This is a genomic window from Janthinobacterium sp. PAMC25594, from assembly GCF_019443505.1.
In the GTDB taxonomy this organism is placed as follows: domain Bacteria; phylum Pseudomonadota; class Gammaproteobacteria; order Burkholderiales; family Burkholderiaceae_D; genus Janthinobacterium.
This window is the reverse complement of sequence record NZ_CP080377.1, coordinates 6302057-6358298: the sequence shown is the minus strand read 5'-3', so window position 1 is coordinate 6358298 and position 56242 is coordinate 6302057. Positions and strand designations below refer to the sequence as shown.

At 63.1% G+C, this 56242-nt stretch carries 53 protein-coding genes, 2 tRNA genes and 1 pseudogene (2 of these 56 cut by a window edge); 26 read left to right on the top strand and 30 right to left on the bottom strand.

Annotation, left to right across the window (positions count from 1 at the left end; translation table 11 throughout):
• Positions 1 to 246: the 5' portion of a hypothetical protein gene (locus tag KY494_RS28555; RefSeq protein ID WP_096236077.1), read on the bottom strand. It extends 3 nt beyond the left edge of the window; 246 of the gene's 249 nt are visible here — the first part of the coding sequence; the start codon lies at positions 244 to 246; the stop codon falls past the left edge of the window.
• 123 nt (positions 247 to 369) lie between these two features.
• Positions 370 to 606 carry a hypothetical protein gene (locus KY494_RS28550; protein ID WP_219134696.1) on the bottom strand — a complete coding sequence of 79 codons (237 nt, stop codon included), beginning with the start codon at positions 604 to 606 and terminating at the stop codon, positions 370 to 372.
• Positions 607 to 782: 176 nt separating this feature from the next.
• Here KY494_RS28550 and KY494_RS28545 point away from each other — a divergent pair, with 176 nt between their 5' ends.
• The 4 genes from KY494_RS28545 to KY494_RS28530 all read left to right on the top strand — a co-directional run bounded on the left by KY494_RS28545 (position 783) and on the right by KY494_RS28530 (position 6944).
• Positions 783 to 1640 carry an MBL fold metallo-hydrolase gene (locus KY494_RS28545; RefSeq protein WP_219889233.1) on the top strand — a complete coding sequence of 286 codons (858 nt, stop codon included), beginning with the start codon at positions 783 to 785 and terminating at the stop codon, positions 1638 to 1640.
• Positions 1641 to 1781: 141 nt separating this feature from the next.
• Positions 1782 to 3917, top strand: a complete 2136-nt coding sequence (locus KY494_RS28540; protein ID WP_219889232.1) for a DUF3274 domain-containing protein — start codon at positions 1782 to 1784, stop codon at positions 3915 to 3917.
• Between the two features lie 25 nt (positions 3918 to 3942).
• Entirely contained in the window at positions 3943 to 5376 is a 1434-nt protein-coding gene (locus KY494_RS28535; RefSeq protein WP_308836406.1) for a virulence factor, read from the top strand.
• Between the two features lie 122 nt (positions 5377 to 5498).
• Positions 5499 to 6944, top strand: coding sequence for an MFS transporter (locus KY494_RS28530; protein ID WP_219889231.1), 1446 nt, complete (start codon positions 5499 to 5501; stop codon positions 6942 to 6944).
• Between the two features lie 21 nt (positions 6945 to 6965).
• Here KY494_RS28530 and KY494_RS28525 read toward each other — a convergent pair whose 3' ends face one another.
• Both KY494_RS28525 and KY494_RS28520 read right to left on the bottom strand, forming a co-directional pair.
• Positions 6966 to 7871, bottom strand: coding sequence for a LysR family transcriptional regulator (locus KY494_RS28525; RefSeq protein ID WP_219889230.1), 906 nt, complete (start codon positions 7869 to 7871; stop codon positions 6966 to 6968).
• Positions 7872 to 7877: 6 nt separating this feature from the next.
• Positions 7878 to 9326: a M20/M25/M40 family metallo-hydrolase gene (locus KY494_RS28520; protein ID WP_219889229.1), complete on the bottom strand. Its 1449-nt coding sequence runs from the start codon at positions 9324 to 9326 to the stop codon at positions 7878 to 7880.
• A 173-nt stretch (positions 9327 to 9499) separates the two neighbouring features.
• Here KY494_RS28520 and KY494_RS28515 point away from each other — a divergent pair, with 173 nt between their 5' ends.
• From KY494_RS28515 to KY494_RS28475, 9 genes and pseudogenes are all read left to right on the top strand, one after another.
• A complete protein-coding gene (locus KY494_RS28515) occupies positions 9500 to 10030 on the top strand; it encodes a GNAT family N-acetyltransferase (protein WP_219889227.1) in 531 nt (176 codons plus the stop codon).
• A gap of 120 nt (positions 10031 to 10150) precedes the next feature.
• Positions 10151 to 10600 (top strand): glycine zipper 2TM domain-containing protein, encoded by a 450-nt coding sequence (locus KY494_RS28510; RefSeq protein WP_219889225.1) that lies wholly within the window; start codon positions 10151 to 10153, stop codon positions 10598 to 10600.
• 147 nt (positions 10601 to 10747) lie between these two features.
• Positions 10748 to 11698 carry a PP2C family serine/threonine-protein phosphatase gene (locus KY494_RS28505; protein WP_219889223.1) on the top strand — a complete coding sequence of 317 codons (951 nt, stop codon included), beginning with the start codon at positions 10748 to 10750 and terminating at the stop codon, positions 11696 to 11698.
• 129 nt (positions 11699 to 11827) lie between these two features.
• Positions 11828 to 12681, top strand: a pseudogene (locus KY494_RS28500) (class I SAM-dependent methyltransferase).
• A gap of 185 nt (positions 12682 to 12866) precedes the next feature.
• Positions 12867 to 14495 (top strand): FHA domain-containing protein, encoded by a 1629-nt coding sequence (locus tag KY494_RS28495; protein ID WP_375143437.1) that lies wholly within the window; start codon positions 12867 to 12869, stop codon positions 14493 to 14495.
• Positions 14496 to 14895: 400 nt separating this feature from the next.
• Positions 14896 to 15489: a metal-dependent hydrolase gene (locus tag KY494_RS28490; RefSeq protein ID WP_219889221.1), complete on the top strand. Its 594-nt coding sequence runs from the start codon at positions 14896 to 14898 to the stop codon at positions 15487 to 15489.
• A 115-nt stretch (positions 15490 to 15604) separates the two neighbouring features.
• Positions 15605 to 16123: a sigma-70 family RNA polymerase sigma factor gene (locus KY494_RS28485; protein ID WP_258194534.1), complete on the top strand. Its 519-nt coding sequence runs from the start codon at positions 15605 to 15607 to the stop codon at positions 16121 to 16123.
• Positions 16123 to 17085, top strand: a complete 963-nt coding sequence (locus KY494_RS28480; RefSeq protein WP_219889218.1) for a FecR domain-containing protein — start codon at positions 16123 to 16125, stop codon at positions 17083 to 17085. Before KY494_RS28485 ends, KY494_RS28480 begins: the two co-directional genes overlap by 1 nt.
• Positions 17086 to 17198: 113 nt before the next feature.
• Positions 17199 to 19682, top strand: coding sequence for a TonB-dependent receptor (locus tag KY494_RS28475; RefSeq protein WP_219889216.1), 2484 nt, complete (start codon positions 17199 to 17201; stop codon positions 19680 to 19682).
• A 7-nt stretch (positions 19683 to 19689) separates the two neighbouring features.
• Here the strand turns inward: KY494_RS28475 and KY494_RS28470 are convergent, their stop codons facing one another.
• From KY494_RS28470 to KY494_RS28450, 5 genes are all read right to left on the bottom strand, one after another.
• Entirely contained in the window at positions 19690 to 20577 is an 888-nt protein-coding gene (locus KY494_RS28470; RefSeq protein WP_219889214.1) for a pirin family protein, read from the bottom strand.
• Positions 20574 to 20972, bottom strand: coding sequence for an OsmC family protein (locus KY494_RS28465; protein WP_219889212.1), 399 nt, complete (start codon positions 20970 to 20972; stop codon positions 20574 to 20576). The genes KY494_RS28470 and KY494_RS28465 overlap by 4 nt, the downstream gene beginning before the upstream one ends.
• 78 nt (positions 20973 to 21050) lie before the next feature.
• On the bottom strand, positions 21051 to 21770 hold the full coding sequence (locus KY494_RS28460) for an SIMPL domain-containing protein (protein WP_258194532.1): 720 nt from the start codon (positions 21768 to 21770) through the stop codon (positions 21051 to 21053).
• Positions 21771 to 21832: 62 nt separating this feature from the next.
• Positions 21833 to 24157, bottom strand: a complete 2325-nt coding sequence (locus KY494_RS28455) for an SUMF1/EgtB/PvdO family nonheme iron enzyme (RefSeq protein ID WP_219889208.1) — start codon at positions 24155 to 24157, stop codon at positions 21833 to 21835.
• Positions 24158 to 24176: 19 nt separating this feature from the next.
• Complete coding sequence (locus KY494_RS28450) at positions 24177 to 26504, bottom strand: hypothetical protein (protein ID WP_219889207.1); 2328 nt, start codon at positions 26502 to 26504, stop codon at positions 24177 to 24179.
• Between the two features lie 310 nt (positions 26505 to 26814).
• Between KY494_RS28450 and KY494_RS28445 the strand changes: the two genes are divergently transcribed.
• The 3 genes from KY494_RS28445 to KY494_RS28435 all read left to right on the top strand — a co-directional run bounded on the left by KY494_RS28445 (position 26815) and on the right by KY494_RS28435 (position 29083).
• Complete coding sequence (locus KY494_RS28445; protein ID WP_219889205.1) at positions 26815 to 27051, top strand: hypothetical protein; 237 nt, start codon at positions 26815 to 26817, stop codon at positions 27049 to 27051.
• Positions 27052 to 27239: 188 nt separating this feature from the next.
• The gene (locus KY494_RS29945) at positions 27240 to 27938 is read left to right on the top strand and encodes a YXWGXW repeat-containing protein (protein WP_258194529.1); all 699 of its coding nucleotides are present in this window, start codon (positions 27240 to 27242) and stop codon (positions 27936 to 27938) included.
• Between the two features lie 116 nt (positions 27939 to 28054).
• Positions 28055 to 29083, top strand: a complete 1029-nt coding sequence (locus KY494_RS28435; RefSeq protein WP_219889203.1) for a transporter — start codon at positions 28055 to 28057, stop codon at positions 29081 to 29083.
• A 64-nt stretch (positions 29084 to 29147) separates the two neighbouring features.
• Here the strand turns inward: KY494_RS28435 and rnk are convergent, their stop codons facing one another.
• Positions 29148 to 29555, bottom strand: a complete 408-nt coding sequence (gene rnk, locus KY494_RS28430) for a nucleoside diphosphate kinase regulator (RefSeq protein ID WP_167389686.1) — start codon at positions 29553 to 29555, stop codon at positions 29148 to 29150.
• A gap of 184 nt (positions 29556 to 29739) precedes the next feature.
• Between rnk and KY494_RS28425 the strand changes: the two genes are divergently transcribed.
• Positions 29740 to 30000: a hypothetical protein gene (locus KY494_RS28425; protein WP_219889201.1), complete on the top strand. Its 261-nt coding sequence runs from the start codon at positions 29740 to 29742 to the stop codon at positions 29998 to 30000.
• Positions 30001 to 30134: 134 nt separating this feature from the next.
• On the top strand, positions 30135 to 32027 hold the full coding sequence (locus KY494_RS28420) for a bifunctional diguanylate cyclase/phosphodiesterase (protein WP_219889199.1): 1893 nt from the start codon (positions 30135 to 30137) through the stop codon (positions 32025 to 32027).
• A gap of 171 nt (positions 32028 to 32198) precedes the next feature.
• Here the strand turns inward: KY494_RS28420 and KY494_RS28415 are convergent, their stop codons facing one another.
• On the bottom strand, positions 32199 to 33887 hold the full coding sequence (locus KY494_RS28415; protein WP_374197286.1) for a peptide chain release factor 3: 1689 nt from the start codon (positions 33885 to 33887) through the stop codon (positions 32199 to 32201).
• 162 nt (positions 33888 to 34049) lie between these two features.
• Between KY494_RS28415 and KY494_RS28410 the strand changes: the two genes are divergently transcribed.
• On the top strand, positions 34050 to 36107 hold the full coding sequence (locus KY494_RS28410) for a methyl-accepting chemotaxis protein (RefSeq protein WP_219889197.1): 2058 nt from the start codon (positions 34050 to 34052) through the stop codon (positions 36105 to 36107).
• 225 nt (positions 36108 to 36332) lie between these two features.
• On the top strand, positions 36333 to 37142 hold the full coding sequence (locus KY494_RS28405; RefSeq protein WP_099763284.1) for a Crp/Fnr family transcriptional regulator: 810 nt from the start codon (positions 36333 to 36335) through the stop codon (positions 37140 to 37142).
• A 72-nt stretch (positions 37143 to 37214) separates the two neighbouring features.
• Here the strand turns inward: KY494_RS28405 and KY494_RS28400 are convergent, their stop codons facing one another.
• From KY494_RS28400 to KY494_RS28345, 12 genes are all read right to left on the bottom strand, one after another.
• Complete coding sequence (locus KY494_RS28400) at positions 37215 to 38630, bottom strand: CHASE3 domain-containing protein (RefSeq protein ID WP_219889195.1); 1416 nt, start codon at positions 38628 to 38630, stop codon at positions 37215 to 37217.
• 143 nt (positions 38631 to 38773) lie between these two features.
• The gene (locus KY494_RS28395) at positions 38774 to 39406 is read right to left on the bottom strand and encodes a response regulator transcription factor (protein WP_034783185.1); all 633 of its coding nucleotides are present in this window, start codon (positions 39404 to 39406) and stop codon (positions 38774 to 38776) included.
• Positions 39407 to 39599: 193 nt separating this feature from the next.
• Positions 39600 to 40004: a MerR family transcriptional regulator gene (locus KY494_RS28390; protein ID WP_116744898.1), complete on the bottom strand. Its 405-nt coding sequence runs from the start codon at positions 40002 to 40004 to the stop codon at positions 39600 to 39602.
• Between the two features lie 10 nt (positions 40005 to 40014).
• Entirely contained in the window at positions 40015 to 40362 is a 348-nt protein-coding gene (locus KY494_RS28385; protein ID WP_010399205.1) for an integration host factor subunit alpha, read from the bottom strand.
• Positions 40363 to 40531: 169 nt separating this feature from the next.
• A complete protein-coding gene (gene pheT, locus KY494_RS28380) occupies positions 40532 to 42958 on the bottom strand; it encodes a phenylalanine--tRNA ligase subunit beta (RefSeq protein WP_219889193.1) in 2427 nt (808 codons plus the stop codon).
• 78 nt (positions 42959 to 43036) lie between these two features.
• Positions 43037 to 44053 carry a phenylalanine--tRNA ligase subunit alpha gene (gene pheS / locus KY494_RS28375; protein ID WP_219889191.1) on the bottom strand — a complete coding sequence of 339 codons (1017 nt, stop codon included), beginning with the start codon at positions 44051 to 44053 and terminating at the stop codon, positions 43037 to 43039.
• A gap of 145 nt (positions 44054 to 44198) precedes the next feature.
• A complete protein-coding gene (gene rplT / locus KY494_RS28370; RefSeq protein ID WP_010399214.1) occupies positions 44199 to 44558 on the bottom strand; it encodes a 50S ribosomal protein L20 in 360 nt (119 codons plus the stop codon).
• A 26-nt stretch (positions 44559 to 44584) separates the two neighbouring features.
• Positions 44585 to 44782 (bottom strand): 50S ribosomal protein L35, encoded by a 198-nt coding sequence (gene rpmI, locus KY494_RS28365; protein ID WP_010399216.1) that lies wholly within the window; start codon positions 44780 to 44782, stop codon positions 44585 to 44587.
• Between the two features lie 227 nt (positions 44783 to 45009).
• Positions 45010 to 45480 (bottom strand): translation initiation factor IF-3, encoded by a 471-nt coding sequence (gene infC, locus KY494_RS28360; protein WP_071076662.1) that lies wholly within the window; start codon positions 45478 to 45480, stop codon positions 45010 to 45012.
• Positions 45481 to 45582: 102 nt separating this feature from the next.
• On the bottom strand, positions 45583 to 47490 hold the full coding sequence (gene thrS, locus KY494_RS28355; protein WP_219889189.1) for a threonine--tRNA ligase: 1908 nt from the start codon (positions 47488 to 47490) through the stop codon (positions 45583 to 45585).
• A gap of 211 nt (positions 47491 to 47701) precedes the next feature.
• A tRNA-Val gene (locus tag KY494_RS28350) sits at positions 47702 to 47778 on the bottom strand.
• A gap of 78 nt (positions 47779 to 47856) precedes the next feature.
• Positions 47857 to 47933: transfer RNA gene (locus KY494_RS28345), tRNA-Val, on the bottom strand.
• 149 nt (positions 47934 to 48082) lie between these two features.
• Between KY494_RS28345 and KY494_RS28340 the strand changes: the two genes are divergently transcribed.
• Positions 48083 to 48547 carry a hypothetical protein gene (locus KY494_RS28340; protein ID WP_219889187.1) on the top strand — a complete coding sequence of 155 codons (465 nt, stop codon included), beginning with the start codon at positions 48083 to 48085 and terminating at the stop codon, positions 48545 to 48547.
• Here the strand turns inward: KY494_RS28340 and KY494_RS28335 are convergent, their stop codons facing one another.
• Positions 48548 to 49660, bottom strand: coding sequence for an acyltransferase (locus KY494_RS28335; protein ID WP_219889186.1), 1113 nt, complete (start codon positions 49658 to 49660; stop codon positions 48548 to 48550). It lies immediately after the preceding gene.
• Between the two features lie 138 nt (positions 49661 to 49798).
• Here KY494_RS28335 and KY494_RS28330 point away from each other — a divergent pair, with 138 nt between their 5' ends.
• On the top strand, positions 49799 to 50761 hold the full coding sequence (locus tag KY494_RS28330) for a succinylglutamate desuccinylase/aspartoacylase family protein (RefSeq protein WP_219889185.1): 963 nt from the start codon (positions 49799 to 49801) through the stop codon (positions 50759 to 50761).
• On the opposite strand, the gene KY494_RS28325 is transcribed toward KY494_RS28330, so the two are convergent.
• Positions 50762 to 51091, bottom strand: a complete 330-nt coding sequence (locus tag KY494_RS28325; protein ID WP_070280339.1) for an SMR family transporter — start codon at positions 51089 to 51091, stop codon at positions 50762 to 50764.
• Positions 51092 to 51114: 23 nt separating this feature from the next.
• Positions 51115 to 51435, bottom strand: coding sequence for a quaternary ammonium compound efflux SMR transporter SugE (gene sugE / locus KY494_RS28320; RefSeq protein WP_070217981.1), 321 nt, complete (start codon positions 51433 to 51435; stop codon positions 51115 to 51117).
• 194 nt (positions 51436 to 51629) lie between these two features.
• Between sugE and KY494_RS28315 the strand changes: the two genes are divergently transcribed.
• The 3 genes from KY494_RS28315 to KY494_RS28305 all read left to right on the top strand — a co-directional run bounded on the left by KY494_RS28315 (position 51630) and on the right by KY494_RS28305 (position 53533).
• Positions 51630 to 51992, top strand: a complete 363-nt coding sequence (locus KY494_RS28315; protein ID WP_375143434.1) for a DUF1304 domain-containing protein — start codon at positions 51630 to 51632, stop codon at positions 51990 to 51992.
• Positions 51993 to 52115: 123 nt separating this feature from the next.
• A complete protein-coding gene (locus KY494_RS28310) occupies positions 52116 to 52412 on the top strand; it encodes a helix-turn-helix transcriptional regulator (RefSeq protein WP_219134667.1) in 297 nt (98 codons plus the stop codon).
• Between the two features lie 56 nt (positions 52413 to 52468).
• On the top strand, positions 52469 to 53533 hold the full coding sequence (locus KY494_RS28305; protein WP_219889182.1) for an alkene reductase: 1065 nt from the start codon (positions 52469 to 52471) through the stop codon (positions 53531 to 53533).
• Between the two features lie 52 nt (positions 53534 to 53585).
• Here the strand turns inward: KY494_RS28305 and KY494_RS28300 are convergent, their stop codons facing one another.
• Positions 53586 to 53807, bottom strand: coding sequence for a hypothetical protein (locus tag KY494_RS28300; protein ID WP_219134665.1), 222 nt, complete (start codon positions 53805 to 53807; stop codon positions 53586 to 53588).
• A 250-nt stretch (positions 53808 to 54057) separates the two neighbouring features.
• Between KY494_RS28300 and KY494_RS28295 the strand changes: the two genes are divergently transcribed.
• A complete protein-coding gene (locus tag KY494_RS28295; RefSeq protein ID WP_219889180.1) occupies positions 54058 to 54669 on the top strand; it encodes a 1-acyl-sn-glycerol-3-phosphate acyltransferase in 612 nt (203 codons plus the stop codon).
• Here the strand turns inward: KY494_RS28295 and KY494_RS28290 are convergent.
• The 3 genes in view from KY494_RS28290 to KY494_RS28280 are tightly spaced (at most 22 nt apart) and all read right to left on the bottom strand, a layout consistent with a single transcriptional unit that may run on beyond the window.
• Positions 54666 to 55226: a HupE/UreJ family protein gene (locus KY494_RS28290; protein WP_258194523.1), complete on the bottom strand. Its 561-nt coding sequence runs from the start codon at positions 55224 to 55226 to the stop codon at positions 54666 to 54668. The genes KY494_RS28295 and KY494_RS28290 overlap by 4 nt on opposite strands.
• Entirely contained in the window at positions 55223 to 55861 is a 639-nt protein-coding gene (gene ureG, locus KY494_RS28285) for an urease accessory protein UreG (protein ID WP_096236144.1), read from the bottom strand. Before ureG ends, KY494_RS28290 begins: the two co-directional genes overlap by 4 nt.
• Positions 55862 to 55883: 22 nt before the next feature.
• Positions 55884 to 56242 carry the 3' portion of an urease accessory protein UreF gene (locus KY494_RS28280; protein ID WP_219891774.1) on the bottom strand. It continues 322 nt past the right edge of the window, so only the last 359 of its 681 coding nucleotides appear in the window; its start codon lies beyond the right edge, outside the window — the gene reads right to left on this strand; it ends in the stop codon at positions 55884 to 55886.

The window sequence follows — 56242 nt, the reverse complement described above, 5'->3', positions numbered from 1 at the left end:
AGCCAGCCGCACCAGCGGATTGGCGATGATGTTGTCGATCTGGCGCACGGCTTCTTCGCAGGCGGCGGCAATGGCGCCATCCTCGTCGTCGCGCACGAACTGCATGGTCGAGCCTTCGAATACTTCCAGGCCTTCCGCGGTGGCGCGTTCGATGTCGCAGCTGGCCGACCATTTGCCATCGGTGGTGGGCACGGCCAGGGGAACGATTTCCCAGCCTTTATAGTGAATTTTAGAACTGTTTTCCATGGGTGCCTCCTTGGTGACTGACTCAATAGTGGAAATCGTAGCATGAAGCGGGACCGCTAGCGACGTGTTTCACGCGCCAGCGCGCGGTCAGGCTGACTTTCGGGCTAAACGATTTACGCTGGCTCAAGGACGCAGCAGATTATCCACTTCCGTCCTGGCCACTTCTATCCCGGCCGTGCAAGCCGTTTCAGGTGCCGCATAGCCACCCAGGGTGCGGCTGCGCGTGATCGCTTGCGCGGCGCTCTCGCCCTCGCGCTGCAGGCGGTAGGTAAAATCCCATAAATCGTCGTTGTCCTTTTGCGGGGTCACGGAAATCGTAAAACCGCGGTATTGCTCGCTGCGTGCAGGTATATCGTTCATGAATTCCTCCTTGGAAGAATGAGGTTACCATGCTGCAAGCGCCAGGGTGCGCACGACTGTGACGGGCGCATGCATGCCCGCTTATCTGTTTTTCGCATGCTCAATGTCAATTTGCAGCATTTTTTAGCGTACTCTGGCGATATAATGTCCTTCCCTGTTCGTACTTTGCCGCCGCGATGACCCCACAAATCCAAGCTTTCTTCGACCCCGCCACCGCCACCGTCACGTATGTCGTGTACGAGGCCGATGGCCAGGACTGTGCCATCATCGATTCCGTGCTCGACTACGACCCGAAAGCGGGCCGTACCTCGACCACGTCGGCCGACAAGGTGATCGCCTTCGTGCGCGAACACGGCTTGCAGTGCCGCTGGCTGCTGGAAACCCACGCGCATGCCGACCACCTGTCCGCGGCGCCCTACCTGCAGCAGCAGCTGGGCGGCGACGTGGCCATCGGTGCCGCCATCCAGACGGTGCAGCAGGCCTTCGCCGCCGTCTACCACCAGGATGACGCCAGGGCCGACGGCTCGCAGTTCGACCAGCTGTTCGCGCCCGACCAGGTGTTTCATATTGGTAAGCTGGAGGTGCGCGCCCTGCACGTGCCCGGCCACACGCCGGCCGACCTGGCTTACCAGATCAGCGACGCCGTCTTCGTCGGCGACACCCTGTTCATGCCGGACGTGGGTTCGGCCCGCTGCGACTTTCCAGGCGGCTCCGCATCCCTGCTGTACCGCTCCGTGCAGCGCCTGCTGGCGCTGCCGCCGCAAACGCGGCTGTTCATGTGCCACGACTATCCGCCCAACGGCCGCGCGCCGCGCTGGGAAGTGACGGTGGCGGAACAGCGCGCCGGCAACATCCACTTGCGCGACGGCATCACGGAAGAACAATTCGTGGCCATGCGCACGGGCCGCGATGCCACCTTGGACATGCCGACCTTGATCCTGCCCGCCATCCAGGTCAACATCAACGCGGGCAAGCTGCCCGAGCCGGAAGACAACGGCGTGCGCTACCTCAAAATACCGCTGAACGCGATCTGATTGCCTGGGGCACTCCCCGCCCCTCGCACCGCCTTTCTTGACACCACGCAAGTTCCACCTCAGGCAATCCGCATACAGTGCAGATTGCCTGAGTTCACTTTGGCGCCGCCTTTTCCTGCTTGACGCTGACGGAGCGCCCGTATGTCGCCCGACCCTACGCTCGATACCAATTGCATCCTGCTCGCCGAAGCCGAAGGCACGACCTTGTTCAGCCATGCGCTGCTCAAGGCCGTCACGCGATTGCCGCGTCCCGGCATCATCATCTTTGTGCACGGCGTCAATTCCGACGGTGAATGGTATGAGCAGGCCGAGCAAGGCCTGTGCGCCGGGCTGAATGCCCGCCTGAAGCGCCGCGATGAGGACCTGGCGATCCCTGGCCCGGCCGCCGGACAGATGAAAGCCGCCACTTACGCACGCGAATTGACGGACGACGGTTTCCTCAACCCCAAGCGCAATGCCACTACCTTCCTGCAAGCGGACGATGCCAATTCCCCCGTGATCCGCTTTCGCTGGGGCTACAAGGCCAACGGCGAGGAATTGCAGGCATTTGGCGACGGCATCTATCTCAACGAAAAGAATTACTGGGGCGGCGGACCGTTCGCCAACGGCTGCAGCGCCCTGCCCGATCTGTGGGGCCAGGGTTTGTCGGAAGAATTGTTCCTGTGGATGCATATCCAGCACATGAACCCGACGAATGACCGGCAAGTGTATGCCTGTCCACCTCGCCCGTATTTTGTGTTCGCCGCGTGGCGCTTGGCGCGTCTCGTACAATCGATCAGAGCGTGCCAGCACGATGCGCCCGTCACCATCGTCTGCCATAGCCAGGGCAATATGGTGGCCATGGCGGCCGCCTTTCTCGGCGAAACGCTGGGGCCGTCAGCCGTGGCCGACAGTTATGTGCTATGCAACCCACCCTACAGTCTGCTCGATAGCAATTTCACGGAAAACTGGGTCAGCGGCCATCTGAAGGATGAGCATGGCAATACGGGCCGGCAAAAGTATGCCGCACGCACGCAAACCTTGAAAGCGTTTTTCAACATCCTGCGCACCCGCACGGCAATGCAGCAGGATGCCGCCTTTGTCGACGAGTGCAGCGCCAATCGCAAGCCTGAACGCAAGGACAGCTATACGGCCGCGTTCGACCGCGCAGACTACGGCTTGCATGGCTCCACCTATGGCAGGGTCACCCTGTATTTCAATCCGCACGACCAGGTGATTTCCGCCACGCCCGTGCAAGGCATAGGCTGGCGCGGCATGTCGGCGCAGGAAATTGCCGATACGGGCGGCGACGGCGTCTTCACCCAGCGCGTGTTTGCGCAAAACCACCTTGTCGGCCAGGAAAATGAAAAGGATTACGATATCTGGCAGCGCAATGGCCAGCCCTTGACGCCGGACAGCCTCGATTTCTGGCACCCGCGTTCACTGGTCGCCGAGTACTCGATCGAAAAGGGCATGCGGGCCAGCAAAGGCATCGGGCGCAAGATACTGACCTTTTTGTTCGCGCCCATCGTCATCATTCTCGCCAAGACTGCCGGCACGCGCATCAACGCCCTGCCGCCCAAGTCCTGGCGGCTGCCGATGAAGGCGCCCAAGCTGCCCGAGGCATTCCTGCCGCGCTCGAAGCGCTTTGCCGACATCAGCGATCAGTTTGACGAAGGCTGCGATGCCCCGGCCGACTCCCTGCACAAGGACCGCGCCGCCGAAGCCGATGAGGCATATGCGCCTTACCGTCCCCAGGGCAAGGGCGATGCGCAAGCCGAGGCGGCGCTACGCTACGAACAGAATGGCATGCTGCGCATGCAGGCCAGGCGCGACGACTGGGTCGAAAAAGGCAAGCCTGTGACGGCGGTGGACAAGCCGGAGGAGGCTAGCAAGGAATTCAATGCCTGGCGCAAGCAGGAAATCCAGAACTACCTGGTCGCCAACATCGACACCCACGCCACCGATCACTCAACCATCATGACCAATCCCGAGCATGCGCAAAAGGCGCTGGCGTATGACGTGGCGGTGGGGGTGTGCACGATCAGGCAGGAGGCGTTGCGCAAGTTACGGGTGGCGGCGGATTGGAGGTTGTTAGAGCCTCTCAATGCCACCGATGATAGCGCCGAGTTTTTTGAGTATTACGACAGCGGAGAATTCAAAAAAACATCTTTATACAAATGGGCTAACGCCAAAGACAACCCTGCCAGAAAACCGAAAAGCATCGTTGACGAGCGCCAGAATGCCAGGCCTGCCGACCCTTCCACCAACTTTGCACTGAGGACTGACGGTGCGTAAGTTCATTGCCACGCCGCGCCAGCGATTGGCCTGGGCGCTCGCCGTATCTTTCATTGTCATTTGCCTTGCGTTCTGGCTCAACTGGCCAAGCTATGCAGGTCACCAGACTATCCATTCACCTGGAGAACTCATGAAACAGTTCCTTGCGCTGCCCATGCTCGCCGCGTTCACCATGTTTGCGTTATTGACAGCCTGCGCAGCACAACCTGCGCAGAAAGAAGACGATCTCCCAAAAAACACGACCCATGCTCCCTTCCGGGCACAAGTCGTGGGCCTGCAATGGCTCAATCCACTTCAGCGGCTCGACTATCCGACCGAGTGGCAACTGCTATGGACCCTCGGCCTGGCCAAACCCAACAAGAATGACGATATGGTCAGGACGGATCCCAGGGGCTTTAGTACCTTGCAGGCCGTCGCCCCCATTGCTCACGATCTCGATGGCACGGAAACGTTCAAGGGCTATCACTATAAATATGTGCGGAAATTAACCAGCCTATTTCATGACATTTACTACTCCAGCCCCACCTACTTTTATCGGGTCTATCCCAAGGATCAAAAACAGAACTGGCGCGAACTGGCGGGCATCCGCGTCGAATATGCCCTGCCTGCGGGTAAGTTGGACCTAGAAGAGGCAAAAAACACTACATGCGAACGCATCATCGACACCTTTAACATCGGCAATGTCAATTTCCCCACCCTCTGGACCCGCGCTACCCCACCCGACGTGCGCATCACCCTGGGTGGCAACAATGCAGGCTTCATCTCCCTGCAAGCCGCGCTGGCCTATCTGGAAGCGCATCCGAAGGAAACCGTGTGGGTCATGAACTGGGATGCGCCGAGCCGGCCGAAAACCATGCAGATCAATGAAAACCTCGTGCTGCTGGTGCTGGCCGGCCCTGATTACAAAACGGAACGGGCGGCGCTGGCGTGGGTAGGCTATCCGGCAACGAAAAATATGGCCGATTTTGAACTGGCCAAGGACAAGCCGCCACGCGCCGTGCAGGCCTGGCAGGCGCTATTTGCCGAAGCGGCGCACCATGGCGGCAAGACGGAAACCGATATTGGCTACGTCATCCACGACGCCAACAGGACGTTGCCCAGCTCCTCCGACCGGCTGCGCCAGCTGGCGCATGCCTTGAGCCTGGAAGTGCCGGACTTCGACTTCCTGCCGCAGACCTTCAATACGCCGGCACTGCTGGGCGAAATGGGCGCCGGCACGGCGCTGACCAATGTCGCCCTGGGCATCGCCCATGCGAACCACGTCGGCAAGCCGGTGCTGGTGGCGGGCACCAGCGATCCAGCCAGCGTCACGGGTGTGCTGGTCGCGCCGCCGGCCGCGGTGCGGCCCATCAATCACGACCAGCCGTGGTTCCGCGCGCGCGGCGAAAACCATGCGTATCTGCCGTGGTGGGGCATCCGCCACGATGCGGCGGACGATTTGCAGGGCTACTCAGATTGAAGTCCGAAGGCAACGCTCCGCACATGGCGTCAAACGCAATAACATAATGCAAATGATGCGTCTTCCGCCATGCCATATCCCTCAGTACCATGTGGTGACCCTATTCGAGGATCCACCACGCCATGCAACCACCGTCAAAACCCGCTCCACCCGAGCAGCAGGCCACCGAAGCCGGTAGCGTCACCACACCCGTGCGCGGCGCGCTTGCCAGCCTGTCCCTGGCGATGCTGCTGCCCGCGCTGGGCACCAGCATCGCCAACGTGGGCTTGCCCGACATGGCCAAGGCCCTGCAGGCACCGTTCCAGGATGTGCAATGGATCGTGCTGGCGTATCTGCTGACGATCACCGCCCTGATCGTCAGCGTGGGCCGCCTCGGCGACATGCTCGGACGGCGCCGCCTGCTGCTGGCCGGCATCGCGCTGTTTGCCATGGCCTCCATCCTGTGCGCCCTGGCGCCCACCTTGTGGCTGCTGGTTGCAGCGCGCGCCCTGCAGGGCCTGGGCGCTTCCGTCATGATGGCGCTGACGATAGCCTTTGTCGGCAGCACCGTACCCAAGGCCAGGACGGGCAGCGCCATGGGCCTGCTCGGCACCATGTCGGCGGTTGGCACCACGCTCGGCCCCGCGCTGGGCGGCCTGCTGATTGCGCGCTTCGGCTGGCAAGCCATTTTCCTCGTCAACGTGCCGCTGGCTGCCGTGGCGCTGCTGCTGGCCTGGCGCTACCTGCCGGCCGACCAGCGCGGCGCGCACGCCAAGCGCCCCGTGTTCGACCACCGCGGCACCGTGCTGCTGGCGCTGACCCTGGGCGCGTATGCGCTGGCCATGACCCTGGGCCGCGGCCATTTCGGCGCACGCAACGTGGCGCTGCTGCTGGCCGCCTGCGTGGGCGCCGTGCTGTTCGTCCGGGTCGAACTGAAGGCGCCGGCGCCGCTGATCCGCCTGGCCATGCTGCGCGCGCCCGTGCTCAGCGCCGGCCTGGCGACCAGCATGCTGGTGTCGACGGTCATGATGTCCACCCTGGTGGTCGGTCCTTTCTACCTGGCGCGCGGCCTGGGCCTGGGCACGGCCGTCACCGGCATGGTGCTGGCGGCCGGGCCGCTGGTGGCGGCGTTCTGCGGCGTGCCGTCCGGCTGGCTGGTGGACCGCTACGGCGCACAGCGCATGGGCGGCGCGGGCCTGTGCGGCGCGGCCGGCGCCTGCCTGGCGCTGGCGCTGCTGCCCGCCAGCCTGGGCATCCCCGGCTATGTCGCGCCGATCATGCTGCTCACGGCCAGCTACGCGCTGTTCCAGGCAGCCAACAATACCGCCGTGATGGGCGATATCGTTCCCGAGCAGCGCGGCGTTATCTCGGGCATGCTCAATCTGTCGCGCAATCTGGGCCTCGTCACGGGCGCCTCCGTGATGGGCGCCGTCTTCGCTGCCGGCGCCAGCGATATCACCGACGCGCAGCCAGCCGCCATGATCCGTGGCATGCACGCCACCTTTGCCGTCGCCAGCGCGCTGATACTCGCCGCGCTGGCCATTTTCGCGCTCGGCCGCGCCCTGAGCAGGGCTGGAGAGGCCGCATGATGCCCGCCCGTGCCAGCGGCGTCAGGCCCCGCCTGTGTGGCCCGCGCAGGCGTCGACCACACAGCCGCGCAGCCAGCGGTGGGCCGGGTCGGCATCCATGCGCGGATGCCACATCAGCGACACGGTCAGGTCGGGCATGCCTAACGGCAGCGCAAAACTGAACATGCCGGCGCGCAGATTGCCCGTATGCCGTTCCGGCACGGTGGCGATCAGGTCGGAGCCGGCGGCCAGCGCCAGCGCCGCCGTAAAGCCGCCGACGATGCTGGCGATCGTGCGCTGCAGTCCCAGCGCGGCCAGGGCGTCGTCCATCGGCCCCGTATCCTGGTCGCGCCGCGCCACCAGCACGTGCTGGCCGGCCGCGTAACGCTCGGCGCTGATCTCGCCTTGCGCCAGCGCATGGCCGCTGCGCACCACGCCCACGAAACGGTCGCCGAACAGCCTGCGCGTGCGCACTTCCGGGCTGGTGAAACTGCCGATCACGCCCGTTTCCAGGTCGATGCTGCCCTCGCGCAGCTGCACGCTTTCGCGGTCCAGCTTTTGCACGAAGCGCAGGCGCACGCCGGGCGCTTGCGCGCCGATATGCGCGAACAGCGCCGGGCCGAAATTTTCCACGAAGCCGTCGCTCGAACGCAGCGTAAATGTTTGCGCCAGCTGGCGCGGGTCCAGCTGCTCCGCCGGACCCAGCACGGCCAGCACCTCGCCTAACAGGGGCCCCACTCTTTCACGCAGCTCCAGCGCGCGCGGCGTGGGCACCAGTTCACGCCCGGCGCGCACCAGCAAGGGATCGCCGGTTGTCTCGCGCAGGCGCGCCAGGGCGCGGCTCATGGCCGATGGACTCAAACGCAAGCGCCGCGCCGCGCGCGTGACGCTGCCTTCGGCCAGCAGCACGTCAAGGGTGATCAACAGGTTCAAGTCGGGTAGCGACATTGGCGCTTACTCGCCCTGCTCCGGCGCGCGCCCGATCTCGCCGTCGATATTGGCCAGGAACCAGGCCAGCGACGACATCAGCGCCACGTTGCGCTTCAGGTTTTCCGGGTCGACCTTGTCCAGGGTGTCGGCCGCCGTGTGGTGGTAGTGGAAGTAGTTGTGGCTGTCGACCAGCGGCTCGAAGCTGGGCACGCCGCCCGTTTCCAGGCGGTGCAAGTCGCCCGTGCCCAGCGCGTCGCGGCGCGTGAACGCGTGCGCGCCCATCGGTTGCAGGGCGGCGCGCAGCGGTGCGAACAGTTTTTCCGACTTCGGCGCCACGCTGGCGAGGATGCCGAACGGGCGGCCGGCGCCGCTGTCCATCTCGATGGCCGCATATTGTTTGCCGAGCGCCTGCTTGTGGGCCTCGAAATAAGCCTGGCCGCCACGGCCGCCGTTTTCCTCGTTCATCCAGGCGATCACGCGGATGGTGCGGCGCGGGCGATAGTCGAGCTTTTTCAGGGTTTCCAGCACGCCCATGGCCGCCACAACGCCGGCGCCGTCGTCGTGCGCACCCGTCGCCAGGTCCCAGGAATCGAGGTGGCCCGAGACCACCACCACTTCGTCGGCCTTGTCCGTGCCCGGCCAGTCGGCGATGACGTTGTAGCTGTCCGCCTCGGGCAGGTTTTGCGGCGTCAGGGTCAGATGCATTTTCAGCGGGCCGCGCGCGGCCAGGCGGCCGATCAGCAAGGCGTCTTCCACGGTGACGGCGGCGGCGGGAATACGTTTATTCTCATCCAGGCCCGTGGCGCCCGCGTGCGGGATGCGGAAGTTCGCGCCGCCGACCGAGCGCACCAGCGCGGCGGCCGCGCCCAGGTCGGCCGCCGCCTTCGGTCCATTGAAACGGAAGCGCGAACCCTGGCCGTAGGTGACGCCGGCCAGGCCCCGCTCGGCCATCTCCTGGTCGAACGGCGTGTCGATCAGCACGATGGCGTCCTTCACTTCCGACGCGCGCGCCTTGAGTTCTTCCAGGCTCTTGACGATGATCACGGGCGCCGTCAGGCCGGTGGCCGGGGTGGCGCCCGAACCGCCCAGGGCGGTCAGCACCACGCGCTGCGACACGCCCTGCGGACGGCCCGCATAGTCGACGATTTCCGCCGTTTCCACACCGCGCACCCAGTGCGGCACTTTCACGGGCTGCAAGGTGACGGTGGCGCCCAGCTGGCGCATGGTCTCGGCCACCTGCCGCACGGCGGCGGCCGCGCCGGCGGAACCGGACAGGCGCGGGCCGATCAGATCCGTCATGTCGGCCAGGCGGGCATACGCCCAGTCGCTTTGCAGCGCCGTGTCGCGCACCTGCGCCAGCGCCTGCGGCGCATTGCCTGGCGCGGCGGCAAAGGCGCCGGCGCTGACGGCGCAGCCAAGGGCGATGAATAAAGCGGAACGGCGCAGTGGCGCGCCAGTCAGGGTGGTATGCATGTAATGTCAATTCCAGTCAACGAGGTCGAAGCGGGTACGCCGTGGCCAGGGGCAAGGCGCGGCTTTCTACGATAGCGTATTTGTTCTGTCATTGCAGCAACTTTTACGGGATCGATTGCCTCTCCCCCCAGAGTCGATTACCATCAAGATCGTGATCGCTACCGGATACCGCCATGCTCAAGGGAACCCTCTGTACCGTCCGGCATGTGCAGGCCGCCGACCTGAATGCCTATATTTCCCTCGTCAACGACCTGCCCTCGCGCGGCGAGTTTTTCTCGATGCAATTCAAGTCGCCCGAGGCCATGCGGCGCGACTTCCTGCAATCGGGTTTTGTCACCGAGGACAGCGAATTGTTCCTCATCGAAGACAAAGCCCAGCACATCATCGGCACGATCACGCACTTCAAGAGCCGCACGCCAGCCTCGCGCGAGATCGGCTACCGCCTGTTCGACCGGCAGCGGGACGGGCGCGGCTACATCAGCGAAGCGACGCGCCTGGTGGTCGACTACCTGTTCAACGCCTATGCGTATCACCGGCTGGAACTGCTGATGGACCCGCTCAACATCGGCTCCGAGCGCATCGCGCAAAAGAACGGCTTTAGCGAGGAAGGCTTGCTGCGCCAGGCGTTTTTTATCAACGGCGTGATGCGCGATGTCAAAATGTACAGCCTGCTGCGGCCTGAATGGCAGGCGCGGGGGCGCTGACTTGTTACCATCGGGGCAGGAATGTAAGAAGTTGTATTAGACATGGAACAAGCGGGGAGCAGCGGATATAGTCCAGTCCATGCAGATCATTGTGATCTCGCCGGAATGGAAGGAAATGCCATGTTGAACAAGAAACTCCTGGGTGCGGTAATGGTAGCGGCAGTGGCTGTGTCTTCGGCCGCAGTCGCCGGTGACCGCGACTTCAATACCGTTGCAGGCGCCGTTGTCGGAGCGGCCATTGGCAACAGCACCGGCGGGCGCAATGGCGCGATCGTCGGTGGCGTGCTTGGCGCCGCCGTCGGCAACAGCATCAGCACGAATGACCGCCATTATGACCGTGGCGGCTATCGGGGCGGCTACCGCGAAACTTATTACGCGCCTGCGCCGCAACCGGTGTACTACGCGCCGGCCCCGCAGCCCGTGTATTACGCGCCGCCACCACGCTACTACGGCCCGCCGGCTGTCGTCTACGTGCAACCGGGCCGCGGCTACTACCGCGACCATGGCCGCCGCGACTACTCTGACCGAGACTACCATGACCGTGGCCACGGCTGGGGCCATCGTCGCTAAGCAGCACCCTGCACCCGCCTCCTCTAAAACCTGCGCCAGCCTGCTGCCGCAGGTTTTTTGTTAGATAAGCAAGGTATCGCCCCTGCACAATTTCGGCTAAGCTGTATCCTATGATCAACATTGCTGGCCGCATGGACCGCTCAACCGATGCATTTAATCAAAGACGCGCTTGACTTCGGCCCCTGGCTCGATGCCGCCGCCGGCAGCAGCGTGGGCGCCGGCCCCGTGCCGCGGCGCGAGAACCAGGACAACTTCCTGCTGATCGATGCCAGCGGCCACGCCGTCTGCCTGTCGCGCCAGGCACCGTTCCACTGCCAGGTGCCAGGCTGGCCGCGCGGCCATGTGCGCGCAGCCGTGCTCGACGGCATGGGCGGCCACGGCCAGGGGCGCGAGGCGGCGGAAGCGGCCGTGCAAGGCTTGCTGGCCGTGCCCGCCTGCCTCGACACGGCCAGCCTGGCATCCAGGCTCGACGCTCTGCATACGCGCTTGCAGGACGGTTTCGCCAGGAGCACGCCTGCCCAGGCGCGTCCGCCCGGCACCACCCTGACCTTGCTGGAAGTGCCGCCCGGCGAAGCGCCGCTGCTGTATCACGTGGGCGATTCGCGCCTGTATGAACTTGCCGATGGCGTGGCCAGCATCCTCACCATCGACCACGTGCCGGCCACCGTGTACGCCATGCGCGGCGCGTTCGACGAGACGCGCTGGCGCGCCTCCGTGCACGGCGAGCACCATCCGCAAATCTCGCAGGCATTTATTTTAGGCAACGCCCTGAGTGACAGCTTGCAGCTCGCCAAGCCCCTGCTCGGTCTCGATGCGGCCGCCTTGCCGCCCTTCCTGGCGCACCTGGGCGACCGCCGCGTGCTGCGCGTGCGCCCCGGCGCCCACTATGTGCTGGCCAGCGACGGCTTCTGGGCCTGCGACGAGCCGCTGGCGCTCACGGCCCGCTGGCCCGCTTTGTGTGCCGGCAAGAGTGCTGCCGAGGCCGTCAGCGCCCTGTTCGACGACTTCCTCTCCCACCCGCCGAAAGGCTTGCATAGCGACAACATCACCGTGGTGGCGCTGCGCTTCGATGCGGCATTCACCGTCCCGGGCGGCTAGCGGCCAGTCGCGCAAGGTGGCAGAGTGACTCGAATCCCAACGGCCAGCATCCATGACACAGAGCCGTGAACCATGCCACTGGCGCGCTGTCTGACGGAAGGAGTTCTCCAACGTCACCAGGAGCATGCCATGAGCAACACCATCGCTACACCGCAGGCCGGCGCCGCCGACGCGCCCGACTACGCCGCCATCAAGCAGCGCCAGCAAGCAGGCTGGGCCAGCGGCGACTTCGCCGTCATCGGCGTGACCCTGCAACCGGTCGGCGAGTCGCTGGCCGAGGCCGCCGATATCCGCGCCCATGAAGACGTCATCGACATCGCCGCCGGCAACGGCAACGCCACCTTGGCGGCGGCGCGCGCCGCTTTGCCCGCGTCGTCTCCACCGATTATGTGCCGGCGCTGCTGGACAAGGGCCGCGCGCGCGCCGAGGCGGAAGGCCTGGCCGTGACCTTCCGCGTGGCCGATGCCGAAGCGCTGCCGTTTGCCGATGCCAGTTTCGACGCGGCCTTGTCGACCTTTGGCGTCATGTTCACGCCTGACCACCGGCGCGCGGCCAGCGAAATGCTGCGCGTGCTGCGTCCCGGCGGCCGCATCGGCATGGCCAACTGGACGCCGGACGGCTTTATCGGGCAACTGTTCAAGACCATCGGCAAGTATGTGCCGCCCCCGGCAGGCGTGGCGTCGCCAGCCCGCTGGGGCGAAGAAGCGTATCTGCGCGACCTGTTCGGCCGTGCGGTCGAGCAGGTGCACAGCCAGCGCAAGGTGTTCCATTTCCGCTATGCCTCCGCTCACCACTGGGTGCAGGTCTTCCTCGATTACTACGGCCCCGTCCACAAGGCCTTTGCCGCGCTGGATGCGGCTGGCGTCGAGGCGCTGGAGCAAGAGCTGTTCACCTTGCTGGAACGCCTGAATACGGCGGGCGCCCACTCGCTGGTGGTACCGGGCGAGTATCTGGAAGTCATCATCGACAAACGGCGTGGGTGAAATAAATGCCAAAATAACATATCCAGAAAGATATAAAATGTGTTTTTAAGCAATAGTTTCCATGGCATGTAAGGCAAGGTGTGACCAGGGGCATGAATTTGGGCAAAAAGTGCGCATTCCGAGGCCGCGAAAGTTGCCAAGCAGGCGCAAAAGCGCGTAAGCTCTCATGTAGAACAGAGGGCGCAATGTCCCCGCTCGATTCGAGTCAGAATGTCATGAAAAAATGCAGCAACCCGGAGCACCCGCACTGTACGTTCTGGGTCTTGCCTGGGGATACAGTCTGTGCGGGCAACCACTCGCAAGCGACGACTGCTCCCAGCAGCTACGACCTGTTGAGCGCACTGCGCAGCGCCCGTTCCGAGCCATCGGCAACGGCGCTTCCGCACGCCCCTGCGCATGATTCTGATATTCGTGATGCTGTTCTTCGCGATGCTGCCATTCAAACGGTAAGCCGCTCCTCGCCGGCGGCGGCCGCCCCGGCATTCACGCCAGCGCCCGTTGCGCCGGCAACGGTGCCGCCCGCCTACCAGCCGGTGCAAGCCCACCTGCACATCAGCGGCTTCGATCCCCGTGCGGCAGGCGGACGGCAAACCCTGAAGATGGAATTGCGCGGCATGAGCGCCGCCTGCGCACCGCAGCTGACCTTGCGCCTGCGCTCGGACCTGATCCCCCGTGGCCAGGTGCAGCATGATTTCGGGCGCACCACGCGCGGCGACTGGCGCCCCGTGTTTGTCGAGTTCTCCTCGCGCAACAAGGAACACGGGCAATACCAGATCGAAGTGGAAGTGCACAGCCATATCGATGGCGCCGTGGCGCAGAAATGGGTGTGCATTTTTGTCATCCTCGTGCCGCGCCGCGACGCCACCTTGACGGAAATCCACCAGATCTTCCTCAGCACACACAAGAACGTGCGCGTGATGGCCGACGATGCGTCGATCGCCCGCGTGACGGGCGGCGACGGCTGCAACCTCGACGTGACGGCGCGCAATGCCGGCATCGCCCACGTGGATTTATCTGCGCCGCAAGGCAAGATCGACATGGGCTTTACCACCATTGCCTGGGACGAAGAGTTGATCGAAGTCGACCTGCCCGCCGCCAGCCACTGCCATCCGCACCCGAGCCAGGCCGCCTGCCTCGTCAATGCGGCGCCGGAAGCGGGCGAGCAGCGCCAGATCCGCCTGTTCGCGCTGGAAGAATGCATGCTGGGCCGCTTCGAGCTGGTGGACCCGGAAGCCGATGTGCTGCTCAGCCATTTCAGTCCCGATGGCCAGGACAACAATGGCTTGACGCGCCGCCTGTCGGGCCGCCACGCCATCATCCGGCGCAGCGGGCAAGGTTTTGAAATCGAGGACGTATCGCGCTACGGCGTGCTGCTCGACGGCGTGTGGCCCGGCAAGCACAAGCCTGTCGCGCTGCGCCTGGGCATGCGCATCGAATTGTCTGCCAGCATCAAGGGCATCGTCGTGCTCAGCGTCACTGCCCTCCTTGCGCACGGCGTGATCCTGCACCGCATCGACCACGGCGCCCGCGCCGAGTGTTTTTACCTGCTGCTGCCGGACACCCAGCCCACGCCGGCCAGCCACCTGGCCACGCCGCAGGCCAGCTGCCTGCCCGTGCTGTTCCACCGCAACGGCGGTTTCTGGCACATCGATACCGCCAGTGGCAAGGAAACCGCACTGGCCCCCGCCACCGTGCTCGACAAGCTCAGTGGCTTCGCGCGGCACAACCGCTTCGCCAGCGAACCGTATCCGGAATGCTGGATCATCCGCACCGAAGGCGCGGCGCTGTGCGATAGCACCATGCAAACTGCGTAGTAACACTATTGTAAATCTGCAGTTATCCGCAAGGCACTAACGGGGTATGAGTACAAGAAAAATCATCGACAGGCCGAGTATAAACACCGCTTCCAGCGTAAACACGATGGCGGGAATCTGCAATTCGCGCGGGATTTTCATGGCGACACCTCTTCAAAACACAGGACTGCTTTCAGCATAGCGCGCCCCGCGTCAATTGCATTATCAGTCGCACAACACACTTGAGCGTCCGGCATGACTTGCCGAGTTCGCCATCCAGGCCCTGCCGACACACAATTTAACAATTTAATAGCGGATATTCCGCAAATAGCGCCCATTGACGCCCTTGCATACTGTATATTCATCCAGTTAACATCCCCTTGTATTTCACACAGCGCCCGCATGGCGTTTTACATTTTCTATGGCTTCCAACAAAGCGCATCATGCGACCGGTTGGGCTGCCGGCGTGATCGCCGCGGCCCTGGTCGCGCACGCTGGCGCCGGTGGCCCCTACCAAGTGCTGAGCATGCTCGCCTTTGTCATGGGCGCACTGGGCGGCACGGCGCCGGACTGGCTGGAAGTGGCCTGGTGGGCGCGCACGCACCGGCTGTGGATCACGCACCGCACCTGGACGCACTGGGGCCTGGCCTGGATCGCCCTGCTCGTCTACACGTATCTGCAATTGCCGCACCACCTGTGGGCGCCGCCCCTGTTCGGCTTTGCCGCGGGCGGCATCATGCATCTGCTGGCCGACTGGCCCAATCCCCTGGGCGTGCCGTGGATTTTCCGCCGCCACTCGCTGCGCTGGTGGAAAAGCGGCCGCCACGACATCATCGTCATCATCGCCGCCTGGCTGGCCGCCACCGTCGTGGCCGACCACGTGTTTTTTGACGGAATCCACCTGCGGCGCAGCGTGCTGGCGCTGGACAGCCTGCTGCACTGGTCCGCTGGCGCACTTCAGACGGCCTGGGCGGATCTGCAACAGTGGCAAGCGCGCTGGCGCCTCGGTGGCTGACGCCAATTGACGCCGGCGGCATGGCAATGTGATAATGAGTATCATTCTCAAACAGCCCAGCCAGCCGGCACCCCGCGTTCCGTCAGCCCAGCCCATTCCTTGCCTGGAGAACGCAGTGAGTACCGTCAGTCCCACCCATGCCATCCCCCTGAGCACCCTGTACAGCGAGCACCACGGCTGGCTGTATGGCTGGCTGCGCGGCAAGCTGGGCAACCGCGCCGAGGCGGCCGACCTGGCGCAGGACACGTTTTTACGCCTGCTGGGCAAGCGCGAGGTGACACCGCTGGCGCCCCTGCGCGAGCCGCGCGGCTACCTGGCGACCATCGCGCGCGGTCTGCTGATCGACCGCTACCGGCGCCAGGCGCTGGAGCACGCCTACCTGGAAGCGCTGGCCCAGCAAGCCGAGCCGGCATCGATGTGCGCCGAAACGCATGCCATCATCATCGAAACCCTGCTCGCCGTCGACCGCCTGCTCGACCGCCTGGGGACGCGCACGCGGGCCATCTTCCTGCTGGCGCAAATCGAGGAACTCAGCTATGTGGACATCAGCCGGCGCCTCGGCGTCTCCCTGCCTACCGTCAAGAAGCACCTGGTGCGCGCCTACACGGAATGCCTGCTGCTGGCGGCCGCCTGATGTTTGGCCCATCCCCTTCCACGCCGATCGCCCGCAAGGTGCTGGCCGCCGCCGCCCACTGGCACGTGGAACTTAAATGCGGCAGTGCGGACGCAGCCGCCGTGCAAGCCTGGCGCGATGCCAGCGCCGAGCATGAACGGGCCTGGCAGCTGCTGCAGCGCATGGACGGCCAACTGGCCACGCTGCCGCCCGCGCTGGCGATTCCTGCCCTGCAGGCGGCACAGCGGCGCCGGCGCGCGGCCGCCAGGATACTCGCCGTGCTGGTGGCGGCCGGCGGCGGCATCGCGCTGGGTCAGGCGGGCCTGCAATCGGGCCCATGGCAAGCCCTGACGGCGTCCTTGCGCACGGCGCCGGGCCAGCGCCGCCACGTGGCGCTGGCCGATGGCGGGCGCCTGGAGTTGAACACGGATAGCGCCGTCGACGTCGATTACAGCGGCGCGCAGCGCCGCATCCGCCTGCACCATGGCGAAATCATCATCACGACGGCGCCCGATGCGCGCCCCTTCCTGGTCGATACGCCGCACGGCGTGGTCCGCGCGCTGGGCACGCGCTTCGGCGTGCGCTGCGATGCGGATGGCAGCACCGTCAGCGTCTTCGAACACGCCGTGGAAGTGCGCGGCGCGGCGCGCCCGGACGCCGTGCGGCGCCTGGAAGCGGGCCAGCAGTTGCGCTTTTCAGCCACGGGCCTGGCCGCCGTGCTGGGCATGCCCGCGCACCAGGACAGCTGGCTGCGCGGCATGCTGGTGGCCGCCGACTGGCCGCTGCAACAGCTGGTGCGGGAGCTGGCGCGCTACCGGCGCGGACGCCTCGTTTGCGACGCGGCCGTGGCACAACGCCCCGTCACGGGCACCTACCGGCTCGACGATATCGACGCCGTGCTGGAAAGCCTGTGCGCCTCGCACGGGCTGCAAGTGACGTACTTCACGCGCTACTGGGCCACGGTGTCGGCCCGTGCCACATAATATTTTTCATCTTTTTTGCGTCAGGGGTTGGTGTTTCGCTGCGCTGCTTCGGCTTGACAGGTAAGAAGCCGATTCATCCACCATAGACCTTACCCTGAGCAGAAAGACCGAGCATGCAGCCGACCACTCCCGTCCTCCATCCCGCCGCGCGCGCCATCCGCCTGGCCGTCCTCGCCATGGCGTGTGCCTCCCCCGCCGCCTTCCTCGCCGCGCCCGCGCTGGCGCAAGGCCAGGCCGCCGCAGCTTCAAGCGCGGCACCGCAAGCCTACGCCATTGCGGCCGGCCCGCTGGCCACCGCCCTCAACGATTTTGCCGTCGCCGCCGGCGTCAGCTTGTCGACCGATCCCGCGCAAACGCGCAGCCTGCGCTCGCCCGGCGTGCGCGGCAGCTTCAACGTCAGTCAGGGCTTTGTCCAGGTGCTGGCCGGCAGCGGCCTGGAAGCGCTGCAGCTGCCGAACGGCGCCTACGTGCTGCGCCAGGCGGCCGCCACGCCGGCACAGGCGGCGAGCGACAAGGTCATGGCCCCCGTGGTCGTGAACGCCAGCATGGAGCGCGACCCCGTCAGTGAACACAGCAACTCGTACGCGGCGCGCGCCGTCACCGTCGGCAAGGGCGTGCAAACCCTGCGCGAAATCCCGCAATCGGTCAGCGTCGTCACGCGCCAGAAAATGGACGACCAGAACCTCAACACCATCGACGCCGTGCTGGCCAATACCACCGGCATCACCATGTACGACAGCCCCATGGGCGGACGCTATGTGTATTCGCGCGGCTTCATGGTCGAAACGTACCAGTTCGACGGCGTCAACCGCGCCATGTACTACCCGCAGGCGAACAGCTTCACCAGCAATACGGCCATGCTCGATCGCGTGGAGATCGTGCGCGGCGCCACGGGCCTGCTGCAGGGCACCGGCTCGCCGGGCGCCGCCATCAACATGGTGCGCAAGCGCCCACTGGCGGAAAAGCAGGTGCAACTGGCGCTCGGCGCGGGCCGCTGGAACGACGTGCGCGGCGAAGTCGACGTCACCGGTCCGCTGAACGAGTCGGGCAGCATCCGCGGCCGCGCCGTGGCCGCGCATGAGCAGCGCGATTACTTCTATGACGTGGCCGACAGCCGCACGGACGTGCTGTACGGCGTGCTGGAATTCGACCTGGCGCCGGGCAGCAAGCTGACGACGGGCGCCAGCTACGAAAAGCTGAAGTCGACGCCATTCTTCTCCGGCATGCCGCGCTACCGCGACGGCAGCGATCCGAAGCTGCCCCGCGAGACCTTCCTCGGCGCCGACTGGAACCGCTGGAACAGCCGCCAGACGGCCGTCTTCGCCGAATTCGAGCACCGCTTCGACGCCGACTGGTCGCTCAAGGCCAGCGCCAACTACACGCGCGAGCGGCATGACGTGAAATACATGTTCAGCCAGGGCGCGATCGACCCCGCCACCCTGACCGGCATGATGATGTATGGCGGCGTGTTCGACTACGGCAGCACCAACAAGGGCATCGACCTGTCGCTCGATGGCAAATTCAACGCCTTTGGCCGCCGCCACGGCTTCAGCGCCGGCATCAGCACGAACCGCCTGGAAAGCGACAGCGATTTCAGTCTGGCCCTGCTGCAGCAAGCGAACAATCCGCTGCAGCCGAATCACGGCGTGGCCGAACCGAGCGACGCCTGGTTCCGCGAACACAGCTACCGGGGCGATCCCAGCGTGACGAAGATGACGCAGACGGGCGCCTACGGCGTGGCCCGTTTCAGCGTCAGCGATCCGCTCACCGTGGTGGCGGGCGCGCGCGTGTCGAACTACAAATGGAGCAGCGTGTACCGCGACACGGGCGAGGTGTACATCGATCCGTACCGCGAAAACGGCGTCGTCACGCCATATGGCGGCGTCATTTATGCGTTTGACCAGCGCTGGTCCGGCTATGCCAGCGTCTCCGACATCTTCCAGCCGCAAAACCAGCGCACGGCCGAAGGCGCCCTGCTCGATCCGCTCAAGGGCCGCAACCTGGAAGTGGGCATCAAAGGTGAACTGTTCGACGGCAAGGTCAACACCTCGCTGGCGCTGTTCCGCATCGAGCAGCGCAACCGCGCGGAGCTCGACCTGGTCAATACCTGCTCCAGCGGCACGGAGTGCTATTTCTCGGCGGGCAAGGTACGCAGTGCAGGCGTCGATGCGGAAATCAGCGGAGAAGTGGCGCCGGGCTGGCAGCTGTTCGCCGGCTACACCCTGAACAATTTTAAATATCTGGAGCAGACGTCGAATGCGGGCGTAATGTTCGCCAGCACCTACTCGCCGCGCCACATGCTGCGCGCGTGGAGCGACTACCGCCTGCCTGGCGCCTTGCAGAAGTGGAGCGTGGGCGGCGGCGTGAACTTCCAGACGGAGAGCTCGCGCACCACGCGCGACGTGACCGTGGCGCAGGGCGCGTATGCCTTGTGGAGCGCGCGCGCCGCCTGGCAGATCGACCGCAACTGGACGGCATCGCTGTCCGTGACGAACTTGCTCGACAAGCGCTATTACCAGACGGTGGGTGCGCCAGCGTGGGGCAATTTCTATGGCGAGCCGCGCAAGGCGCAACTGACCTTGCGCGCGCGTTTCTAAGAGGGACTCAGGTCGCCGGGCGCAGGGGCGCCTTCGGCAGCGGGATGAATTCCGTCTCGCCCGGCACTTGTCCCATGCGCTGGGCGCTCCAGTCGTCGGCCGCCTGCGACAAGCGCTCCTTGCTCGACGAGACGAAATTCCAGAACAGGAAGCGGTGGCCATCCAGCGGCTCGCCGCCGATCACGACGAACTGCACCGGGCCGCCGCCTGCCGTCACCACGGGCGCAGCCCCAGCTTCCAGCAAGGCCATGGTATGGGGCACGAGCGCCACGCCATCGACCAGCACCTCCCCGCTGATCGGATAGATCGCCGCTTCCGCCGGCAAGCCTTCCAGCCGCAGCTCCTTGCCCGCCGGCAGCGCCACGTCCAGGTACAGCGTCTGCATGTAGGTGCGCACGGGCGAAGTCTGGCCGAACGCCGAGCCGATCAACACTTTCACCACGGCGCCATCGAGCGCCACGACGGGAATGTCGGCTTGCGGCGTGTGCGTGAAACTTGGCGCGTCTTCTTCATGCGCCTTCGGCAGTGCGGCCCACAACTGCAAGCCGTGCGTGCGGTGCGGCTGGCCCGCCAGGTCGTGCGGCGTGCGCTCCGAATGCACGATGCCGCGCCCGGCCGTCATCCAGTTGATGGCGCCCGGCTCGATGCGCTGGTACGAACCGATGCTGTCGCGGTGGTCGATCGCCCCCTCGAACAGATAGGTGACGGTGGCCAGGCCGATATGCGGATGGGGGCGCACGTCGTGGTTGGCGTCGGGCGCCACGTCGATGGGGCCGAAATGGTCGAAGAAGATGAAGGGACCGACGGCCTGTTTCTGGCTTGACGGCAGCAGACGCCGCACGACAAAGCCGCCGCCCAGGTCTTTTTCGTGGCTTTTCAGGATGGCCGCGCTCATGCCAGCACCGTCGTCACTTCGGTGGTGACAGCCGTCATCAATTTATGCAGCGGGCATTTGCCGGCCGCGGCCAGCAATTCCTGACGCTGCGCATCCGTCAGCTCGCCCGTCAGGTGCAGGGTGGCGGCCAGGCGGTACACGCCCTTGCGCTCTTCGCTGGCATCGCGCTCGGTCGACACTTCCACATGTTCCAGGGGAATGCCCTTGTGTCTGGCGTACCAGACCACCGTGAGCGCCTTGCAGGCCGACAGGGCCGCGTCATACAGGTCGTGCGGCGAGGGGCCGGAATCGCCGCCGCCTTCAGCCACCGAGGCGTCGGCGGAAATGATGTGATCGCGCACGTGCACGATGTGGCGCATGGGTTGCGACTGGTCGCGGATGGCTTTGATGGTCATGGCGTTCCTTGGTGCGTTTGGAAAGCCACAATTTACACCGTTTGCCCGCTTTGCGCAGCCCGCTCCCCGGGCGCCAGGCTATTTGATACGGAACACGGCGTCGACCGTCTGCCCCATCTTCAGGCTGGTGACCATCAGCATGTCGTCGGGATTTTGCCGCTGGCGGCTGTTGGCGCGCTGGTAGCGGTCGGACGGCACCAGGCCCACCGCATTACCCAGGTTTTTCAGCTGGTCCGAGGAGATGCCGGCCACGGCGCCCGCGCGCTTGCCGAAGCCGCGCGCCATGGCGTCGGCCTTGCGCTGCGCATCCTTGACGGCTTCGCCCATCAATTCTTCTTCCAGGCGGATGCGTTCGGTGGCGCCGAAGGTGACGGCAAACGCATCGAGGTTGGGCATGGCCAGCAGCGGACGCATGACGGCGGGCCATTTCGACAGGTCCGCCACATTGACATGCACGCTGGCCTTGATCAGGTACTGCGGGTTGGCCGGATCCTGTTCCGCGCCCTTGCGGATTTCCTTGCGCACGTCGCGCACCTCGATGCCGGCCGCCGCCTCGGGCAAGCCCTGCTCCACCAGCAGCGCCTTGATTTCCCCGATGCGCGTCTGCACCAGCGCCGTGGCCACGTCCGGCGCGGGGTCGAAGGCGCTGACGTCGAAGTCGATCTCGCCCAGGTCCGGCGTGACGAAGCTGTAGGCAGTGCCCGTCGCATGGATAAAGGGATAGGAGGGCAAGTCGCTGGCCAGGGCGCAGAAGGGCAGGCAGGCGAACACGATGGACAGCAGGCGGCGTTTGAACACGGATACTCCGGCACGGTTAGGGTGCATGAAGTATCCGCCAAGATGACAGATTTAACAATAAATTAATCGAGCGTGCGCGCCACCCTGAAACCGACGATGTCGTTCGACAGCACGGTGGAAAAACCGTTGCGCAGGGCCGAGCGCAGGTAGCGCGGGTGGTACAGCCAGGAGCCGCCGCGCAGGATGCGCCGGCTGCTGTCGCTGCCCTCTTCCCACGCGCTGCCATCGGTGGGCGCGCCTTCGTAATTGTCGTGCACCACGTCCTGCACCCATTCCCACACATTGCCATGCATGTCGAACAGGCCCCAGGAATTCGGCGCGAAGCTGCCCAGCGGGCTGGTGCCGCCCCGGTACACGCCGCGCGGGCCGCCGTTGTAGACATACAGGCCGTCGTAGTTGGCCTGCTCGGTGCTGATCGTGTCGCCCACGTTGAAGGCCGTGCGCGTGCCGGCGCGGCACGCGTATTCCCACTCCGCTTCGCTGGGCAGGCGGTACCGCCGGCCCGTGCGCTCGCTCAGCCACGCCAGGTACAGCTGTGCGTCATTCCAGCTCACGCCCACCACCGGATGCTGCTCGTTCTGCACGAAGCCGGGATTGTCCCAGTCCGTCTCGGAACCGCCCGCCCAGCCGGTCGCCTTGACGAAGGCGCGCCATTCGCCCACGCTGACGGGATGCCGGGCCAGCGCGAACGGGCGCTCGATGCCGACCCAGTGCTGCGGCATCTCGCGTTCCAGCCAGGCTTGCTGCGAGCCGGCCTGGATGGCTGCCTTGTGCTCCGTCTCGTGCGCGCCCATCTGGAAGCGGCCGCTGGGAATGAGCACCAGTTCCGGGCCCTGTCCCGCGCCATCGAGGAAATCGTCGCGCAAGATGCCTTCGGCGTTGGCCACCGGTTCTACATGTTCGGGTTCCGATTCCAGTTCTGGCGCCGGCGCGGATGCCGGCGCGGGGACAGATGCGGCGGCGGTGCGGCTGGCCTCTGCGCGACGCGCCCGTTCCTGCTCGGCCCGATACGCCGCCTCCGCCTTGGCGACGAGGGCCTTGCGCTGCAATTCCTGGTGTTCCTGCAGGGCCGTGGCGGCATCGGCTTCGCGGCGCGCGCGCAACTGGCCGCGCAGCGCTTCCTTGCGCAGCTTGCGCGCCTCTTCCGCTTCGAAATGGCGCTGCGCCTCCTGCTCGCGGCGCAGTTTGTCCTGCCGCTGCTTTTCCAGCGCAGCGGCATGGATTTCCGCCTTGCGGCGCTGGTCCAGTTCTTCCTGGCGTATCCGGGCCCGCTTGATCTCTTCTTCGCGGGCCTGTTCGGCGGCCAGTGCCGCCTGCCGTTGTTGCTGCGCCGTGCGCGCCTGCTGCTGGCGCGCCTGTTCCGCCAGTTCTTCGGGCGACGGCCCGGCCGCACGTTCCAGATTTTCCAGCAAGGCTTGCACCGATAGCGGCCGCAATTCCGCCGTCAGCGAAAAACCGTTCTGCAGCACCTGCCACTGTTGCGCGTTCAGCGCTTGCGGTGCCGACGGCAGGTGGCTGGCGCTGCGCGCGTCGTCGAACGGCATGCGCCCTTCCAGCATCTGATAGATCATCACGGCCACCGCATACACGTCCAGGCGCGGGCTGGGCTGACGCTGGTTGGCGCCTGCCTCGGGCGCCCGATAACCGTGCGTGCCTGCATTCGGCATGTCCAGCGCCAGGCTGCTATCCGCATTGCGCACGCGCGAAGCGATGCCGTAGTCGAGCAATTTGACGTCGCCCTTCGCCGTCAGGAAGACATTGCCCGGCTTGATGTCGCGGTGCACCAGCTTGTGCTTTTCCCACGCATACGACAGGGCCTCGGCCACCGGCTGCAGCAATTGCTGCACCCTGGACAGCGGCAGCGCGCCCTCGCGCGCCAGATAGTGCTCGAGGTCTTCGCCATCGAGGCATTCCATGATGATGAAATAGCTGGCCGTGGCCGGGTCCTGTGCCCATTCGTAGACGCGCACGATGTTTTCATGCGCGAGTTTTCTCGCCTGGGTCGCTTCCTCGATCAGCAGCTTGGCGTGCGTGGCGCTCTGCGTCAGCTGCGGCGGCAAGATCTTCAGCGCCACCATTTCGCTGCTACCCAGCTCCGCGTGCGTGGCCAGGTCGGTGGCTTGCCACACCTGCCCCATGCCGCCCGTGCCGATCAGCCGTTCGAGCCGGTAGCGGCGGTTTTGCGGGCCGATTTCCTGGCCCGTCATGAAGCCCAGTTCCGTACCCTGGCGCACGGGCAGCGGCGCGGCCACGGGCGCGGCGCCGGGCGGCGCGTACTCGGCGTCGAGGATGGCGTTCTTGCGGCGTTCAAATTCCTGCTCGCTGAGCAGCCCGTCGTCGTGGAGGGCGCGCAGTTCCCGCAGTTTGTCTCGTGCTTTTTGCATCATCTGGGGTGAAACGCTTCCATCAAGGCTGCAGGGCGACGCCGCACGCGGCGCAGAATTTGTCTTCGGGGTGGCCCGCGCGCTGCACGTGGCCGTTCTTGCAGCGGGCCGACGCGGCAGAGGCGGAGGCCGCGCCTGGTTGCAGCGCCTGCGCCACGGCCACGCCCAGCTGCGCCTGCGCCGACAGGCCATGCGCGTGCGCCGCGTTCTGCAGGTTGATCAGGTCGAGCTGCTGGCGCCGTTCGCGTTCCGCCTGGCCTTCCAGGTAGCTGCGCTCCTGCGCCACGCTGTCCTGCGCCATGCGCAGCGCGTCCAGCGGCGCGACGCTGTTTTCGGCCGCCGCCAGCGCCGCCAGCGCGTGGATCTGCTCGGCGCTCATGCCCGCCTGCAGCTGCACCTTGAGCACTTGCGCCAGCGCGGCCGCGTTCTGCCCGGCGGCCATGGCCAGCTTGCCCGTGTCGCTCAAGCTTCCGATTTTCTCGATGCGGTCGATGTCGATGCGCGCCAGTTCGGCCGCATGCGCCTGCTGCGCCAGCAGGGCTTCATATTCTCCCTTCCAGCGCGCGTAATCGCTTTCGCGCTGCTGCGCCATGGCCAGCAAGTCGCGCTGCCATTGCGCTTCCTGTTCCAGCTGGCGCAGCTGCTGGCGCTGTTCCTCGATGGCCAGCGCGTCGAGCTGCGCCAACTGCGCTTGCTGCTGCAGCTGGCGCGCGTGCACGCCATCGGCCTCGATGGTGCGCAACAGCTTTTCCTGCTGCGCGATGGCGTCCTCGCGCGCGCCGCCGCGTCGCAACGCCGCCACTTTTTCCGCGATTTCCGCCGCCTGCACCTGCGCCGCTTCATCCTTGTGCGCCTCGGCACGCAGCAATTCGCGCTGGCGCGCCAGCTGCATCTGGTCTTCCCATTCCTGCACCCGCTCGGCCTCGCGCTTGCGCGCCGCATTCGCCAGCATCAGGCCCTGCCAGGCGGCCTGGTGCTGCTCCGCCTCCAGTTGCGCCTCGCGCTGGGCCGCATCCGCCTCCGCCTGGCGCAGGCGCGCCAGCTGGGTGCGGCGTCCCGTCTCGTCATCGATCAGCAGCGCGCTCTCTATCTGCTGCGCGATCGACTGCAAGTGGACCTGATGCGTAAAGCGCTGCTGCGCCAGCTGGATCTGCTCGCGCCCGTGCAGCTGCGACAGTTCCAGCTCGCTGCGCATCTTGATGGCGGCCAGCGCGCGCACGTGTTCCCAGTTGGCCGTTTCATCGGCGCGCTGGGCGCCCTTCTGCGCCAGTTCCTGTTCCAGCTCGCCCAGCGCCAGCGCGGCGCCATGGTCGAGCGCCTGGCGCCGCGATTTCGCTTCCAGGATGCGGCCGTACAGGTCGATCTGGCGCCCGCGCAGCGCCTGCAGGCGCTCCGCTTCCTGGTGGTCCAACTCCGCCTTTTCCACCGTTGCATCCTGCCGCAGCTCGGCGCGCCGGTGCGCATGGCGCGCCGCCAGTTCTTCGCGGCGGATGCGTTGCCACTCTTCCTCGTCATACAGCTGGTCAAGCTGCTTCATGCGTTCCAGGCTGTGCTGTTCCAGCTCCTGCGCCGGCAAGCCGCCCAGCCACAGCGTGCCGATGCTGGCGCCGGCATCGCCCTCGCCCGCGCGCTTGTCGTGCCGCAGGCTCAGCGTTTCCACGCGCGCCACGGCCAGGCCGCTGGGCGCCAGGCGCTGCGTCAGGGCCGATTGCAGGCGTTCGTTCAATTCCGGCCGCAGGTCGGCATTCGCATCCATCTCGCGCAGCGCGCGGGTGCCGATGAATTCCAGCGCGATCTGGCGCACGGACGGCAACAGCAAGGCGTGCAGGTGGGCGCGCGTGACGGCGCCCGGCGCGCGCATGAACTGGCGCGCGAACGCATCGGGCTGGCCCAGCGCGATGTCCACGCGCAGGGAGGCGGCGACGTTCAGCCGCTCCGTGCTGGCCAGGCCGGGCAAGTCGAATTCCAGGCTGACGGCGTCGGCGCGCGCGATCAGCACTTCGGCCGGACGCGCCGGCAGCAGCGCGGGCAGGCGCGCAAAGAAGGCGGCGCTGTCATAGTCGCCGGCCGGTATCAAGGTGAAAGCGTCCGATTGCACGATCCAGGCGCGTGACTCGGCCGGTACCTGCAGGCGCCGCGCCGCGCTGCCGAACAGCGAGGACAGTTCGCGCACGCCGAAGAACAGGGCCAGTTGCCCATCAGCAAGATGCCATTGGTTGGCATGCAGCACCGCGTCGCTGTCGGGGGCGCCCAGCGACAAGCCGCATTGCGCGCAATAGCCGGCGGCAGCGCCGTTCTTGTGTTCGCAGCGCGGGCAGCGGGCGCCGCCAAAACCAAACAATTGGAACATATGTGACTCCTGATGAGAATGATTGTGTGCGCGCTGGCTGCCGTAGCGATTCTAGCAGGAGCGCCGGCGGCGCACGCTACACCGCGCAGTATCAAATAATGCCATGCGGCAAGTGCATTCATATGCACGGATACAGGGCTAATTAGGCCTCAATTCAAGCGGTCGGCCGCCAGCCCCGTGCGCCGGCATTTCAGCGCCGTTTTTTTGCAGGCCATCCCGCCAAAACCACGGCTGGTCGCATCTGCATGGCGCGCGGGCGCGCCCTTGGCTACAGTGCATGCATACCCACCCGCCACCGAAAGGAACGATCATGAAAGCTTTGAAAAACATGGAAGCCATCTTCACCGTCGCCGTCGCCATCGCCTGCGGCGCCAGCTACGTCAGCTTCATGCAGCCATCGGCTGCCAGGACGGCCGCTGCGGCGCAGGCGAACCCCATCCCCGTGGTGGTGGTCAGCGCCAAGCGCCTGACGGAACAGGAAAAGAAAATCTCGCTGATCGAGGAACGCCAGGCCTTGCTGGGCAACGCCACCGCCAGCACCTTGTGAGCCATCGATGCTGACTCCACGCCGCCTGGCGCCAGTTTGAAGAGCGCCGCGCCAGGCCGCCATTTGTATCCGCCACGGATACACGGACACACAGCATTGTGTCAATTGTAATAAGTTGAATCAAAGGCGAAAAACCGCCAGCAAGCGCCTATAGTCCATTTCACGCAATCACCGAAATGGAGCACACCATGAAACCCATCGCACTCTACGCAGCAGCCATGCTTGCCATCAGTACCGCGGCCTTTTTGCCGACGCAGGCGATGGCACAGAATCAGCTCGGCGTGAGCATTGTCGTCGGCAACGCCCCACCTCCGCCACGCTTTGAAAGCGCGCCCGCACCGCGCGCCGGCTATGTCTGGGCACCGGGCTACTGGAACTGGGATGGCCAGCGCCATGTCTGGACCGGCGGCGAATGGCTGCGCGAACGCGGCGGCAACCAGTACCGCCGCGCCGCCTGGATACAAGAGAACAACCGCTGGCGCCTGGACCGTGGCGGCTGGGTCGCCGCACAGCTACAGCCCGTGCGCTATGACGACATCCGCATCGCCCCGCCGCCACCGCGCCGCGAAGCCATCCCGCGCGCCCGCCACGGCTACGCCTGGGCGCCCGGCCACTGGGAATGGCGTAGCCAGCGCTACGCCTGGACCCCGGGCGTGTGGATCGCCGAACGCCCTGGCTATGTGTATGCGCCGCCCGCCTGGAACCAGCGCGATGGCCGCTGGCAGATGGAACAAGGCCGCTGGTCGCCACGCGGTCCGAACGGCGACCGCGACCGCGACGGCATCCCCAACCGCTATGACCGCGACAATGGCAACCGCCACGACCGCGACGGCGATGGGGTACCGAACCGCGACGACCGCCGTCCGGACAACCCGAACCGCAGCTAGCACACGGTTGTAGTCCCCGCCAAGGCCACCCATCGCGGTGGCCTTGTCATTTTCCGGACATATCTATGTATTAAAATCGCGCGACGATCAATCACACTGCGCGAGAAAGATTCACGATGGCGATGGAAACTGCCGGTTTTACCTACGGCTCGGATACCTCGGGCCTGGTCTGGGGCTTCCTGTTTGGCCGCGGGGCCCAGCCGCTGGCGCTCGACTCGACGGCCGCACTGGCCTGGCTGGCCGATGGCGCGGCCAGGCCTGCGCAGGAATTCGTCTGGCTGCATTTCAATTTATCGCATGCGGCCAGCGAAAAATGGCTGATGACGCATACGCAGCTGGCCGACGAATTCTATGAAACCCTGCATCAGGGTTCCCGTTCGACGCGCATCGAACAGGCGGAAAACACCCTGATCGCCGTGGTCAACGACGTGGTGCACAATTTCTCGTTCGAAGCGTCCGATATTTCCACCATGTGGGCCAGCGTGGCGCAAGACCTCGTCATCACGGCGCGCCGCGCGCCGCTGCAGTCGATAGAGCGGCTGCGCCAGGCCGTCATCAAGAACCACGAGCCGATCCGCTCGTCGGTGGAACTGCTGATCCATTTGCTGCGCGACCAGGCCGACGTGCTGGTCAACATCGTGCGCGATGCCGTGGCGCGGGTCGACGATATCGAAGATCACTTGCTGGCCGGGCGCCTGGTGCCCAAGCGCGAAGACCTGGGCGCCATGCGGCGCGTGCTGGTGCGGCTGCAGCGCCTGCTGGCGCCGGAACCGGCAGCCCTGTTCCGCCTGCTGCAACGCCCGCCGGCATGGGTGTCGGAGCTGGACAGCCTGGAATTGCGCCAGTCGACGGAAGAATTTTCCGTGGTGCTCAGCGATATGTCCTCGCTACAGGAACGCATCAAGCTGCTGCAGGAAGAGATCGCCGCCAGGGTCAACGAGGAAAACAGCCGCAGCCTGTTCGTGCTGACCATCGTCACCGTGCTGGCCTTGCCGATCAATATCATCGCCGGCATGCTGGGCATGAATGTGGGGGGAATTCCGCTGGCCCAGCACCCGCAGGGCTTCTGGATCATCGTCGCCATCATCGTCACGTTTACGGTCGTGGCGGGATGGCTGGTGGTGCGCGTGCAGAGAAACAGTTAACTCCGCTCCCGGCACGGCCTGGCAGGCGAACGGCAGGCGCCGTCCGCCATCACCGCATCGTTGCCTAGCGGTGGTATTCGCCGGCCCGTTCAGGCTGGTAGACGATTTCCTCGATCTTGACCTTTACCACGCCACCGGGCATGGGCCAGGCGATGCTGTCGCCCACAGACAAGCCCAGCAGCGCGCTGCCGACGGGCGCCAGCACGGAAATGCGATCGGCCTGGCCGTCCACATCCTTCGGATACACGAGCGTCAGGCAGAATTCCTCCTTGTTTTCCACCGTGAAGCGCACGGTGGAATTCATCGTCACGACGGTAGGCGGTATTTCTTGCGGCTCGAGCACCTCGGCACGGCCCAGCTCATCGAGCAAGGCGGCCTTGTCCGGCGACAAGTTATTTCCCAAGGCATACAACAACGCTTCCAGTCGTTCCAGGTCTTGTGACGACAAAATAATTTTTGGTTTTTTTTCCAAGATATCCTCACTATTGATCATTAGGGCGACGTCCGGTTTTGCTGGCGGCAGTTTACTTGGCCGCAGCAGACAAAATAAACAGCATCAGAACGTCCATCATCAGCGGATTATGGACGAACTCGCGGAGCAAGGCCATAGCGTTCTCGCATTCTTCATTAAAATTTATTAAAATCAATGACTTGCAATGGCCGATACGGACAGAAAATTAATCCCTGCCATGACGGCCGCAGGCATTCAAGTTACTCTGCATGACATTTTGTTTACCTGTAGCATGTTTTTAGGGGAAAAACCCGCCGCTAAAAAAAGGATTAAAATTCAGATTACATTATTATTAGAAAGACACGCCCCGCCTTTTGCGCCTGACTTGTCGCCTTGCATGCGGCCACCGGCCTGCGGCATGGCCATTAAATTGCCGCACGCCCTGTACTTTCGCGCCGCAAAATGACAATATATCGGCCTTAACAACACGTTGAGAGTTCCGGCTCACTTCGGTTTTCATCAGACTGGAACGACAAGTATGGCAGGGCGAGGCGGGATCACACGGGGTAGCGGCAAGCGTGGCCGGCAGGAGAATGCGTCATGATGGTGCCATTGATGCTGCCCTCGGTGCAGTTGCGCGGTGATCGGATAGCCAGGCTGAACCTGCTGGCCGCGGCGGCCATGCTGGCCACGGCCAGCCTGCTGCTGATCCTCTTCCAGTTGCTTTCCCTCCAGGCATCGCTCCAGCGCAACCTGCGCATCCAGGCCGACATGCTGGCGCCAGCCGCTGCCCAGGCCATGCGCCAGGATGATCGCCTTGCGGCGCAACAAGTCCTCGCTCCCCTCGCCGCCGCCCCGTATGTCCGGCAAGCACTGCTCTACAGTCCGTATGGCACGCCATTCGCCCGCTACGCGCGCAGCGCCAGCGATGCCGCGCCCGCGGCGCCGCGCACCGGCCTGCAGATCGATTACCTGGACGGCAGCGCCGCCCTCCTGCACAACCTGCCCGGCGGCGGCGCACTGTATCTGCGCGCCAGCCTGGCGCCGCTGTTCAACAGCCTGGCGCAATTTGCCGCCTTCACCCTGCTGGTCTGCCTGTGTGCGTTCGGCCTGACGGTCCTGATGGTGCGCCGCACGCGCACCGCCGCCCAGCAAGCGGAAAGCCATTTGCACTACCTGGCCCACGTCGACCCTGTCACGCAACTGCCGAACCGCCATGAATTCAACGGCGCCCTGGCCTACGCGCTGGCGCGCGCCGACCGCCAGGACAGCAGTGTGGGACTGCTGCTGCTGGACCTGGACAACTTCAAGGTGGTCAACGACACGCTGGGCCACCACTGCGGCGACCAGCTGCTCAAACTCGTCGCCGAGCGCCTGGTGGAGATCCTGCGCGGCACCGACATCATCTGCCGCATCGGCGGCGACGAATTCGTCGTCATCGTCGAACCGGCCGACGACGCCTCGGAAATGGCCAGCGTGGCGCGCAAGATCCTCGCCGTGCTGGCCGCGCCGTTCGCGCTGGAAGGCCACCAGTTGTATGTCAGCGCCAGCATCGGCGTGAGCCTGTATCCGTTCGATGCGCAGGACGTGGCCACCCTGACGCGCAATGCCGACACGGCCATGTACCACGCCAAGCATCAGGGCAAGAACCGCTATGCCGTGTTCAAGGCTGAAATGGAATTGCGCGCCCAGCGCCGCCTGCGCATGGAGGCGAACCTGCGCCGCGCCCTGCAAAACGAGGAACTGTATCTGCACTACCAGCCGCAGATCGACTTGCGCAGCGGGCGCATCGTCGGCGTGGAAGCGCTGATACGCTGGAACTGCCGCGAGATGGGGCAGCTGAGCCCCAGTGAATTCATTCCCGTGGCCGAGGAAAGCGGCATCATCGTCGAGCTGGGACGCTGGGTGCTGCAAAGCGCCTGCCGCCAGGCGGCCAGCTGGTGCAAGGCGGGCCTGCTCGATTCGCTCGAACACGTGGCCGTCAACCTGTCGGCCTGCCAGGCGCGCGACCCGGGATTGATGGACGATATCCGCGCCATCCTGGACGAAACGCAGCTGCCGCATGGCTTGCTGGAGCTGGAAATCACGGAAGGGGTATTGATGGACAATATCCACGCCAACGTGGAACTGATGCGGCGCCTGCAGGAGACGGGCATCCACCTGTCGATCGACGATTTCGGCACCGGCTATTCCTCGATGTCCTACCTGAAGCGCCTGCCGATCGACCAATTGAAGATCGACCGCAGCTTCGTGCACGACCTGCCCGGCGAAGGCGAAGCCATCGTCACGGCCATCATCGCCATGGCGCACAGCCTGCATCTGAAAGTGGTGGCCGAAGGCGTGGAAACGCTGCAGCAGGTGGAGTTTTTGAGAAAAGCCGGCTGCGACAACGTGCAGGGCTACTTCTTTGCGCGCCCCATGACGGCGGCGCAGCTGACGGCATTGCTGCTGGAGCGGCGCGACTGGAGTACGCGCACCATCATGCCGGCTTGAATTGCGCCAACGATGGTGTCGGATTACGGCCGTTGGCCTAATCCGACCTACGCCTTGAACAGGAAGGTCGGCGTAGGTCGGATTAGCGCATAGCGCGTAATCCGACATCACCAGCGCCTCAGGAAGTAGGTCGGGTTAGCGCGCAGCGCGTAACCCGACGCCACCGCTACATCAAGCCAATTTCGCCGAATGCTCGCGCGTCGCGTGGAACGTCAGCTTCGGCCAGCGCTCTTGCGTCAAACGCAGGTTCACGCCCGACGTGGCCAGGTAGGCCATGTTGCCGGCCGCATCGTAGGCCACGTTGTGACCCAGCGCGTTTTCGAAGTCCTGCAAGGTGCGCTTGTCGTCGCAGCTGACCCAGCGCGCGCTGCTGATGCTGGTGCCTTCGAACACGGCGTCGACGCCATACTCGTTGAGCAAGCGGCTCGCCACCACCTCGAACTGCAGCACGCCGACGGCGCCCAGTACCAGTTCGCCGCCCTGCACCGGCTTGAAGACCTGTACCGCGCCCTCTTCGCCCAGCTGCTGCAGGCCCTTGTGCAACTGCTTGATCTTCAGGGGATTACGGATGCGCACGGAGCGGAAGAAATCCGGCGCAAAGTATGGAATGCCCGTAAAGGTCAGCATCTCGCCTTCGGAAAAACTGTCGCCGATCTGCATGTTGCCATGGTTCGGCAAGCCGATGATGTCGCCCGCGTATGCTTCTTCCACCTGTTCGCGCGACGATGCCATGAAGGTCACCACGTTCGACACCTTGATCTCGCGCCCCAGGCGCAAGTGCTTGACCTTCATGCCGCGCTCGAAACGTCCCGAGCACACGCGCAAAAAGGCGATGCGGTCGCGGTGCGCCGGGTCCATGTTCGCCTGGATCTTGAAGACGAAGCCCGTAAATGGCTGCTCGGACGGCGCCACCGAACGCACTGTCGCGTCGCGCTCGCGCGGTGCCGGCGCCCACTCGACCAGTGCGGAGAGAATCTCGCGCACGCCGAAGTTGTTGATGGCCGAACCGAAGAACACGGGCGTCTGCACGCCGGAGAGGAATTCTTCCAGGTTGAACGGATTCGATGCGCCGTGCACCAGCTCCACTTCCATGCGCAACTGGTCCATCTCCAGCGGGAACATCTCCTGCAGGCGCGGGTTGTCGATGCCCTTGATGATTTCAAAGGCGCCGTCGGCCTTCTCTTCACCGGCCTTGAACAGCATGATCTCGTCGTTCAGCAGGTGATACACGCCGCGGAAGTTCTTGCCCATGCCGATCGGCCAGGTGACGGGCGCGCACTGGATCTTCAGCACCGATTCGAGTTCGTCGAGCAGGTCCAGCGGATCGCGCGTCTCGCGGTCCATCTTGTTCATGAAGGTGACGATGGGCGTATTGCGCATGCGGCAGACGGCCAGCAGCTTGATCGTCTGCGCTTCCACGCCCTTGGCCGCATCGATCACCATCAGCGCCGAGTCGACTGCCGTCAGCACGCGGTAGGTATCTTCCGAGAAGTCCTGGTGGCCCGGGGTGTCGAGCAGGTTGACGACGTGGTCGCGGAATTCGAACTGCATCACCGAGGAGGCGACGGAAATGCCGCGCTGCTTCTCGATCTCCATCCAGTCCGACGTCGCGTGGCGGCCCGATTTACGCGCCTTGACGGTACCGGCCATCTGGATCGCGCCCGAGAACAGCAGCAGTTTTTCCGTCAAGGTGGTCTTGCCCGCATCCGGGTGGGAAATGATGCCGAAGGTGCGGCGGCGCTGCACTTCGCGCGCGATCACGGCAGGCGCCTTGCTGCTGGCTGACGCCACGGCGTTGTCCGCATTGTCGCTGGAATCGGGGGTAGTGATGTCGTTCTCGTTGGCCATATTGGTGACCATAATATGGCCCTCGCAAAAAACCCTCGATTTTACAGAAGGATCGGCCTTCCGTGTGAACTGCTTCACTGTGGAGAAAAGCGAAATCGCCCACTTCATCAAGGGGTCACAATCCACAGGCAACATTGCACTGCAGAAATGTCGCCACTCTTCCCTGGAAAACCGATGAAAATCCTCCTTACCCCCGCCATCCGACTCATGCAGCGCTTGCGCCTGCTGCCCAAATTCATGCTTGTCTGCCTGGTCTTCCTGCTGCCGCTGGCGCTGGCGACCACCCTGCTGATCTCGGAGCTGGGCAAGTCGCTGGCCCAGGCGCAGGATGCGCAGCAGGGCGTGGCCTATGTGCGCCAGCTGCAGGAAGGCACGCGGCTGCTGCAGCAACGGCGCGGCCTCGAGCACTTGCGCCTGAGCGGCAAGGCGGGCATGGACAACACGGCCGTCAATGCGCGCATCACGGCTTCTCTGGCGGCCCTGGCGCGCCTGCCGGCCGGCGCCGGCCTGCCCCAGGCGGCCGAGCTGACGAAGCAGTGGCAAGCCCTGCTGGGCCGCCAGGCGGGCCTCGCGGCGCGCGACAGCTACGCGGCGCACACGGCGCTGCTGCGCCAGGCGGCCAAACTGGGCCAGCTGGTGGCCGACCGTTCGCACCTGAGCCTCGACCCCGACGCGGGCGCCAACCACCTGAGCGCCGTGTTTACCGCCACGCTGCCCGACTTGGCCGAGAGCCTGTCCGACATCGCCGGGCGCGGCGCGGCCTACATCGACACGGGCCTGTTCGAAGCGAACGAAGATCAACTCGTCAACGCCAACGCCCTGATCGCGCGCCACGAACTGGAACGCCTGCCGGCCCGCTTCGACGAAATCCTCGCCGCCAGGCCGGAATTGCGCGCCAGCCTGCAAGGAGCGCTGAAAGCCGTGCCGACCGCGCTCGCCTTCCTCGAACGCACGAAAAATGAAGTGACGAATTCCTACGACCAGACCTCGGGCGCGCAATTCCACGCGGCCGGCATGCAAGCCGTCGATGCCCTGCACGCGCTGTCCGGCGCCTCGGCCGGCGCGCTGGACAGCCTGCTGGCGCAACGCATCGCCCGCGACGAGGCGCGCCGCGGCCTGATCCTGGCGGCCATGCTGCTGGTGCTGCTGGCCGCCGCCTACCTGTGCGCGGGCTTCTATGCCGCCTTCGCGCGCGACGTGACGCAATTGCGCGTGGCCGTCGGCGCGGCGGCGGCGGGCGATCTGTCGCAGCGCATCAGCTCGCAGGCGCATGACGAAATCGGCGACCTGGTACGCGACTTCGGCGCCATGACGCATGGCCTGGCCACCCTGGTGCAGGAAATCCGCGGCGGCGCGGCCGTCATCGCGGCGGCCGGCGCCGATATCGCCCAGGGCAATGCCGCCCTGTCCGGCCACACGGCCACGCAAGCGGACGCGCTGGGCGCCACCGTCGATTCGATGCGCGAGCTGACGGCCACCGTGGGCCGCAACGAAGCCCATGTAGGACAGGGACGCACCTTGGTGGCGACGGCGGCCGATGTGGCCCTGCGCGGCGGGCAAACGGTGGGCGCCGTGGTCGAGACCATGGCCTCGATCAAGGCCAGCTCGCACAAGATCGTCGACATCATCGGCGTCATCAATGGCATCGCCTTCCAGACGAATATCCTGGCCCTGAACGCGGCTGTGGAAGCGGCCAGAGCCGGCGAGCAAGGACGCGGCTTTGCCGTCGTCGCCTCCGAAGTGCGCAGCCTGGCGCAGCGCTCGAACGAGGCGGCGCTGGAAATCAAGCGCCTGATCGGCGATTCCGTGGCCACCGTCGATGCGGGAGGCGACCTGGTCAATGCCGCCGGCAACACCATGCGGCAAGTCGTCGATGCGGTGCAGCAAGTAGCCGTGGTGATCGGGCGTATCAGCAGCGCGGGCGCCGAGCAGAATGGCGAGATCGCCCGCATCAACCAGGCGCTGGCGCAAATCGACGACATGACGCGCCAGAACGCGGGCCTAGTCGACGAGGCGCGCGCCGGTTCGCAGCGCCTGCACCAGGAAGGCGAGGCGCTGACGCAGGCCGTCAGCCGCTTCCGCCTGGGCGAACACGAGGCGTCAGGCGCGCGCCTGGCGAGTGCCACGAGCATGCGTGACGGCTTGCCCAGCGTGCGTCCGGCCGGCCTGCGGAGTGCCAACAAGCCGCGCGTCATATCACAAAATCGCGCAGAACGGCGCAAGGCTAGCTAGTCAAAAGTGTGAGTGTAGGACAAGGACTACAATTTCGCCTCAAAAGAGACTACAAGGTGGCGACTGCTAATCTTATGTTCGCCACTTACATAAGCTTTTAAAGTAGCTACATCGCGATCTGCAGCGCGCGGTCGACAAAAACGCCGTGACCACATGGAATCGGCAACTTTTTTGACCAGCAACGCGGCAGTCGCACTCCGATGTAAAAAGCCTGTGAGGAATACTATGAGCCATACTCAACTTATCACCCCGGTCCAGAAGAACCAGTTGCTGCCGCGCGCCATGCCGGCGGCCGGACGGGAAATCAAGCTTGCGTCGCGGGTTAGCCTCAGCAGTGCCCAACAAAATGAATTGCTGGCCGCCCTGCCGCGCGCCGCGCTCGAATCGCTGTTCGAAGACCTGGAACTGGTGGAACTGCCTTTCGGCAAGGAACTGTATGCCTACGGCAACAACCTGGAATACAGCTATTTCCCCACCACCGCCATCATTTCGCTGCTGTATGTGATGGAAGATGGCGCCACGACGGAAATCGCCGTCGTCGGCCATGAAGGCGTGGCCGGTGCCTCGCTGCTGGCCGGCGAACGCGCCATGTGCACGGCCGTCGTGCAAAGCGCCGGCTACGGTTACCGCCTGAAAACGCAAAGCCTGCGCGATGCATTTAACCAGGGCGGCGCGCTGCCCCAGTTGCTGATGCGCTATACCAACGCCCTGTTTGCGCAAATGGCGCAGAACGCCGTCGGCGGCCGCCACAGCTCGATCGAGCAAAAGCTGTGCCGCTGGCTGCTGGACCGCCTGGACCGTTCGCCATCGAACGAACTCAAAGTGACGCAAGAGCTGATCTCCATCATGCTGGGCGTGCGCCGCGAAAGCATCACGGCCGCCGCCGGCAAATTGCAGGATGAAGGCTTGATCCACTATCGCCGCGGCAATATCACGGTGCTGGACCGCGCTGGCCTGGAATGCTATGCGGGCGAGTGCTACAAGGTGGCCAAGACGGAATACGACCGCTTGCTGCGCGACGTGTCGCGCTGCTGATCCACGGCTGATCTGAACAGATAAAAAAATGGCCGGGCTGCATGCCCGGCCATTTTTTTGTATCAAAGAAAATTACGCCTCGGCATCCGCATTGATGTCTTCCGGCTCCGGCGTCAGCGGCAGCGGAATCACGGCTTCCACGCACGTGCCCTTGCCTTCCGGCCCCTGGCGCACGGTGAGGGTACCGCCCAGCAGCAAGGCCCGTTCGCGCATGCCCAGCAAGCCGTGCGACATGGGTTTTTGCAGCGCATCTTCGGTGATGCCGATGCCGTCGTCGATGACGCGCAGCACCAGGCCATGTTCATTGCGTTTCAATGTCACGCTGACCATGCCGGCGCGCGCATATTTGAGAATATTCGTCAGCGATTCCTGCACGATACGGAACAGGGCAATCGTCAGGGTGGCTTCGCGGTTATCGATATTGATGGCCACGTCCGTTTCGCAGCGAACCGAGCTCATGCGCGCGAAATCCTCGCAATAGCTTTCGATGGCGGCGCACAGGCCCAGGTTGTCCAGCAGGCTGGGGCGCAAATCCTCGACGATGCGGCGCTTCAGTTCCACCGTTTCCAGCAGGGTTGCCTTGGCGCGGCGCAATTGCGCGGCCAGTTCAGGCTGCGTGTGCGCCAGTTGCTGCGTGACGGCGCCCAGGTCCATGCTGATCGACGTCAAATGGGCACCCAGCTCATCGTGCAGCTCACGCGCCAGGCGCGCCTTCTCCACTTCATTGACGCTGATCAAATGGCGCGACAGCACGGATAATTGCTCCGTACGCTTGCTGACCGTCGATTCCAGCGTGTCGTTAGCATTTTGCAATGCATACTCGACGGCCGCGCGGTTCTGAAAGCTGCGCCGCACCAACTGGTAGAACATGATCAGCACGAGGATGGCCAGGGCATTGATGCCGATGCCGAGCAGCACGGCTTTCTGGTATTCATGATAAAAGGCGGCGCTGCCGGACGACAGCGCTTCATTCTGTTCGCGCGTCATGATCACCACCTGCAGGCGGATTTCATCCATGGTGGCGCGGTCATCGGTGACGCGCGAGATATTGACGATTTCAGCCAGCCCGCCCTGCTTGTAGACCTCGATCGACTCTTGCAGCATCGACATCTTGCGACGGATCAAGCTCTTTAATTGCGCCAGGTTTTTCAGCTGCGTGGGACTGCCCGCGAGCAAGGTTTGCAGCTCGCTGAATTCGTTGTCGATTTCGGTGGTAGCGGTCTTCGACGGCCCCAGATACGTTTCGGAGCCGGAAATGAAATAGCCGCGCAAGCTGCTTTCCGCATCGAGCACGAGCACGTTCAAATACTGCAGGCGGTCCGCCACGCGGGCGCTCTGGCTGAGCAAGGCGTTCGTGCCCTTCAGCGACTGCAAGTTATGATAGAGGCTGAAACCATTGAGTACAAGCAGCAAGGCGCAAGTGACGCACAGGATCGTCTTGTACAGGGGCAGGCGGTGATTCGGGGCCGGTTCAGCGGTGAAATACATCCTGATGTGCATCCTTAGCAAGGTTCGGCGCAAGAAAAAGCGCCGCGCAGGCCAATTATAGTCCTCGCCACAGACTGCTGCACTGCACAAGTCGTGCTGGCTAGCTGGCTGAGCGATCATGTTTCCATGATCGCACCGCAGCGCTAGTCAAGCAAATTGTTTTTCATTGCGTAATAGGTCAAGTCGCTGTTCGATTGCAAGCCCATTTTTTCCATGATGCGCGTACGGTAAGTACTCACCGTCTTGATGCTCAGCGACAAGGCCACGCCGATATCGGACACGGTGGCGCCGCGCGCCAGGCGCAGGAAGACCTGGAACTCGCGGTCCGACAATTCCGTATGCAGGGCGGCATTCGTATCGCGGTCAAACGACTGCGCCAGCAATTCACCGACGGTGGAACTGACGTAGCGGCGCCCCTGGAACACGGTGCGCACGGCCGTCATCAGCTCATCGGCTTCGCATTCCTTGTTCAGATAGCCATTCGCGCCCATCTTGAACAGGTTCAGCGCGTATTGCTGCGCGGGATAGCCGCTCAGTATCAGCACGGGCAATTCCGGCTGGCCCTGGCGGATCGTGCGCAAGGTATCGATGCCGCTCTGGTCGGGCATGGCTATATCGAGCAGCAATACATCACATATTTCGCGGCGGGCGATATCGAGCGCTTCGCGCCCCGTACCGGCTTCCGCCACCACACTGAAATCGCTTGACGACGAAAAAATCTGCTTGAATCCAGCTCGTACTATTTGGTGATCATCACAAATGGCAACGCGTATCATTGTTTCCCCTTAAATTTTCCTGGCCTGGGAAAGACTACCGGAACCTGCACGCTGCTCCGGCTTAGCGTCACTAACAAAAACGCAACATTAACATTATATTCAAAATATGGCGCGCCGCAGACTAGCGGCAGCGCCCGGGCGGCAAGCCCTACTCGGCCGGTATCGGACAACCCGACCTATATTGGTACAAATCTTATTTTAGCAAGTTTAAAATCGCAATTAATTCATTGCGTATCCACACGCGGTCCAGCGGTGCTTCCTGCGGCACAACAGGCATGGCCGGCAGCACAGGCAACTCGTCGAGGACGGCATGCGATGCGCCACGGCTATCGAGCTTGTTGCGCGCGCCGCTGATGGTAAAGCCCTGTTCATACAGCAATTCGCGGATACGGCGTATCAGCAGCACCTCATGGTGCTGATAATAACGGCGGTTACCACGTCGTTTGACCGGCTTGAGCTGGGAAAACTCCTGCTCCCAGTAGCGCAGTACGTGTGGTTTGACGCCGCACAACTCGCTCACCTCGCCGATCGTGAAATAACGTTTCGCCGGAATGGGCGGCAAGGCGATCAACTCGGTTTTACTGATGCGCTCGTTCATCGCCACTCACTCAGGCAGCACGTGCCAGCGGACTGGTCTCTTCGACCATGCTTTTCAGCTTCTGGCTCGCATGAAAAGTGACGACACGGCGTGCCGTGATGGGAATCTCTTCGCCCGTCTTCGGATTGCGGCCCGGCCGCTGCGGCTTGTCGCGCAACTGGAAATTGCCGAAACCGGACAGCTTGACAGCCTCGCCACGCTCGAGCGCATTGCGGATCTCGTCGAAAAAGGTCTCGACCATATCCTTCGCTTCGCGCTTGTTCAGGCCCACTTGCTCGAACAACAGTTCGGCCAGTTCCGCCTTGGTCAAGGTGGGTAAATCTTTTTCCGCTTCCTGGCGCACCTTGGCAACCAGCATGGCCCGATGCAAATCGGCGGCCAGTGCGGATTGCAGTACGGCGGAATCAACGTCGCTGTTATTAATTTTCCTGCCCTGCCTTTTCTGTGCGCCCGAGCCCGCCACATGGCAAGCTCGTCTACGGTTGACGACGGAAAGGCCGTCACACAAGGCGACGGCCGGTCCGGTATTACGAACGCAGTTTCGCGTCGTGACCCTGCTTGGCCGCATCGATCAGGACAGCCATCAGGCCATCGACGACATCGTCTTGCAGGGTGTTTTGAGTATCTTGCAAGCTAATCCGGAAAGCAAGGCTTTTTTCATCCGTTTCCAGCCCTTTTCCACGATATTCATCAAATAAAACAATGGCTTGCACGATACGCGCTGCAGGGCTGGCCTTGGCGGCGGCGTGGAAGCTGTCGAGCAGATCCTGCACCGCTACCGATTGCTTGACGACCACGGCCAGGTCGCGGCTGGCGCCAGGGAATTTCGAGATTTCCTGGTACACGGGCACGACTCTTTGCGTCAGCGCGGCGGCGTCCACTTCGAACAGCACGGGCGCCAGCGGCAAGTCGTACTTTTGCATCCAGCGCGGGTGCAATTCACCGATGAAACCGATGACCTTGCCATCGAGTTCCACGTTGGCCGAACGGCCCGGATGCAGGGCCGGGTGTTCCGCCTTGGTGAAACGCAAGACCAGCGGCGCGAACAGCGCTTCCAGGTCCGCCTTCACGTCGAAGAAGTCGACCGTGCGGGCAGGCTGGCCCCACTGCTCGTCGGCTACCGCGCCGTAGGCCATGGCCGCCACACGCTTCGGCTGGGCGTAGCCAGCCACCGACAAGGGGCCGTTTTCCACGCTGTCGTCGCGCTGGTAGATGGCGCCCACTTCGAAGATGCGCACGCGGTTCGTCTTGCGGTTCAGGTTATAGCGCACATTGGCGATCAGGCTGCCGATCAGCGAGGAACGCATCACGCTCATCTGGCTGGCGATCGGGTTCTGCAATTTGATCGGATTGGTGTTGCCCGAGAAATCGCGCTCCCATGCCGTATCGACAAAGCTCATATTAACCACTTCCTGGAAGCCCAGGTCGGCCAGCTCATGACGTACCGCAAACAGGGAGCGGGTATTTTCTGGTGCAATCTGCATCACGTTCGCTGCCACGGGCGGCAGGGTCGGGATGTTTTCAAAGCCGTACACGCGCGCCACTTCCTCGATCAGGTCTTCCTCGATCTCGATGTCGAAACGGTAGCTGGGCGACGTCACGGAAAACACGCCGTCCGCCAGCGTGAATGGCAGGGCCAGACGCGTGAAGATATCGGCGATCAGCGCATCGTTGAGCGGCACGCCGATGACTTTTTGCGCGCGCGCCGTGCGCATCGACACGGGCTGGCGTTGCGGCAAGTTTACCACATGGTCGTCGACAGGGCCGACGGTGGTCGCCGGCGTGCCGCAGATTTCCACGATCAGGGCCGTGATGCGCTCGATGTGCTCGACGGTGGTGGCGAAATCGACGCCGCGCTCGAAGCGGTGCGCCGCATCGGTCGAGAAATTCAAACGGCGCGCGCGGCCTTGAATGGCGTTCGGCCACCAGAAGGCCGCTTCCAGGTAGATGCTGTCCGTATCGTCCGAAACCGAGCTGGCGTCGCCGCCCATGATGCCGGCCAGCGATTCGATTTCCTGCTCATCGGCAATGACGCCGAGCCACTCGTCGACGGCAATGGTGTTGCCATTCAACAGCTTGACGGATTCGCCCGCCTTGCCCCAACGCACGTCGAGGCTGCCGTGGATCTTCGCCAGGTCAAACACGTGGCTGGGACGACCCAGTTCCAGCATGACGTAGTTGGAAATGTCGACCAGGGCCGACAACGGACGCTGGCCGCTGCGCTCGAGGCGCTGCTTCATCCAGTCCGGCGTGGCGGCACGGGCGTTCAAACCGCGGATGACGCGGCCCGTGAAACGGCCGCACAGGTCCGGCGCGCTGACTTTGACGGGCAGGATTTCATCGCTGGACACCGGCACGGTGCGGAACTGCGGCACATTCAGGGCCACGCCCGTGAGAGCCGACACTTCGCGCGCCACGCCCAGCACGGACAGGCAGTCCGCCTTGTTCGGCGTCAACTTGATGGTGAATTTCAAGTCGTTCAAGGCATAGTAATCGCGGAAATTCTGGCCGATCGGCGCGTCGTCCGGCAATTCCATCAAGCCGGCGTTTTCTTCCGACAATTTCAATTCGCGCGCGGAGCACAGCATGCCTTGCGACTCGACGCCGCGCAGCTGGCCCACCTTGATTTCAAACGGCTTGCCATCGGCGCCAGGCGGCAGCACGGCGCCCGCCATCGCGCAGACCACTTTCAAGCCCGGGCGCACGTTGGGCGCGCCGCAGACGATATTGAGCATGGTGCCCGTGCCGACATCGACCTGGCACACATTCAGGCGGTCCGCATTCGGATGTTTTTCCATCTCCAGGACCAGGCCTACCACCACGTTCGAGAACGGCGGGGCGACAGGATCGACGTCCTCGACTTCGAGACCGGACATGGTCAGCAGATGGGCCAGTTCGTCCGAAGTCATCTTCGGATCGACCATGGTACGGAGCCAGTTTTCGGAAAATTGCATAATCAAGCCTTCAAATGGTCAAAGCTCACAGCGCGAGCGCACAGGCGCTCAAGCGCCATGAATCAAACGGAACAACGCTTAGTTGAATTGCTTCAGGAACCTTAAATCGCCTTCGTAAAACAGGCGCAGGTCGTTGATGCCATAGCGCAGCATCGTCAAGCGTTCCAGGCCGGAGCCGAAAGCAAAACCGATGAATTTCTCGGGGTCGAGGCCGAAGTTCTTCACCACGCTCGGATGCACCTGGCCGGCGCCCGACACTTCCAGCCAGCGGCCCTTCAAGGGACCCGAGCCGAAGGCGATGTCGATCTCGGCCGACGGTTCCGTGAACGGGAAGTACGACGGGCGGAAGCGCACTTGCAAGTCGTCCGTTTCAAAGAAAGCCTTGACGAAGTTCAGGTACACGCCCTTCAGGTCGGCAAAGCTGATGTCTTCGGCGATCCACAGGCCTTCGACCTGGTGGAACATGGGCGAATGGGTGGCATCGCTGTCGACGCGGTAGGTGCGGCCAGGCGCGATGACCTTGATCGGCGGCGTGTACGTGCGCGCATAGCGCACCTGCATGGGGCTGGTGTGCGTGCGCAGCAGCAAGGGCTTGCCATCGGTGTCGTTGCCGTCGATGTAGAAGGTGTCTTGCATGGAACGGGCTGGATGGTTTTCCGGGCTGTTGAGCGCCGTGAAATTGGTCCAGTCATTTTCGATTTCGGGGCCGTCGGCCACGTCGAAGCCGATCGAGCGGAAGATTTCCTCGACCCGCTCCCACGTGCGCATCACGGGATGGATGCCGCCGGGCATGCGGCCACGGCCTGGCAGGGTCACGTCGATCGCTTCGGCGTTCAGACGGCCTTGCATTTGGGCATCGGCCAGTGCATCACGGCGCGCCGTCAGCGCGTCCTCGATCTGCACTTTGACGGCGTTGATCAGGGCGCCCTGTGCCTTGCGCGCGTCCGGGTCCAGCTTGCCCAGGCCCTTCATCATTTCGGTAATCTGGCCAGTCTTGCCCAGGTAGCGGGCTTTGGCGTTTTCAAGTGCGGCAGCGTCTGCGGCGGCGATAAAGTCAGCCTGGGCCGAGACGACGAGTTCTTCTAGGGAGTTCATGCGGCTTTTCCTGTTTTGGAAATCAATCCTGGATTTAGTAATCTAGAACCCAACAATCAAAAACGGAAACGGGGCATAAGGTTCACACCCCTGCCCCGCTCTTTATAACGTCACCCTACGGATGACGTTGTGCAATCACCGATGCTTACGCAGCGATTTTTGCTTTAACTGCGTTGACAATCGCAGCGAATGCTGGCTTGTCCATCACAGCCATATCGGCCAGGACTTTACGGTCCAGTTCGATATTTGCTTTTTTCAAGCCGTTCATGAATACGCTGTACGTTACGCCATGCTCACGGGAAGCGGCGTTGATACGGGCGATCCACAGGCGGCGGAAAACGCGTTTCTTGTTGCGGCGATCGCGGTAAGCGTATTGGCCAGCGCGCATAACTGCTTGCTTGGCAACACGGTATACACGGCTGCGGCGACCACGGTAGCCTTTAGCTTGTACAAGAATCTTTTTATGACGGGCACGAGCTGTAACCCCACGTTTTACTCTAGGCATAGTAACTCCTTATATTGAGTGTGAGATTAAGCAGTCGGCATCATGCGGTAGACGGATTTCACGTCAGACGCAGCGACATTGGTGGTACCGCGCAGAGCGCGTTTCAGCTTGGTGGTTTTCTTGGTCAAGATGTGGCGTTTGAACGCATGACCACATTTAACAGTACCACCCGGACGCACGCGAAAACGTTTTTTCGCAGAGCTTTTGGTCTTCATTTTAGGCATAGCAATCTGTCCTCTTACGGACAGCTCCATTTATAACAGGATTGCAGGTGGCAACACGACGCTGCGCTTAGATGCCTGCTTTCACATGCTGTGCAGCGGATGCGAGTCCGCTACAGTTCGCGCGGCCCGGACATTGCTGTCAGGGCCGCGCAAATTCTGCCTGGAATCTGGTGCCGCACCAATGCTGGCGCAAATCACGTCGATCCACAGTAAAACGCTATTGTAACTTACTTCTTCTTCTTCGGCGAAAGAACCATGATCATTTGGCGGCCTTCCATCTTCGGGAACTGCTCGACCTGGCCATACGGCTCCAGATCGGCTTTCAGACGTTCCAGCATGCGGAAGCCAATATCCTGATGCGCCATCTCACGACCGCGGAAACGCAGCGTGATTTTGGTTTTATCACCTTCATCGAGGAACTTGATGAGATTACGCAACTTGATATTGTAGTCACCATCATCAGTCCCCGGACGGAATTTGACTTCCTTCACGAGGATGATCTTTTGCTTCAATTTGGCTTCGTGAGCTTTCTTTTGCTCCGAATACTTAAATTTGCCGTAGTCCATCAAACGGCACACCGGTGGCTGCGCGGTAGGCGCAATTTCCACCAGGTCGACGTTTGCCTCTTCCGCCAGGCGGAAGGCTTCAGCCAAACTTACGATACCGAGTGGCTCGTTATCGACCCCGCTTAAACGCATTTCAGGGGCAGTGATTTCGCCATTGATGCGATGTGACTTGTCAGTAGCTATTGTAATTTCCTTTAAAAATCTTGTAAGACGGTCGTGCAGCGAGTTTCCTCGTCAGGCCTTGGTGTCGACTTCATGTTTGAGTCGCTCAATCAGGGCATCGACGGACATAACGCCCAAATCGATATTGCCCCGCGCCCGCACGGCCACTGTATTTGCATCCCGCTCTTTGTCGCCAATTACTAAGATGTAAGGCAATTTTTGTACGGAATGTTCACGTATTTTATAGGTAATCTTCTCGTTACGCAAATCAGCCTGTACGCGCAGCCCCGCTTTGCGCAGTTTTGTTGTAACTTCCTGTACATAGTCAGCTTGAGCGTCGGAAATATTCAACACCGACACTTGCACTGGCGACAACCACAACGGCATGGCGCCCGCATAGTGTTCGATCAGGATACCAATGAAACGTTCCAGCGAACCCACGATCGCGCGGTGCAGCATGATCGGCACCTGGCGCGTGTTGTCCACGGCCACGTATTCGGCGCCCAGACGGCCCGGCATCGACGGATCGATCTGCACGGTGCCCACTTGCCATGCACGGCCCAGGCTGTCTTTCAGGTGGTACTCGATCTTCGGACCGTAGAACGCACCCTCGCCCGGCAATTCCGTCCATTCCACGCCGCAGGCGCGCAGGGCGGAACGCAGCGATTCCTCGGCAAAATCCCAGGACTCTTCCGTACCGATGCGATTATCGGGACGCAAGGCCAGCTTCACGTCGATATTCGTGAAGCCGAAAGCCGTGTAGACATCCATCGCCTGCTGGTGGAAAGCCGTCACTTCGCCGGCGATCTGCTCTTCCAGGCAGAAGATGTGGCCATCATCCTGCGTAAAGCCGCGCACGCGCATCATGCCGTGCAAGGCGCCCGACGGTTCGTTGCGGTGGCATTGGCCGAATTCGCCGTAGCGCAATGGCAGGTCGCGGTAGCTGCGCATGCCATTGTTGAAAATCTGGATGTGACCAGGGCAATTCATCGGCTTCAGCGCATACGCGCGGTTTTCCGATTCCGTGATGAACATGTTTTCACGGTAATTATCCCAGTGACCGGTTTTTTCCCACAGGCCACGGTCGAGAATTTGCGGCGCCTTGACTTCCTGGTAGCCGTTGACCTGGTACACATTGCGCATGTATTGCTCGACTTGCTGCCAGATCGACCAGCCTTTCGGATGCCAGAAGATCAGGCCCGGCGCCTCTTCCTGGAAATGGAAGAAATCGAGCTGCTTGCCCAGCTTGCGGTGGTCGCGCTTTTCCGCCTCTTCCAGGTTGTGCAGGTACAGCTCCTGGTCTTCCTTCTTGGCCCAGGCCGTGCCATAGATACGCTGCAGCATCTCGTTTTTCGAGTCGCCGCGCCAGTAGGCGCCGGCCAGCTTCATCAGTTTGAAGACTTTCAGTTTGCCCGTCGATGGCACGTGGGGGCCACGGCACAAGTCCGTGAACTTGCCTTCGGAATACAGCGACACTTCCTGGTCGGCCGGGATCGAGCCGATCAGCTCAGCCTTGTACGCCTCGCCGATGCCCTTGAAGTATTCGATGGCTTCGTCGCGGGCAACGACCTTGCGCGTGACTTGCTCATCCTTCTTGGCCAGTTCCGTCATTTTCTTTTCGATCGCCGTCAAATCTTCCGGCGTGAACGGGCGCTTGTAGGCGAAGTCGTAGTAAAAGCCGTTATCAATCACGGGACCGATGGTCACTTGTGCGTCCGGGAACAGTTCCTTGACGGCATACGCCAGCAAGTGGGCCGTCGAGTGGCGGATCACTTCCAGGCCATCGGCATCCTTGTCCGTGACAATCGCCAGTTCCGCGTCTTGCTCGATCAGATAGGAGGTGTCGACCAGCTTGCCGTCGACCTTGCCGGCCAGAGCAGCCTTGGCCAGGCCGGTACCAATATTGGCCGCAACCTGGGCCACGGTGACCGGGCCGTCAAATTGACGGGCGGAACCATCGGGAAGTCGGATTGTAAGCATATTGATCTCCATATCGGCGCTGGCGCCAGGTAAAACTGCGATGTGATGGGTAAAATAACTGAAAGGAAAACGCAGACGCAAAAAAACGCGGACTAGCCGCGTTTTTCACTTTCTTGAGACAAAGGAAACCCGTTCGACTAGCGTCACTCCCAAAGCTTGGTAGTAGTTCGCGGTGTCATAACCGGCTTTACCTTTCTCTCTAACTGCATTCTGGTGGGCGGTGAGGAATTCGAATCCCCGACCCCTTGGATGTCGACCAAGTATTCTAACCAGCTGAACTAACCGCCCGTAAAACTTTTTTGATCATTGTATTTCAAATGACCGCTTGCGGCTTGCGCCAGCTTAAAACCATCTACTGCCAAATTCTGGTGGGCGGTGAGGAATTCGAATCCCCGACCCCTTGGATGTCGACCAAGTATTCTAACCAGCTGAACTAACCGCCCCCGAAGACCAGCATTATAGAGAGGCTTTCCCAGAATGACAAGGGCTGTTTTACAGGAAACTTTAATCTGTTTTTCATCCGCTTCCCGGGCGTCAGCCCTCTTTATATAGAGTCGGCCCGGCGCACGCGGAATGCCGCTAGAATCGCGGCATGAACTCCACCATATTAGCCTGGCTGAAAACCCTGAGCCGCATCTGCGGTTTTGAAACGGCCGACTCCTTCCCGCCTAATCACCCCTATGCGCGCACGCGCTGGGAAGCCGCGTACTTCGATATCGCTTCCGACGTGAAGCCCGACGAGATCGAGCGGCGCATCTGCGCGGCCATCGCCAACACGCCGAGCGTCTTCGCCTACATCACCAATCCCACGCCGCGCATGCAGCGCGCGCTGCTGAACGTGATCCACGACCGGCTGCGGCGCCAGCCCGGCGCGGGCGCCACGGACCTGGTCTTGTTATTGATCAATGCCTACGCCAGCCCCCACATCACGGAAGCCGTGCCCGGCCTGCGCACCCTGATCTATAACACGGAACATGAAGACACGAACCTGCGCGTGCATGCCATCCTGGAATTACTGGTGGGCACGCCACGGGGGCTCGACGTGATCGATATGTAATCAAGCATGATTGGCGGGAACATAGCGCGCGCGCAAACGCATGAACGGCGTTTCCACCAATGCATATAAAAGCCAGCCCGTGGTGATACTCAACATAATCATCATCAGCATGGCCGGCAGGCTGTCCGGCCCATAACCCCTATCCTGCAAAAGCGGGCGCAGCAGGATGCACAGCTGCTTGTGCAGCAAATAAATCGCATACGACCACAGCGCCAGGCTGGCCGCACCCGGCACGCGCAGTTGATATAGCGCACTGCCGGGACTGAGCGCGGCGATCAACAGCAAGGTAAAACTGGCGGCCAGGGCTGGATAGCCGAACACCGTCACCCAATAACCGTAGTGATCGGTAAGAAATACATAAAACATCAGCGCCGTGCCAGCGATTCCCGCCAGCAAAGTGCGGTTACCGCATGACGTGAGGCGCGCCCAGGCGATGGAGTGGTAATTCTTCAGCAGCGCCAGCGCCACGCCCGCCACCAGTTCGTCGAAGCGGCACCACGACGCGTAATAAATATATTTGTAATAGCCGAGGCCGCCGCGCGGCACTTGCACATATTCATCCCACAAATACGCGCGCAGCAGCATGCCGACGATCAAGCTGGCGGCCACGGCCAGCCAGGCCCACAGCAACGACTTGCGGCAGGCGGCAATTGCCAACGCCACGGCCGGCAGCAGCACATAGAACTGCTCTTCCACGCATAGCGACCACGCATGCGAAAACGCCGTGCCCGGCGTCAGATTGATGTTTTGCGTAAAGGTCAGGAATTTCCACAGAGGAATAAGCGCGCTATCGCCGCGAAATGCGGGCCACAAATAATACAGCGCCAGCACGGCATAAAAACTGGGCAAGGTGCGCAGGAAGCGCCGCGCATAGAAGCGGGGCAAGGAAAAGCCGTGTTCGCTGCGCAAGGCCGCAAAGATCTGGTTGCCGATCAGATAGCCGCTGAGGGCAAAGAACAGGTCCACGCCGACCCAGCCGATTTCGCCCCAGAAACCAAACGCCCCGCCCTCGCTCACGAACAGCAGATAATGGTTCATGAAGACGAGCACGATGGCCAGCGCGCGCAAGGTATCGAGGCCATACAGACGGGAAGAATGGGACGTACTGGACATGGAATCGGCAAGGGAAAACAACGGTGGCGCCGATCATGCCATGCCGCACCTTGCCATGGCCAACTTTTTGCAGGCGTGCACGGCGAATCCCGCTAAAATATGCCGACCCCGCTTTCCCTTCCCGCAACAGCATAGGATATGTCCAGCATGAGCAGCGCACTCCACTTCAAATCCATCAACTACACGGGCCAGGGCAGCGGCCCGCGCCTGATCGTCACGGGCGCCGTGCACGGCAATGAAACCTGCGGCACCAAGGGCATCCACCGCGTGATGGCTGAACTCGACAGCGGCGCCCTCTCCATCGTGGCCGGCAGCGTCACTTTCGTGCCCATCACCAACCCGTTGGCCTACGCCAAGGGCGTGCGCAGCGGCGACCGCAACCTGAACCGCAACCTGTTTCCAAACGACAATCCACAGGATTTCGAAGACCGCATCGCCAACTGGCTGTGCCCTCTGCTGGGCCAGCACGACGTGCTGCTGGACTTGCATTCATTCAATGCCGACAGCCAGCCCTTCGTCATGGTAGGACCGCGCAACAACGATGGCCCGCTGCAACCGTTTCAACATGAAGACAAGGAACGCGCGCTGGCGCGCCGCCTGGGCGTGCGCCGCTTCGTCGATGGCTGGCTGCATGCGTATGGCCAGGGCGTGCAGCGCCGCCTGGGCAATAGCGACCAGGTGGGCCTGGTCTTGCGCTATGGCGTGGGCACCACCGAATACATGCGCTCGACGGGTGGCTATGCCCTGACCCTGGAATGCGGCCAGCACGCCGACCCGGCCGCGCCAGATGTTGCCTACCGCGCCATCATGAACACCCTGGCCTTCCTCGGCTTCATCGATGCGCCACAGCCTGAACCGATCGCCGACGCCGACATGGAAGCGCTGAACATGGTCGTCGTGCACGACAAGCTGCATGCAAGCGACCGCTTCATCAAGACTTGGTCCAGCTTTGACAAGGTCAAACAGGGCGATCAGATCGGCGTGCGCGCGGACGGCACGCCCGTGACGGCCGAGTTCGACGCCTACATTCTGTTCCCGGACGTCAATGCGCAAGCCAATGCCGAGTGGTATTACCTGGCAAGGGTCGCCGCCAGCTTTTGATTAGTGACCAACGGACTTGGAAAACAGGTTAATCACCAGTACGCCGGCAATGATCAGCCCCAGGCCGATCAAGGCCGGCGTATCGAGGCTTTGCTTGAACCAGAACCAGCCGACGGCGGAAATGAGCACGATGCCCACGCCGGACCAGATCGCGTACACGATGCCGGTAGGAATGACTTTCAGGGTCAGGGACAAGCACCAGAAGGCGATGCTGTAGCCAATCACGGTGATGACACTGGGCCACAAACGGCTGAAGCCTTCGGACGCCTTCAAGGCGCTGGTGGCGATGACTTCGGCGATGATGGCGATGGCCAGGTAGAAATACGTCATGGTGAGACTCATGCTGGCATCCTTTATTGAGGGCTGAGCAGTTTCAAGCCCAGGATACCGGACACGATCAATGCGATGCAGGCGATGCGCGCGGCGCTGGCCGGCTCACCCAGCACCATGATGCCGAAGATGGCCGTGCCCACGGTGCCGATGCCCGTCCAGATGGCATACGCCGTGCCCAACGGCAAGGTGCGCAAGGCCAGGCCCAGCATCACCACGCTGCCCAGCATGGAAACGGCCGTCAGTACGGACGGCACCAGGCGGGTAAACCCCGCGCTGTATTTGAGGCCGATGGCCCAGCCGATTTCCAGCAAACCGGCCAATACCAAGATGATCCACGCCATACACACTCTCCTGAGGCGGCAGGGTCGTCCCCGCCATGCAGCCCCCACATCGAGCGGGGTCGTCCCCACAGGAGCAAAAGGAAAAGTATACCATCGGGTGAAGGCTCTTGCCGCCAGCACATTTTTTCTGGTGATGTTGCCAAAAAACAGGCACTTGGCAGCATAATTGCCGCACCTATTCACTCTCGGGAACAATGATGCTGCTTCTGGCCCAAATCCTTACCGCCCTCATCCTGCTGCTGCACGTCTACATCGTGCTGCTGGAAACCGTGCTGTTCGATGCGCGCGGACGCAAGGTGTTTGGCCTGTCCAGGGAAAAGGCGGAGATCGTGCGTCCCGCCATGTCGAACCAGGGTTGCTACAACGGCTTTCTCGTCGCGGCGCTGGCGCTGGGCTTTTTTCACCCGGACGCGGCCATCGCCCATGCATTCACCGTCTTCGGCCTGGCTTGCATCGCCGTGGCCGGCGTATGGGGCGCGGCGACTGTCATGACGCGCATCCTCTACCTGCAAACGGTGCCCGCCGTCATCGCCTTGCTGCTATTCCACTTCGATTGATTCCTGCCTGAAAAATCCATCGGCCTTCACGCTTTTTACTTATATCGTAATATACCGATATTGAAATTCACAAAAGACGAACCATATATCGCTTGAAGACGAACATCGACCAGGAGAAACAGCATGGACATCGACGCCATCCACAAGGCGCTGGCCAATCCGGTACGCCGGCAGATTTTGCAGTGGCTGAAGGAGCCGGAGCAATATTTTTGCGAGCAAGAGCATCCGCTCGACTTCGGCGTCTGTGCCGGACTGATCGACCGCAAGCTGGGTCTGTCGCAATCGACGGTCTCGGCCCACCTGGCCACCTTGCAAAAGGCCGATTTGATTTCAGCCAGGAAAGTTGGCCAATGGAGCTTTTTCAAGCGCAATGAAGCCACTATCCAGGCTTTTCTGGAGCACATGCAGCAAGGTTTGTAACAGCAACCCCATCCATATCGCCGTTCGCGGCACTCTCGACAGGAAAGATAGTAATCATGGCAACCTTATTCGACCCCATCACCATTGGCAGCCTGCAACTGAAAAACCGCATCATCATGGCGCCGCTGACGCGTTCGCGCGCCGGCAATCCGGGCCGCGTGCCCAACGCCCTGATGGCCGAGTACTACACGCAGCGCGCTTCGGCCGGCATGATTATCTCGGAAGCGACGGCCGTCACGCCGCAGGGCGTGGGCTATGCGGACACGCCGGGCATCTGGTCCGACGAGCAGGTGGAAGGCTGGAAACACATCACCAAGGCCGTGCATGACGCGGGCGGCCTGATCGTGCTGCAACTATGGCATGTGGGCCGCATTTCCGCGCCCGTTTTCCTCGATGGCGACCTGCCTGTGGCGCCCAGCGCCGTCAAGCCGGCCGGCCATGTCAGCCTGCTGCGCCCGAAACAGGAATTCGTCACGCCCCGCGCGCTCGATACGGAAGAGATTCCCGGCATCGTGGCGGCTTACCGCCTGGGCGCCGAGAATGCGAAAAAAGCGGGTTTCGACGGCGTGGAAATCCACGGCGCGAATGGTTATTTGCTCGACCAGTTCCTGCAAGACAGCACCAACTTGCGCACCGACAACTACGGCGGTTCGATTGAAAACCGCGCCCGCCTGATGCTGGAAGTGACGGATGCGTGCATCGCCGTCTGGGGCGCCGACAAGGTCGGCATGCATTTGGCGCCGCGCCGCGACGCGCACGACATGGGCGACTCCGACCCGCGCGCCACCTTCGGCTACGTGGCACGCGAGCTGGGCAAACGGGGCATCGCCTTCATCTGCGCGCGCGAAGCGCTCGGTGAAGACCGCCTGGGTCCGTACCTGAAGCAGGCATTTGGCGGCGTGTACATTGCCAACGAGAAAATGGACAAGGCGGCAGCCGAAGCCCTGCTGGCCAAGGGCGAAGCCGATGCCGTGGCCTTTGGCCTGTGGTTCATCGCCAACCCCGACCTGCCCATCCGCCTGCACAGTGACGCGCCCTTGAATCCCCTGAACCCAGACACGCTGTACGCACCCGACGCGACCGGCTACACGGACTACCCGGCACTGGCGGCACTGGCTTAAACAACAGCACTCCGGGCGACAGCAACGGCACTTCGTCGCTGCCGCCTGTCCCTCAGCGCCATCGGCGCCGTGCCGGCCGGGCCGGACGGCGCGCCTGCACGCTGCTGAACACGCGGCGTATCACCTCGGCCGGCACCGCGTGCTCACGCAAGTAGGCTGTCGCCACCGTCCGACCGAGGGCGTGATGAAACGCCACGCCCCGCTCGACGAGCTCGGCCATCACTTTGTCCGTTCGGACATTCTCCCCAGCTAGTTCCTCGATACTGTTTTTCATGCCATGGCTCCCTGTCGGGTGGATCAATGCTGCATCAAGGTTTGACCACATTGTGTGCATTTAGTGCCCGGCACTGGAAGCAAGCATGGTTAAAATGGCAGTACAAACAGCCCCGACGCCGCATGAATAGCGGCCTCGGCTGCTTGTCGCCATCGCCAGCCCCGTATAGAATGCCTGCGCAGAATTTTTGTTTCAAGGAAAATGGCCAGCAGCGCCATCCGATCAAGAACAGTGTCACTGAAGGGTATCAATGGACGATTTATTTGTACAAGCGGACGACTTGCCGACCTGGCACCAGCGCTGCGCGTTGCGCGTGCTGCAGCTATTTGGCTGGCGCCTGCGCTTCCGTCCCCTGCCGGGGCCGCGCGGCATCGTCGTCGTCTACCCGCACACGTCGAACTGGGATTTCATGGTGGGCCTGTTCGGCAAATGGGCGCTGTCGCTGCCGTTCCGCTGGCTGGCCAAGGATTCCCTGTTCCGCGGCCCGATGGGCAAGGTGCTGCGCTACCTGGGCGGCGAACCCGTCGACCGCAGCACCACCAGCGGCACGATTCAACGTCAGGCCGTGCGCATGCTGGCCGCCGACTGGTACTGGCTGGCCATCACGCCGGAAGCGACGCGCAGCTACCGTCCGAACTGGAAAAGCGGCTTTTATCACCTGGCCCTGGCCGCCAAGGTGCCGCTGCTGCTGGTGTATATCGACTACCCGAACAAGGTGCTGGGCGTCGTCGACCATTTATACTTGACGGGCGACAAGGATGCCGACATGGCCGCCATCGCCGCCGTGTATGCGGGCCACCAGGGCTTGCATCCGGAAAAGGCGGCGCCCATCGTGCTGTCCGAGAAGCGCCCCGGCGCTTAGTTCACTCCCAGCAGCACCACGCCGGCGGCCGTCAAGGCCACGCCGGCCACGCGCAGCACGCGCCCGGCCAGCACCTGGCCGGCGAAACGTCCCGCACACAGCAGCATGGCCGAAGCCAGCAGGAAGCCGCACGCGGCCGAGGCAGCCGGCAATTCCTGGCCATGCGCATTGCCATGCGCCAGCGCAAACATGCCCACGAGCAGCATGCCGAGCCAGTTCGGCAAGGCCAGCGCCAGCGCGATGGCCAGCCCCACCAGCGCCACCGTGGCGGCAATGCCCGTTTCCAGCCCGGGCACCGTCAATCCGACCATGCCGGCCAGCGCACCGAGCAGCATCATGCCGAGAAAAGTGACGGGCTGGCCCAGGCCGCGGCGCTGCTGGCCGCCCCAGATACCCACGCCCAGCATGGCCAGCAAGTGGTCGATGCCCGTGAACGGATGGGCGAAACCGGCCAGAAAACCCACGCTTTCGCCATGACCGGGGTGGGCCATCGCCGGCAAGGCCAGCAGGTACAGCGCGGCCACGGCGGCCGTTTTTGTCATCAGTCTTGCAGTCATTGCAGCTCCTTGCCTGGTTGATCGAGCAAACCTTGCTCGCGGATAAAATCGATGACCACCTGCACGCCGTCGCCGCTGCGCAAGTTGGTGAACACGAAGGGGCGCTCGCCGCGCATGCGTTTGGCATCCTGCGCCATCACATCGAGGTTGGCGCCCACGTACGGCGCCAGGTCCGTCTTGTTGATAATGAGCAAATCGGAGCGCGTGATGCCGGGCCCGCCCTTGCGCGGGATTTTTTCGCCACCGGCCACGTCGATCACGTAAATCGTCAGGTCCGACAGTTCAGGGCTGAATGTGGCGGCCAAATTATCGCCGCCCGATTCGACCAGGATCAAGTCGAGATGCGGAAAATCTGCCTGCATGCGCGCGATCGCTTCCAGATTGATGGACGCATCCTCGCGGATGGCCGTGTGCGGGCAGCCGCCCGTCTCCACGCCCATCAGGCGCTCGGCCGGCAAGGCATCGGCGCGCAGCAGGATTTCCATGTCTTCCTTGGTGTAGATGTCGTTCGTGATGACGGCCATGTCGTAGCGCTCGCGCATGCCCTTGCACAGCATTTCGCACAGGGCCGTCTTGCCCGAGCCGACCGGGCCGCCGATGCCTACGCGCAGCGGATTGGAGGTAATCGATGTCATGTTTGCTCTCTCATTCAATAGTTCAGGAACGGTACAGGCGGCTGTACTGCACTTCGTGCCGCATCGACAGCAGCGACAGGCCGGGCGCCCAGTTGCCCATCTCGTCGTCTGGTAACGTTTGCGCCGTCAGCGCCGCCGCTTCCAGTTCCGGCCGCAGCGACAGCAGCAGGCGCTGGCCCGCCACCTGCCCCAGCGGCACGGATTTCACGCAGACGAGCACCTGATTTTCCGCCCAGGCGAACAGCATGGCCAGCAGCGCCTCTTCGCGCGGAATCGCCAGCGCCGCCACGGCGCAGGCATACGCCGTGGGCAGCGCCACTTCCGGCTGCCCCTGCAGCATGTCGATCAGCACGCCGTCGGCCACGCCCAGTTCGGCCAGCA

What these genes read in the sequence shown, in the direction of transcription:
- KY494_RS28550 (WP_219134696.1), bottom strand. Translation starts at nt 606, where the DNA reads ATGAACGATATACCTGCACGCAGCGAGCAATACCGCGGTTTTACGATT.
- KY494_RS28545 (WP_219889233.1), top strand. Translation starts at nt 783, where the DNA reads ATGACCCCACAAATCCAAGCTTTCTTCGACCCCGCCACCGCCACCGTC.
- KY494_RS28540 (WP_219889232.1), top strand. Translation starts at nt 1,782, where the DNA reads ATGTCGCCCGACCCTACGCTCGATACCAATTGCATCCTGCTCGCCGAA.
- KY494_RS28530 (WP_219889231.1), top strand. Translation starts at nt 5,499, where the DNA reads ATGCAACCACCGTCAAAACCCGCTCCACCCGAGCAGCAGGCCACCGAA.
- KY494_RS28525 (WP_219889230.1), bottom strand. Translation starts at nt 7,871, where the DNA reads ATGTCGCTACCCGACTTGAACCTGTTGATCACCCTTGACGTGCTGCTG.
- KY494_RS28520 (WP_219889229.1), bottom strand. Translation starts at nt 9,326, where the DNA reads ATGCATACCACCCTGACTGGCGCGCCACTGCGCCGTTCCGCTTTATTC.
- KY494_RS28515 (WP_219889227.1), top strand. Translation starts at nt 9,500, where the DNA reads ATGCTCAAGGGAACCCTCTGTACCGTCCGGCATGTGCAGGCCGCCGAC.
- KY494_RS28510 (WP_219889225.1), top strand. Translation starts at nt 10,151, where the DNA reads ATGTTGAACAAGAAACTCCTGGGTGCGGTAATGGTAGCGGCAGTGGCT.
- KY494_RS28505 (WP_219889223.1), top strand. Translation starts at nt 10,748, where the DNA reads ATGCATTTAATCAAAGACGCGCTTGACTTCGGCCCCTGGCTCGATGCC.
- KY494_RS28495 (WP_375143437.1), top strand. Translation starts at nt 12,867, where the DNA reads ATGTCCCCGCTCGATTCGAGTCAGAATGTCATGAAAAAATGCAGCAAC.
- KY494_RS28490 (WP_219889221.1), top strand. Translation starts at nt 14,896, where the DNA reads ATGGCTTCCAACAAAGCGCATCATGCGACCGGTTGGGCTGCCGGCGTG.
- KY494_RS28480 (WP_219889218.1), top strand. Translation starts at nt 16,123, where the DNA reads ATGTTTGGCCCATCCCCTTCCACGCCGATCGCCCGCAAGGTGCTGGCC.
- KY494_RS28475 (WP_219889216.1), top strand. Translation starts at nt 17,199, where the DNA reads ATGCAGCCGACCACTCCCGTCCTCCATCCCGCCGCGCGCGCCATCCGC.
- KY494_RS28470 (WP_219889214.1), bottom strand. Translation starts at nt 20,577, where the DNA reads ATGAGCGCGGCCATCCTGAAAAGCCACGAAAAAGACCTGGGCGGCGGC.
- KY494_RS28465 (WP_219889212.1), bottom strand. Translation starts at nt 20,972, where the DNA reads ATGACCATCAAAGCCATCCGCGACCAGTCGCAACCCATGCGCCACATC.
- KY494_RS28455 (WP_219889208.1), bottom strand. Translation starts at nt 24,157, where the DNA reads ATGATGCAAAAAGCACGAGACAAACTGCGGGAACTGCGCGCCCTCCAC.
- KY494_RS28450 (WP_219889207.1), bottom strand. Translation starts at nt 26,504, where the DNA reads ATGTTCCAATTGTTTGGTTTTGGCGGCGCCCGCTGCCCGCGCTGCGAA.
- KY494_RS28445 (WP_219889205.1), top strand. Translation starts at nt 26,815, where the DNA reads ATGAAAGCTTTGAAAAACATGGAAGCCATCTTCACCGTCGCCGTCGCC.
- KY494_RS29945 (WP_258194529.1), top strand. Translation starts at nt 27,240, where the DNA reads ATGAAACCCATCGCACTCTACGCAGCAGCCATGCTTGCCATCAGTACC.
- KY494_RS28435 (WP_219889203.1), top strand. Translation starts at nt 28,055, where the DNA reads ATGGCGATGGAAACTGCCGGTTTTACCTACGGCTCGGATACCTCGGGC.
- KY494_RS28425 (WP_219889201.1), top strand. Translation starts at nt 29,740, where the DNA reads ATGGCCGATACGGACAGAAAATTAATCCCTGCCATGACGGCCGCAGGC.
- KY494_RS28420 (WP_219889199.1), top strand. Translation starts at nt 30,135, where the DNA reads ATGATGGTGCCATTGATGCTGCCCTCGGTGCAGTTGCGCGGTGATCGG.
- KY494_RS28415 (WP_374197286.1), bottom strand. Translation starts at nt 33,887, where the DNA reads ATGGTCACCAATATGGCCAACGAGAACGACATCACTACCCCCGATTCC.
- KY494_RS28410 (WP_219889197.1), top strand. Translation starts at nt 34,050, where the DNA reads ATGAAAATCCTCCTTACCCCCGCCATCCGACTCATGCAGCGCTTGCGC.
- KY494_RS28405 (WP_099763284.1), top strand. Translation starts at nt 36,333, where the DNA reads ATGAGCCATACTCAACTTATCACCCCGGTCCAGAAGAACCAGTTGCTG.
- KY494_RS28400 (WP_219889195.1), bottom strand. Translation starts at nt 38,630, where the DNA reads ATGTATTTCACCGCTGAACCGGCCCCGAATCACCGCCTGCCCCTGTAC.
- KY494_RS28395 (WP_034783185.1), bottom strand. Translation starts at nt 39,406, where the DNA reads ATGATACGCGTTGCCATTTGTGATGATCACCAAATAGTACGAGCTGGA.
- KY494_RS28390 (WP_116744898.1), bottom strand. Translation starts at nt 40,004, where the DNA reads ATGAACGAGCGCATCAGTAAAACCGAGTTGATCGCCTTGCCGCCCATT.
- KY494_RS28385 (WP_010399205.1), bottom strand. Translation starts at nt 40,362, where the DNA reads ATGCTGGTTGCCAAGGTGCGCCAGGAAGCGGAAAAAGATTTACCCACC.
- pheT (WP_219889193.1), bottom strand. Translation starts at nt 42,958, where the DNA reads ATGCAATTTTCCGAAAACTGGCTCCGTACCATGGTCGATCCGAAGATG.
- pheS (WP_219889191.1), bottom strand. Translation starts at nt 44,053, where the DNA reads ATGAACTCCCTAGAAGAACTCGTCGTCTCGGCCCAGGCTGACTTTATC.
- rplT (WP_010399214.1), bottom strand. Translation starts at nt 44,558, where the DNA reads ATGCCTAGAGTAAAACGTGGGGTTACAGCTCGTGCCCGTCATAAAAAG.
- rpmI (WP_010399216.1), bottom strand. Translation starts at nt 44,782, where the DNA reads ATGCCTAAAATGAAGACCAAAAGCTCTGCGAAAAAACGTTTTCGCGTG.
- infC (WP_071076662.1), bottom strand. Translation starts at nt 45,480, where the DNA reads ATGCGTTTAAGCGGGGTCGATAACGAGCCACTCGGTATCGTAAGTTTG.
- thrS (WP_219889189.1), bottom strand. Translation starts at nt 47,490, where the DNA reads ATGCTTACAATCCGACTTCCCGATGGTTCCGCCCGTCAATTTGACGGC.
- KY494_RS28340 (WP_219889187.1), top strand. Translation starts at nt 48,083, where the DNA reads ATGAACTCCACCATATTAGCCTGGCTGAAAACCCTGAGCCGCATCTGC.
- KY494_RS28335 (WP_219889186.1), bottom strand. Translation starts at nt 49,660, where the DNA reads ATGTCCAGTACGTCCCATTCTTCCCGTCTGTATGGCCTCGATACCTTG.
- KY494_RS28330 (WP_219889185.1), top strand. Translation starts at nt 49,799, where the DNA reads ATGTCCAGCATGAGCAGCGCACTCCACTTCAAATCCATCAACTACACG.
- KY494_RS28325 (WP_070280339.1), bottom strand. Translation starts at nt 51,091, where the DNA reads ATGACGTATTTCTACCTGGCCATCGCCATCATCGCCGAAGTCATCGCC.
- sugE (WP_070217981.1), bottom strand. Translation starts at nt 51,435, where the DNA reads ATGGCGTGGATCATCTTGGTATTGGCCGGTTTGCTGGAAATCGGCTGG.
- KY494_RS28315 (WP_375143434.1), top strand. Translation starts at nt 51,630, where the DNA reads ATGATGCTGCTTCTGGCCCAAATCCTTACCGCCCTCATCCTGCTGCTG.
- KY494_RS28310 (WP_219134667.1), top strand. Translation starts at nt 52,116, where the DNA reads ATGGACATCGACGCCATCCACAAGGCGCTGGCCAATCCGGTACGCCGG.
- KY494_RS28305 (WP_219889182.1), top strand. Translation starts at nt 52,469, where the DNA reads ATGGCAACCTTATTCGACCCCATCACCATTGGCAGCCTGCAACTGAAA.
- KY494_RS28300 (WP_219134665.1), bottom strand. Translation starts at nt 53,807, where the DNA reads ATGAAAAACAGTATCGAGGAACTAGCTGGGGAGAATGTCCGAACGGAC.
- KY494_RS28295 (WP_219889180.1), top strand. Translation starts at nt 54,058, where the DNA reads ATGGACGATTTATTTGTACAAGCGGACGACTTGCCGACCTGGCACCAG.
- KY494_RS28290 (WP_258194523.1), bottom strand. Translation starts at nt 55,226, where the DNA reads ATGACTGCAAGACTGATGACAAAAACGGCCGCCGTGGCCGCGCTGTAC.
- ureG (WP_096236144.1), bottom strand. Translation starts at nt 55,861, where the DNA reads ATGACATCGATTACCTCCAATCCGCTGCGCGTAGGCATCGGCGGCCCG.